This is a genomic window from Shinella sp. M31 (assembly GCF_049199205.1).
In the GTDB taxonomy this organism is placed as follows: Bacteria; Pseudomonadota; Alphaproteobacteria; order Rhizobiales; family Rhizobiaceae; genus Shinella.
The window spans coordinates 91,828-149,121 of sequence record NZ_JBLZPH010000047.1 but is presented as its reverse complement, the minus strand read 5'-3'; the positions used below and the strand labels follow the sequence as shown (position 1 = coordinate 149,121).

The window sequence follows — 57,294 nt, the reverse complement described above, 5'->3', positions numbered from 1 at the left end:
CTTGGTTTGCGTGGAAAGGTCTGTCGTTTCGTGCTGCAAGCCGTCCCTTGCAAAGCACTCGCAGATCGTCAGCGCGTCCGACATCTCGATCCTCCTGGTTTCCTTGGAGGTAGTGATGCGAAATTTAGTTCATATTGTCAACTATTATTCTGTCGGTCCGTCTTCACTCCTCATCCAGTTCGCGCAGGTCCTCTTGAGAGGCGCGGGTTTTCAGGTCGTGGAAATAGTGCGCGCTGTTGCGTCCCACCCGTTGCAGGAGCTCGATCAAAATCTGTCGCTCGGCGTGGCTGAGGGTCGAGAGCATGTTCTCGTTGCGCTCGAAGGCGTCGGTCAGGACCGCTTCCGACAGATCGAGGCCCTCCGGGCTTAGTTTCAGGAGGATGCTGCGCCCGTCCTCGGGGTTGGCGGTCTTTAGGATGTAGCCGCGCTCGATCATCGACGAAACGGTCCGACTCATCTGGCTTTTCAGGAGTCCACTGTGCTTTGCGAGCTCCTGTAGCGGCACTTCGCCGAGATATTTGAGGACGGCCAGCGCGCGCCATTCTCGGGCGGTAATGCCGTATTTCGGCCGGATCGAGAGGGCCGCGATGCGGGTGGACAGCCCGGCCAGCCGCTGCAGTTCGAAGGAGAACAGGTCCCGTATGTCCGGCTCGTTCTTCTGGGGCGCGAGGTGCCTACGAAAGAAATTGCCGTCGGAGCGATCCGTGAGATGTTCGACTTTCTTATTCAAATGGTTGCTCCAAGCCGTTCAACGTGGGGATTCCACGCGCAGAAATTTAGTTGACAAGGTGAACAATATAGTTCATTCCATTAACTAGATTGGCACGCAGGGAGCGGAATGTCGATCATGCATTCGGGCTGTGGAGGATGGCTCCAGCCGAGCATCACCTGAGGAGGAACTTGGTAATGGCATCGTGTAATCGCGCATTCTTGACCATCGCCGCGACAGCGGGCGTGCTCTCCTTCACTGGCGCCGCTGCGGCGCAGGATGTCCTCACCGTCGCCGGCTTTGGCGGCAACCTTCAGACGGACCTACGCAAGACGATCTGGCAGCCAGCAGCCGATGCTGCAGGCATTGAATTGCGCGAGGAAACGCATGACGGGCTCGCCGCCGTGCGAGTCCAGGTCCAGTCCGGCTCCCCGACCTGGGATGTGGTGCATCTCGGGGCGGACGAATGCGCGGTCGGCGGCAAGGAGGGGCTTTTCGAGCCGCTCGACTACAACACGATCAGCACGAAGGGTTTTGATGCGCGCGGCTATGGCGAACATTGGATCGCGACCAACACCTATTCCGTCGTTCTGGCCTGGCGCACCGATGTCTACAAGGACAAGGCGCCGGCAAGCTGGCAGGATTTCTGGAATGTGGAGGCCTTTCCCGGCCGTCGCGCCCTCAGCACCTACCCGCAGGAAATGATGGAAATCGCGCTCATCGCTGATGGCATCGACAAGGACAAGCTCTATCCGCTCGACACCGAGCGTGCGCTCGCGGCCGTCGAGAAGATCAAAGCCAATGTCGGCGTCTGGTGGTCGTCCGGAGCGCAATCCGCCCAGCTCCTCAAGGATGGCGAAGTCGACATGATGGCGATCTGGGGCAGCCGCGTGGCGTCAGTGATCGCGGACGGAGCGCCGGTCAAGTTCACCTACCAGGACGCGATCCTCGGTTACGGCTGCCTGGCGATCCTCAAGGGCGCGCCGAACGCGGCGAGCGCTCAGAAGTTCATCGCCGGCGTGGTGTCGCCGGACGTGCAGGCGCGCATTCCGGAAATGATGCCCTATTACGGTCCGACCAACAGCCTGGCGTTCGAGGTGAAGGCGTTCTCGCCGGAGGTGCTGGCGCAATCCAACATGTCGCCGGAAAACGTCAAGAAGCAGACCTTCCTCGACGCAAACTGGTGGCGCGACAACAACGAGCTGGTTCGCGAGGACTACAGCCTCCTGATGTCGAACTGATCAAACGAGCCGGGAGGGCAGGATGCGGTCGGGCAGAGTCAACCTTCGCGAGGTCCACAAGGCCTATGGGAGCTTCAGGGCGCTCGACGGCGTCTCCCTGGATATCAAGGCGGGGGAGTTCCTGACGCTTCTCGGTCCTTCCGGCTCGGGAAAGACCACGCTTCTCAACGTCATCGCCGGCTTCGAGCGGCCCGATCTCGGCAGCTTGCTGGTCGATGACGTCGAGTTCATTACGCGTCCCCCGCACAAGCGCGACCTTGGCATGGTGTTCCAGAACTATGCGCTGTTTCCGCATATGGACGTCTTCTCGAACGTCGCCTATCCGCTGAAGCTACGAAAGGTGGACAGGGCCTCCATCCGCAAGAGGGTGATGGACGCGCTCGAGATCGTCCATATGCAGCACCTTGCCGACCGGCGGATCACCGCGCTGTCGGGCGGCCAGCGACAGCGCGTGGCGCTGGCGCGCGCCGTCGTCTTCGAACCGCGCCTGCTGCTGATGGACGAGCCGCTCTCCGCACTCGACAAGAATCTGCGCGAGCACATGCAGATCGAACTCAAGCGGCTGCACAAGAAGCTCGGTATGACGACGATCTATGTCACGCACGACCAGCAGGAAGCCCTGACAATGTCAGACCGCATCGCTGTTCTCGACAAGGGAAGGATCATCCAGCTCGACGTGCCCGCGATGGTCTACGATCGCCCGAACTGCAAGTTTGTCGCCGGCTTCATGGGCGAGACCCGCTTCCTGCCGGTGGAGCACCGCGATCAGTTCTATGTGCTCGATGGACGGCCGCTCCGGCTTGCCGATACGAGGGCCGTCACATCGACTGGCGAGGCCTGGCTTATGGTCCGCCCGGAGCGGCTGCGCTGGCAGGGCGATGCCGACGGCGATAACCGCATCGAGGGCAGGGTACTCGATGTCGTCTATCGGGGAGACTGCAACCAGGTGTCCGTCTCGCTGCCCGGCGGGCACGAGGTCGCGATCCGCCACACAGGGGCGGAACGGCAACCCTTGCCGCAGCCTGGTGATACTCTTGCCCTGTGGCTGCCAGCGGACGCGAGCCTCGTCATCGGGAGCGCCGCGCCATGACGCTTGCCATCGATGGAGCGCCCGGCATGCCGCTCAATCGCGCCATGCTCAAGAGCGCCAGGCGCCGGGAAGGGCGCATATTCAGCGGGCTCGCCCTGCCGGCGCTGGTGCTCGTCACCTGCATTCTCATCATTCCGTTCACATGGCTTGCCTGGCTTTCCTTGTTCGACGCTGCTGGCAATCTCACGACCCAGAACTATGCCCGGCTGTTGCGGCCCGCCTATGTCGGCAGCTTCCTCACCACCTTCAAGGTCGCCGGCCTGGTGACGGCGCTATGCGTGGTGCTCGGCTATCCGGTCGCCTATCTCCTGTCCCAGCTTCCCGCGCGCGCCGCGCAGATTCTCCTGGTGTTCGTCATCTTGCCGTTCTGGACGTCGGTGTTGGTGCGCACCTATGCCTGGCTGGTCCTCTTGCAGCGCAACGGCGTCATCAACGATTGGCTGCTTTCGGCGGGCGTGGTCGATGAACCGCTTGCACTGGTGCACAATCTGACGGGCACGATCATCGGCATGGTGCATGTCATGCTGCCCTTCCTGATCCTGCCGCTCTATGCGTCCATGAAGGCGATCGATCCGGTGCTTCTGCGCGCGGCGGCCAATTGCGGCGCCTCGCCGAGCCAGGCGTTCCGGCAGGTCTTCCTGCCTTTGTCGATGCCGGGCCTTGCTTCGGGCAGCGCGCTGACCTTCGTGCTTTGCCTCGGTTTCTACCTGACGCCGGCGCTTCTCGGCGGCGGACGTGTCGCCATGTGGTCCACGCAGATCGCCGACGCCGTCTCGAAATTCTCCAACTGGGGCGCGGCGAGCGCCCTCAGCGTGGCGCTGCTGGTGGTGACGGTCGTCGTTCTGTGGGGCGTGCGCAGGCTGACCGACGCCTTGAGCTTCTCCGCGGGGAAAATGTGATGCTGAACACGCCCGCCACCTCCACCCAGGTCACCCATGGCCAGCGCCTATGGCTCTATGCGACGGTTGCGCTCGTCATGGCCTTCTTGGTCATTCCCTGCATCCTCGTGATGCCGATGTCATTCTCGGACTCGCAGTATCTCGAGTTTCCACCACGCACCCTCAGCCTGCGCTGGTACGAAGCCTTCTTCACGTCACCGGAATGGATCCAGTCCGCCGTGGTCTCGCTCAAGGTGGCAGGCCTCACGACGGTGCTGGCCACCGTGCTCGGCACACTGGCCTCCTACGGGCTCTACAAGGCGACCAGCCTTTTCACGCCCCTCACACGCGGCCTGCTGATGCTGCCGATGATGATCCCACTGATCTTTGTCGCGATAGGCGTGTTCTTCGTTTACGCCCGCTTTGGGCTCAACAACACCATCACAGGCCTCGTTCTGGCGCATACAACGCTTGCCATCCCGTTCGTCATGATCGCCGTCGGCAACGGGCTGAAGAGTTTCGATCCCAATCTCGAACGCGCCGCCCGCAGCCTTGGGGCCTCTCCCGTGACGGCCTTTCTCACCGTCACGCTGCCGCAGATCCGCATCTCGGTCTTCTCCGGCATGCTCTTCGCCTTCGTCACGTCCTTCGACGAGGTCGTCGTGTCGCTCTTTGTGTCGAGCGGCGCGAACTCGACATTGACCAAGCGCATGTTCGCCAACATCCGCGACCAGGTCGATCCGACCGTCGCCGCCATCTCGTCAATGCTGGTGGCGCTGTCGATTGTCGTCCTGATCGCTGCCCAGTTCGTGAAGCGCAAGGACGTGTGACGCCCATCCGATGCGCCCGCATCACATTCCAGGAGGAAACCATGTACAATTCGCTGCGCATGCGCGACATCGCGTCCCAGATTCATCCGCAGACCAATCTTGCCGCCCATGAGACCGTCGGGCCGACTATCATGGCTCGCGGCGAAGGCGCCTATGTCTATGACGACGACGGCAAGCAATATATCGAGGGTATGTCCGGCCTCTGGTGCGCGGCGCTCGGCATGAGCGAGAAGCGGCTGGTCGATGCGGCGACGCGCCAGCTCAATACATTGCCCTACTACCAGAATTTTGCCCACCGCGCGACGGAGCCGGCGATCGAGCTTTCGGAGCGCCTCCTGAAGATCGCGCCAGTGCCGATGTCCAAGGTGCTCTTCCAGAGCTCCGGCTCGGAGGCGAACGACACCGCCGTCAAGCTCGCCTGGTACTATTTCCACGCTCAAGGCAAGCCGGAGAAGAAGAAGATCATCGCGCGCAACCGCGGCTATCACGGAACCTCGATTGGTTCGGCCAGCATCACCGGACTGCCGCACTTACACCGCGAGTTCAACCTACCCCTGCCGGGCTTTCTGCATGTCACATGCCCTCATTTTTATCGCGAGGGCCGACCGGGGGAGACGGAGGAGGACTTTTCCACGCGTCTTGCGGAGGAACTGGATGCGCTGATCTTGGCGGAGGGGCCGGATACGGTTGCGGCCTTCTTCGCCGAGCCGGCTATGGGGACAGGCGGCGTTGTCCTCCCCCCGAAAACCTATTTCGAAAAGGTCCAGAAGGTCCTGAACAAACATGACGTCCTCTTGGTGGCCGATGAGGTCATCACTGGCTTCGGGCGTACCGGCGCGTGGTGGGGAAGCCAGACCTTCGGGTTAGAGCCGGACATGATTACCTGCGCCAAGGCGCTGACCGCCGCCTATATGCCGCTCTCCGCTGTGCTGCTTTCTGAGCGGCTTTATGCCGGCATGAAGGCGCAAAGCGAGAAGATTGGCGTCTTCGGCCATGGTTACACCTACGGCGCACATCCCGTTGCATGCGCCGTCGGCGTCGAGGCGCTCAGGATCTACGAGGAGGATGGCATCATCGACGGTGTCGCGGCGCTCGGGGAGCGCATGGCCGAGGGCATGACGCCGCTCGCGGAGCATCCGCTTGTCGGCGAGGTGCGCGGCGTCGGCCTGATGTGGGGGGTCGAGATCGTCCGCGACAAGCGGACGCGCGAAGCCTTTCCTGCCGAGATGCAGCTCGGCATCGGCATTCAGAACCGCGCCTTCGAGAACGGCCTCGTCTGCCGTTCGCTCGGCACGGCGATCGCCTTCGCGCCGCCGCTCATAAGCACGCTGGAGCAGATCGATGCGGTCGTCTCCCGGTTCCGCGACGCTCTCGACAGGTCTCTCGACGCCTACCTATCCGGCGGCGGCCGGCTCGGCGACTGAGAGGAGGCCGTCGTGCTGGCGATCTATGACGAGCGGCAGGCGCTGCACCGGCCCCTGACCCGCATCGCGGGCGGCGTGCTGAAACCCAATCTCGAGGTTCCCGAACGCATAGTGCTGCTGCGGGAGGGGTTGGCGCTGGCGGGTATCGCTGTCGTCGCGCCTGCCGCCGCCGATACCAGTCTGATCGGTGCGGTGCATGACCCAGGCTACCTCGACTTCCTCGAGAACGGCTTTGCCGCTTGGCGCGCTATCCCGGGCAATGGCCCGGAGTTGCGGTCCAGCATCCACCCAAACATATATATGACCCGGCGTCCCGACGATCTTCTCGGCCGTGCCGGCTTCTATCAGGCCGATGCCGGCTGCGTTCTGGTGGAAGGAACCTGGAAGGCCGCAATGGCGAGCGCGCTGACGGCCCTTGATGCCGCGGCGCGAGTGCTTGAAGGCGAAGGCATGCTGTACGCCTTGTGCCGGCCGCCCGGCCACCATGCCTATCGCGACAAGGCCGGCGGCTTCTGCTACCTGAACAATTCCGCCCTTGCCGCCGAACGGGCGATCCTGGCGGGGCGGCGCGTCGCAATTCTCGACATCGATGTACACCACGGCAACGGGACGCAGACGATGTTCTACGATCGCGATGACGTGCTGACACTGTCGGTGCATGGTGACCCTGCATATCTCTACCCTTATTACGCGGGCTACGCCGATGAATGTGGGGTTGGTGCAGGAGCTGGAAGGAACCGCAATTTTCCTCTTCCGCTCGGCAGCGATGGCGTGTGCTACCTGGCGGCGGTGCAGGCGGCATGTGATGAAGTCCGACGGTTCGGCGCCGACTTCCTCGTCGTTGCTCTCGGCCTTGACGCGTCCGTGAACGATCCCTTCGCCTGCATGAACGTGAACGACGAGGACTTCGCCCGCATGGCACGCGTTATCGCGGAGATCCGGGTACCGACCGTCATCGTCCAGGAAGGGGGGTATGTTTCATCGCACCTCCCCGCTACGCTCGCGGCCTTCATCTCTGCCGTTTCCCAATAACAAGCCATGAATTACACCGTTTTAGCATTGGCAAAATTCTCTCATCGCTATTGCGGAATTCTGACGGCAGCAGTTTGAATTCGTTGAGCAAAGGATAGTCGAATAACGTTTTGTCGGTTCGAATCCTTTCAACTGCCAAATGATTGTGAAAGAGCGGGGCATCCCGCTCGTTTTCTTTCACGGGGATGCTGTTTGGCGCTTCGTTATTTGTTCGTTACACGAGCGCGGACCAAAAGCGTTAGTGCACAGAACCCAAGCGCCGCAGTGGCGGGCAAAACCATTCAAAAAGTTATTCTGGTCCTAATATTAGTCTTCTTAAAGTTGAGAAACGTCGCTAATCTCCCGCTAGGGGGATATGACGATGCAGTTTTCAGAAATGAGTGGCACGGAGAACCAAGAGGTCAGTAAGCCCGACAATCCTGCCATTGTTGCCGATATTGCCGCATGCTTCACCTATGCGTCCTACCAGAACGCAATCCCGGTCATCCGATCGATCTCGGTCGAGAACAATACGGACAGACACTTCGAGAACTGCCGCATAGAGCTGACGGCGTCGCCAGCTTTCCTGCGGCCGAAGTCATGGATCGTTGATCGCCTGGTGCCGGGGGATCGGCTTGTGCTCGCAGATCGAAAAGTGGAATTCGATCCAGGGTATCTAAACGAAGCAGAGCGCGGCGAGATCACACTTCGCATTGCATCCGGCGGACAAACTCTGGACGAGCGGCGTCTTCCCGTCAGACTGCTTGCACGCGACGAATGGGGAGGGGTGGCCGACATGGTGCAGCTGCTCCCGGCCTTCGTCATGCCCAACGATCCTGGTGTGGCCACCGTTTTGCGAATGGCTGCGGAAAGGCTCAATGCTCATGGCCATTCAGGTGGACTGGATGGGTACCAGTCAAACAATCCCCAGCGCGCCTATATGCTGGCTGCGGCAGTCTACTCAGCGATTGCCGGGATCGGGTTGCACTATGCCGAGCCGCCTGCAAGCTTCGAGAATCGCGGCCAGAAGATCCGGCGTCCGAGCACGGTCGCTGAGGAGCGGCTCGCCACCTGCCTCGATACCACGCTTCTTTTCGCCGCCGGGTTGGAAGCCGCTGGGTTGAACCCCGTGATCTTGATGTTCGAGGGGCATGCTGCCGTTGGTGTGTGGCTTGCGAAGAGAACCTTCGCTCATGCCGTAGAACCGGACCAGATGGAGGTTCGCAAGGCCTTGGCGTCGCGCGAGTTGATCGTCTTTGAAACGACCGGCGTGACACATCGGCCTGCCATGACGTTTGAAAGCGCGCTTCGGGGACTGGACGGCCGGCTTGGAGTGGACGAGGCCCATGCTTTTGTGGCCGCCATTGATGTCAGGCGATCGCGTAGCGGCGGTATCATGCCGCTTGCCTCACATGAGCCTAGCCTGCCGCTCTGGTGCTGAGGAAATTTGTAACAACAGGGTCGTTGGTTCTGATCCCTTCAAGAGCCTATCGTTAGCTCGACATGAAACGGTTTCGTGCGGTCTCGTCGAGAAGAAAGCGAGTGATCCCGCCAAATACCAACTCTCTCAGGCGACTATGTCCATATGCGCCCGACACTATGAGATCCGCACCGCTCTGATCGACAAATTGCAGCAGACCGATCGTCTCATCCACGCTTTTGGAGATATGGGATCTGGCCTTCACGTTGTGGCGGGCGAGGTACGAAACAACGTCGGCATTGCTCTTTCGGAGCGAGGCATCGGGTTCGGAGCTGACCGAAACGACGACGACGTCCCTGGCCAAGGATAGCAAAGGAATGGCATCGGCTACGGCACGCCGCGCCTCGCGCGTGTCCTTCCAGCAGACGACGATCTTACCTCCTCCTATCGGATTTGCCGCGCTTCCCGCTACCAGCACCGGACGACCAGCGCGCAATGCGACACCGGCCGGGTCAGCGGTTCCATATGAATCCCCTGAATGCGCACCTTCCGTTGCAGCCATGAAAATCAGGTCGGCGGCGCGGGCAGCTTCGACAATTGCCTCGGTGGGTGCGCTCATCTCAGCGCGCCATTCGAGTTCGACCCTACCGGCCGCCACGGCACGAAACTCTTGATGGACCTGCTCCATGCGGTCTTCAAGGTCCCTGTACATTTGCTGCATGGCGCTCGTTGCTGCGGAGCTGGTCGCTCGCATGGCGAACGGCGAGAGAAAGGGCTGGGCAGCGCACAGACCAATCATCCGCGCACCTACTTGCGATGCCAGCTCGACCGCAGCATTTGCAATCGGCTTGACTGGTCGATCAATGTCCAGGTTCAGGAGAATGGTACGATAGCTCACGGCTCTCACCTCCGCGGACGGTTGGAATACCATGAGACTAATTCCGGGTGCGCAATGCGCGTTGACACCGGTCAAACGGGGCAAATTCAGGATCCTCTTTTGACGCAGATCATCGCGGCATGCAGATGCCGGGAGCAAGCTTTCCTTCATCACATGACGATTCTGATGAAGGAGTTCAGAAAATGTCGTTCAAAACCATACTTTCGCTCATCGGCACCACAAACACCGAGGCGGACACCGATAAGGCCGTAACCTTGGCGGAGGAAATCGACGGGCATCTTTCCGTTATGGCGCTCAGAACCGCGATTTCGCCTTTCGGGGCCGACTACCCGGCCGCAGCCGCCTGGCTGAATGAGCGTCAAAAGGAAATCGACGAGGTTGTGGACATTCGACGCATCGCTGACGAGCGCTGCAGGATAGGTGGCTTGTCGTTCGATGTCGACCATATCTACGATGATCGCTTCATCATCGAAAGCAACATCGGCACCCGCGCAATGTACGCCGATTTGGTCGTCGCCGGTGAAGGTATCCGTTCGGATTCCGAGCTTCGCAAGGCAGCAATCGCGGCGACAGCGTTCAATTCTGGCACGCCGTTGCTCGTGATGCCGAAGGCAGGGAATATCACCCTGAAGCCGAAGAACGTCCTTCTCGCCTGGAATTCCCGTCCGCAGGCGGCCAGCGCCGCGAAGGCAGCTATCGAGATGATGAAAGGCGCCGACACCGTCCGTCTCGTCGTCGTCGATCCGGATTCGTCGTATTTCGAGAATGGTGGCGAGCCGGGCGCTGACATGGCGGCCTTCCTGTCGCGTCATGGCGCAAAGGTCGTGGTCGAGCAGATTGCGAGCGGCCAAAGGCCGACGGAAGACGTCATCCGCCAACATGCGCTCGAACTCGGCTGTGACATGATCGTGATGGGAGCCTATGGCCATTCGCGGCTGCGCGAGCGCGTTTTCGGGGGCGTCACCGCTTCGATCCTCGAGGCCTGCGACGTGCCTGTCTTCATGGTGCGGTGAGAGCTGGAGCACCCCAATGCTCATATCGCATCAGGGCGTATCCTTGATCCCCTACCGTTCAGGCATCTGTCAGGATGGCACCTTATTGCCGGATGCATTTCCAGCAGAAGGAAGCCGATATGAACATCCGTCGCAATATCTTCGCCGCGCTCGCAATCCTCACAATCACCTCGTCCGCATGGGCGGGGAACACCGTCAAGGTCATCGAAGGTGGTGAAGGCGGTGGTCCGATGACGCTCACGCTTGATCATCCCACGATAAAGGCAGGAGAGACGACCTTTGTTGTGCACAACGATGCGGTGACGGAAGAGCACGAAATGGTCCTGGTCAAGCTGAAGTCGCCCGATCAGAGGATTGATGTGATTGCCGCCAAGCACCGGGTGGATGAGAAACAGTTGAAAAGTCTCGGCGAAGTGTCGGACCTGAAGCCCGGGACGGACGGGCAGTTGAAGGCGAAACTCGCCCCTGGTTCCTATCTCCTGCTCTGCAATATCAAGGGTCACTACGAGGCGGGAATGCATGCCATCCTGACGGTGACAAAGTAGTTGCACCCTTATGGATGCAATCACACGAAAAAGGCGAACCACGTCCATGGCTACGACCGCATCGCTCTCGTTTTCCCTTCCGCAACGCGTCTTGCACTGGCTCACAGCAGGGCTCGTCTTCTTCAACTTGTTGCTCCCGGACGGTATGAATGCCTGGAACAGGAGCATGAAGCAAACCGGCGCGGCGAGCGCCGAACAGGTCGCAAGTGCCAATATTCACGCCTATGCCGGCATCGCGATCCTCTTTCTCGTCGCCGTTCGCCTCCTGCTCCGGCAGGTCCAGGGCGTGCCGGCTGCGCCCGCGGGCGAGCCAGCGATATTCAGGTCGGTAGCCAAGATATCCGAATGGACGCTCTATCTCCTCCTGCTCGCGATGCCGCTCAGCGGCGCCGCCGCCTATTATCTCGGATACGAGGGCGCAGGCGACCTCCATGCCGACGTTCTCAAAGCCGTTCTGTGGGCGGTTGTGGGGCTTCACGTCCTCGGGGCGTTGGCGCACCAATTCTATTGGAAGACGAATGTGCTTCGGCGGATGACGGTCGGCTGACGCTCCATCCTGCCCCCGCCGCGCCGGTGAAAGCGCTCGTCATACCATGAGAAGAATGCTGTGCACGGTAAAGGCCGCGGCGCCGGCGGCGACCGTTAGGACGGCAAACGGCAAGCTGAAAGACGGCGGTCCAAGCAGGGTTGCGATGCCTGAGCGGCACAGGGCATTCGTTGCCATGGCGATAAGGATTGCCTTTCCGATCACGTCGAGTGGCAAGATATCCCGGCCCGCTTGCAGGGCGGCCAGCACGGCGACATCCACATCGACCGTGCCCGTCAACGCGGTCGTGGCCAAAAGTCCGGTGCTGCCGAAATGGGAGACGAGAACGGCGCTGGCTATCGTGGCCGCCGCGAAAATCGTCGCAAAGATCAGCAGGGGGCCTATCTCGAAGGGATTGCTGGCCGGTACATCCGCGAAGGGTTTGGCTCGCGGTCGGTAGAACAACGCAAGCCCGGAACCGGCGAACACGACTGCGGCCGAGGCGGCGGCCGGACCGGCAGGAATGATAGCGGCCGGGTCTATCAGCAGGATCAGGCTCATCACACGCAGGATGGACACGGCCGCGCCGAGCGCCGCGGCCCCGGCAAGTGGAAGCGGATCGGCGGAACTTTTCGCAATTCGCGCCAGAACCATGGTGACGGCGGTGGACGACACGAGGGAGCCGGCAATCGCGCTTAGGATGAAGCCCTTCCTTGCTCCGAAGATCCTGACGGTAATGTAGCCGAGGAACGAAAGACTTGCGGTCAGGACGGTGAAGAACCAAACCTTCCACGGATTGAGTCCTCCCCAGGGATCGACGGTTTGGTTCGGCAGGATCGGAAGGATCACCGCCGTCATGACAGCCAGCATCAGTGCGGAGCGCAATTCTACCCAGGTCAGGCGTTTCAGGAAACGATGCAGGACGTTGCGGCTTGCAAGCGTGACCGCGAGCGCTGCCCCTCCCGCCGCCGCGGCCTGGGCATCGCCGGCGACAGCCAGGCCGCCGAGTGCGAAAACGCCAAGACCCGCCACGACGGTGGTCACGCTATAGTCTGAATCCGAGCGCGCCTCGCGCAGCTTGAACACAGCCAGTGTGGCGGCGAAGCCCAGGAAGGTAATTGGAAACACCATGGGATAACTAAGGGCATGAGCAACCGCCGCCAGCACGCCGCCAAGAAGCCCCGATATCCCGAAGGTTCGTATGCCGGCGGTTCGGCTGCCTTCGGGGGCATCGCGCTCCTGCCAGCCGCGTTCAAGCCCGACCAGAAGGCCAATCGACAGCGCAATACCCAATCTGGCTATGAGAGTGTCCATTGAAAGAGCCATCGGCAAAGACCCGTTCGGCGCTAGGTGCGGCGGTGTTCACCACATTCTAGAGAAAACGCCACTTCCGGAATTGATCCTGCGCAAGGTCGGCGCGGCCGTTTGCGGGTTTATTCATCTCGCATCATGTCTGCAGGGAGGACAAAGTGTCGCAAGCGAGCGAAGGCATCTGGCAGCGACGGTCGAGCATCATCCTGGTCGGGATCGCCGCCGGTGGGCTGGTGATCGGTCTGGCCTTGTCGTGGCAGGTCGCCCGCTACGCTCATCTTGTATGGAGTGCAGCGACGCTGGCGGTTCTTGCCAGTCTGCTTCTCCAGGTTCTCAGCGCCCTGCGCCGGGGAGATGTCGGGCTCGATATCGTTGCGGCGCTTTCCATGTCGGCCGCAATTGTGTTCGGCGAGCCGCTTGCCGGAAACGTCGTCGGATTAATGTACGCGAGCGGCCAGTTGCTGGAATCTTTTGCGGAAGGGCGCGCGCGTCGGGAGATGACGGCCCTGATGGGGCGCGTCTCGCATTTTGCGATGCGCCACGGCCCTTCCGGGCTTGAAGAAGTCGCGATCTCCCGGATACAGCCAGGCGACCGGCTGCTGATCCGACAGGGCGAGGTGCTGCCGGTGGACGGGATCGTTTCCGGTGGCGGTGCCGCACTGGACATGGCGGCCTTGACGGGAGAGCCATTGCCGCAGCCCGCTCCATCCGGAACCGAGGCGCTCAGCGGCTCGACCTGCGTGGGTACCGCCTTCGATCTTGTCGCCAGCCGGACTGCCGCCGAAAGCACCTATGCCGGGATCGTCCGGTTGGTCGAGGCCGCGCAGGCAAGCAAGGCGCCCATGGTCCGCATGGCAGACCGTTTCGCGATGGGCTTTCTGGTCCTGACCCTCGTCATCGCGGGCGGTGCCTTGTATTTTTCGGAGGATCCGATCCGTGCGCTCGCCGTCCTTGTCGTCGCAACACCCTGTCCCCTGATCCTTGCCGTCCCCGTCGCCATCATTTCCGGCATGTCGAAGGCGGCGGGCATCGGCGTTCTCGTAAAGAACGGCGGCATGCTGGAAATGCTGGGGCGCGTGCAGACCGCGGTTCTCGACAAGACCGGCACGCTCACCCATGGTCAGGCCGCGGTGGTCGACATCAGAACGGCATCGCCCTTTACGGCGGCAACGGTGCTAAGGGCGGCTGCGAGCCTCGATCAGGCTTCCGGGCATGTCGTCGCCGCTGCCCTGATCCGTGCGGCCGCCGAAAGGGGCCTGGCTCTGTCGAAGCCGGAGAGCGTGCGGGAAGTTCCTGGCACCGGCATAGAGGGCTATGTCGAGGGACGGCGGATTGTTGTCGGCGGGAGTGGCTTTGTGCAGCGCACGTCTGGCTGCAAGGATCCGCATGACCTGATCGCGCCCGAAATGCGGGCTACCATGACTGTGGCCGTCGCCATCGATGGAGCGCTCGCGGGCATGATCGTTCTCAAGGACCAGGTGCGCGCAGATGCGTCTTCGGTTCTGGCGAATCTTCGGGCGGTAGGCGTCCGCAGGCTCGTGCTGGCGTCGGGTGATCGCACGGAGATCGCGCATGTTGTCGGCAACGCGCTTGGCATGGATGCCGTCTTCGGCGACCTTACGCCGGAAGCCAAGGTCGATGCGGTCAGAAAGGAGACCGGAAACGGCCCGGTGATGATGGTGGGGGACGGCGTCAATGACGCCCCAGCGCTCGCGGCGGCCGATATCGGCGTCGCCATGGGCGCCCGCGGCGCGGCTTCGTCTTCTGAAGCCGCAGGCGTCGTGCTCCTTGTCGACGAGCTTGCACCACTCGCCAAGGCCATTGCAATTGCGCGCCGAAGCCGCCGGATCGCGTTACAGAGCGTATCGGTCGGACTTACGCTCTCAGTCGGGGCAATGGTTGCGGCAGCCTTCGGATATCTCCAGCCCGTCGAAGGTGCGATCCTCCAGGAGGCGATCGACGTGGCTGTAATCCTCAATGCGCTAAGAGCCCTTCGATGACGTGAGGTCGTATGCCCGCCAGGGATGTTAGTGCGAGACCTCGCTCATTTCGTCCACCGCCTCCCGCCCGCTCATCGCGAGGATTTCGAGTTCAAAGAATACATGGGGTGAGGTGGTCACGATAGGTTGCGGCTGAGGCTTGAATGCGCCTGGTTCCCACCAGTCGACGTCCTTTGCGAGGAGCGTCCAAGCCTTCAGGCGCTCGTCGTGCAGGCCTTCGGTATCGGGAAGTTCATGAAATAGGGCGTCGACGATGACGCTCTTCCATCGATGTCTCGTTTCCAATGCGTCAATGAGCATGCACGCTTTGGGATTGGCGTGCAGGATTTCGAGCTTCTTGCCGGGCATCGAGAAGGCAAAAAGCCGGTTTGCCGAATAGGCGTAGCAGATCGGCACGACATAGGGGCTGTTGTTGTCGGCGCAGGCCAACCGTGCCAGCCGTTGGGTGGCAATCGTCGCGGTGCATTCGTTGTGCGTCATTTCGCGGATCATCATCGAGAATCCCTCCTTCGGTCCGTGCGGAATCGACGACACTTTCTTCCTTTTCGGCTCTCAGAACATTGACGCACGGCAACGGGTTGAATGCGTCTATCGATCGGCGGGCAAGGCGTTTCAGCAAGCAGGCGCGCTCGCTGCGTTGCCCTCTTGCGTTTGCGGTCGCGCCCTCTGGATCAGCATCTTCTCGCATTCCAGGATCACCATCGTCAGCAACCCGATAGCGAGGACCACGAGCCCGTCAGGTAAGGCGATGGGCGCCGTGCCGAAGATATCGCGCATGAACGGCGCAAAGGTGAAGAGAAGCTGGGCGATCACGACGACTGCAATGGCGGCGAGCACGGCTGGCGTGCCCATGGCGCCGGCCAGGCTGAACGACGTGCGGTGCAGGTAGCGCACGTTGAACAGATAGAAGATCTCCATCACCACCAGCATATTGACCACCATGGTGCGTGCGCCGGCTTCGGAATAGCCACTGCGAAGTGCGTATTCGAAGATGCCGAACACGCCGAGCATGAAGACGAATGAGACAAAGGTAATGCGCCAGACGAGAAAGCGCGACAGGATCGGTGCGTCGCGCCGGCGCGGTGGGCGGCGCATCACATCGGTCTCGGAGGGTTCGAAGGCGAGCACAAGGCCGAGTGTGACGGTGAGGATCATGTTCATCCAGAGAATCTGGATCGGGGTCATCGGCAGTGTCGCGCCGATGGCGACAGCGAACAGGACGCTGAGCGTTTCGGCGCCGTTGGTGGGCAGCTCCCACATGATCACCTTGCGTATGTTGTCATAGACGGTGCGCCCTTCACGCACGGCTGCGACGATGGAGGCGAAATTGTCGTCGAGCAGCACCATCTGGGCGGCTTCCTTGGCCGCCTCCGTTCCCTTGTAGCCCATGGCGACGCCGACATCGGCCTGTTTGACCGCCGGCGCGTCGTTGACGCCGTCTCCTGTCATGGCGACGACATAGCCGTTGGCCTGAAGCGCGCGCACGATGCGCAGCTTGTGCTCCGGGGTCGTACGGGCGAAAACGCTGACCTCCTCGACAGTGCGGCGGAGGTCTTCGTCCGACATGGCGTCGAGCGCGCTGCCGTCCAGCGCCTTGGGGGCGTCGGCGATGGCGAGCTTGCGGGCGATGGCGACCGCCGTGCCGTTGTGGTCGTCGGTGATCATCTTGATCGCGATGCCGGCAGAGCGGCATTCGGCCACCGCCGCCATCGCCTCCTCGCGCGGCGGATCGATGAAGCCCGCGATCCCGAGGAAGGTCAGGCCCGTCTCGACCATGCCGAAGGTCAGCCGCTCGACGTCCGTCCCAACGGTCCCCATCGCAAAGCCGAGTACGCGCTCGCCCTCGCCGGCCGCCGTGTCGATGCGCTCGCGCCAGTAATCGTGATCGACCGCGCTGGTCCCATCATCGCCCGCCTGCTCTGTGCACATCGCCAGCACCCGCTCGGGAGCGCCTTTGACGAAGATGCGGCGCGTGCCGTCCGGGCCGCTGTGCAGCGTCGCCATGAAACGGTGCTGGGCGTCGAATGGAATCTCATCCAGCCGGCTCCAGCTCGCTCGCTCGGTCTCAGGATGCAGCCCCGCTTTGGCGGCAAGGATGACGAGTGCGCCTTCCATGGGATCGCCGAGGACGCTCCACTGCCCGTCACGCTCCATGAGCCTGGCGTCGTTGCAAAGCAGTGCCGCGCGCACGAGCGTGTCGCGAGCGGTGTCCGGTGGTGGAGCACTTCCGTTTTTCGCTGCGATTGCGCCCTCGGGCGCATAGCCAGACCCTGAGATCGCCGTCACGCTCCCGGCCGTGACGATGTGGCGCACGGTCATCTCGTTCTTCGTCAGCGTGCCCGTCTTGTCGGAGCAGATTACCGAGGTGGCGCCCACGTTTCGACGGCCGGCAGACGGCGAACCACGGCGTTAAGCCCCGCCATCCGGCGTACGCCGATCGCCAGCGTGATGGTGATAACGGCCGGCAGCCCCTCCGGCACGACGCCGACTGCGAGCGCAACAACCACCATGAGCGCATCGATCCAGTCGTAACCGCGCGTCGACACGGCGAAGATGAAGACCAATGCGGCCATGCCGATGGCGTACCAGGTGAACAGCCGGCCGAATTTGTTGATCTGGTGGAGCAGCGGGGTGGTCAGCGTCTGCGCATTGCCGATGAGGCTGGAGATACGGCCGATCTCGGTGCGCGCGCCGGTCGCCACCACAACGCCTTGGCCTTGGCCTGTGGTGACGAGCGTGCCCGAATGCAGAATGGGCAACCGGTCGCCAAGCGCGGCGTCGGCGGCGACAGTCTCCTCGCGTTTTTCGGCGGGCACGGATTCCCCGGTGAGGATTGCCTCGTCTGCGCTCAATCCGCGCGCCCGGATAAGTCTTATGTCGGCCGGCACCTTGTCGCCTGCGTCGAGCACGACGATGTCGCCCGGAACGATCATGCGCGCATCGACGGTCTGCCGCTCGCCGTCGCGAACGACGACGGTATGCGGGGCAATCATGTCGCGGATCGCGTCGAGTGCCCGCTCGGCCTTGCCTTCCTGGAGGAAGCCGACAACGGCATTGACGAGCACCACGATGGCGACGACCGCCCCGTCGATGGCATGGCCGAGCACTGTCGCAACGAGGGTAGCCGACAAGAGGAAATATATGAGCGCATTGTTGAATTGGGCGAGGAAGCGCCGGAATGGGTGAGGACGGGCAGCGGCCGGCAGTTCGTTGGGACCGTGGGCTAGGAGGCGGCGGGCGGCCTCGTCATGACGAAGACCATCTGGACTGCTGCCCAGCGCCGCGCAGGTCTCTTCTTTCGTTCGAGCGTGCCAGCCGAAGTGGCAATCAGTCTCGCCGGCGGGTGCGACATCAGGCCGTTCCTGGGCGGCGGTTGCGGTCATTTCCCTGTGCTCCCCAGCAGCGAAACGGTTTCTTCGGCGATCACCTGTTCCTCGTCGGTGGGGATGACGAAGGCGGCCATACGGCTTTCCGGTGTGCTGATGAGGATCGCGTTCGCGGCATTGGCGATGGGGTCGAGGTCGAGGCCGAGCCAGCCCAGCCGGCCGCAGACATTGGCCCGCACCTTCGGCTGGTTCTCGCCGACGCCGGCCGTGGCGGCCAGCCGGGCGATCTCGCCGGCGATCCGCAAAGCGAAGAGGTCGATTGCCTCCTTCGCTTCAGGCGCATCGCTCTCCAGAAGATCGCGGCTGTCGGCGCTGATGCCGGAAACCCCGAGGAGCCCGGACTTGTGGTAAAGGAGGTCTTCCATTTCGCGTAGCGCCAGTCCCTCCTGTCCGAGGAGATGCAGCACCACGCCCGGATCGAGCGCACCGCACCGCGTCGCCATCGGAATGCCGTCGAGGGTCGAAAAGCCCATGCTGGTGTCGCGGCTGATACCTTTGTCGAGTCCGCACAGGCTCGCGCCGCTGCCGAGATGGGCGACCACGACCCTGCCGCCGGCCTTTTCCGGCGCGAGGCGGGCAAGTTCTCTTGCGATATACTTGTAGGAGAGGCCGTGGAAACCGTACCGCTTGATGCCCCGGTCGTAGAGATCCCGCGGGATGGCGAAGCGGCGCACCAGCGCGTCGTTCGTCCGGTGGAAGGCGGTGTCGAAGGAAGCCGCCTGCGGCAGGTCCGGCAGCACGCTGCCGATCGCGCGGATCAGGCGCAGGCTCTGCGGCTGGTGGAGCGGTGCGAGCACTGTCAGCGCGTCGATGGCCGCGATGTTTTTTTCGTCGAGGCGCACGGGACCGTCGAACCGGTCGCCGCCATGCACGACGCGGTGCCCGACGACCGCCACCTCGCCAAGGTCGAAATGGCGGCTGAGGACGGCGAAGGTTTCCGACAGGATGCCGCTGAGGTCCGCGTCCGGTCGGGCTTCCAGCGCGGCTTCGATCCGCTGCTCATCTTCGCTCACCCGCAAGGTCAGCGGATCGTGGCGGAAATCGATGACGCCGCGGGCGATCCGGACAGGACCATCGGGGCTGAGTTCGAAAAGGCCGATCTTCACGGTGGAGGAGCCGGCATTGAAGGTCAGCAGGGTCTTCATGCGGGCAATCCCTCCACCGGAAGCCGCGCGGCGACCATCTTGGCGAGCGCGGCCGAGGCGATGCGGGCCGAGAGCGGATCGGAACGGCTGGTCAGCACGATCGGCACCCGTGCACCCAGCACCAGACCGGCCGCCGTGGCGCCGGCGAAGTAGATGAGCTGCTTGGCCAGCATATTGCCGGCTTCGAGGTCCGGCACGAGCAGGATGTCGGCCTGCCCTGCGACGGGGGAGACGATGCCCTTGGTGCGCGCGGCGTCCATGCTGATGGCGTTGTCGAAGGCGAGCGGCCCGTCGACCTTCGCGCCTGTGATCTGCCCGCGCGCCGCCATCACGGTCAGCGCTGCGGCGTCGAGCGTCGAGGGCATCTTGGGGTTCACGGTCTCCACGGCGGCGAGCACGGCCACCTTCGGGTCGTCCATGCCGAGCCGGCGCAGCAGGTCGACCGCGTTCTGGCAGATGTCGCGCTTGTGCTCCAGCGTCGGCAGGATGTTGATCGCCGCGTCGGTGACGATGAGCGGCTTGTCGTAGGCAGGGATGTCCATGGCATAGACATGGCTGATGCGCCGCTCGGTGCGAAGCCCGGAGCCGGGCGCGACGACGGCGCCAAGAAGCTCCTCCGTATGAAGGCTGCCCTTGACCAGCACCGAAACGCAGCCGGAGACGGCAAGCTCGATGGCGCGGTCGGCTGCGGCATGGCTGTGCGCGACGGGAACGATCTCGATACCGTCGAGCGAGACCTGCGCGGCCTCGGCGGCAGCGCGAATCTTGGCCTCCGGCCCGACGAGGAGCGGTTCCAGCAGGCCGGCCTTGCGCGCTTCCAACGCGCCGGCGATGGCCGCAGCCGAACAGGGATGCACGATGGCGGCGCGGATCGCCGGGAGGTCGCGCGCCCGCTTCACGAAGGCCTCGTAGCGGTCGTGCCGTCTCAGTGAAATGTCGGGGAGTGGTGTGCGTGGCCACTCGATAGGAGTCTCCGGCGCGATCACTGTTGCCATTCCCTTCAACACCACGTCGCCTCCTCTGTTGGTGCAGACGGTGTCGAGCAGGACGATGCGCTTTTGTGGCTGCTTCTCCCTTACCGTGACGGTGGCGGTGATCGTGTCGCCGGGAGCGACGGGCCTGAGGAAATGGAGCTCTTGGCCGAGATATATCGTGCCCGGTCCCGGTAGCCTCGTCCCGAGTACGGCTGAAATGAGGGCGGCCGTCCACATGCCATGGGCGACGACATGGCCGAAGAGGCCGGTCTTGGCGAAGGCGGCGTCGAGATGGGCCGGGTTCTGGTCGCCGGAAACGGCGGCGAACAGGTCGATGTCGTCGTGTCCGACGAGCCGGACGATCGAGGCTGTGTCGCCGGGTTGGAGTTCGTCGAAGGTCCTGTTGCGGAGAAAGTCGTCCATCGACGGTTTACCTTTGCAAAACATATGTACCTGGGGCATCCGCGAGCGGTTTGTATCCCTTGCGGTGGACGCCCATCGTCGGCGGGGCGACCCGTTCCGGCGCCGAATGCGCAGCGAGCCAGCTCGTCCAGGCTTCCCACCAGGACCCCGGCCGCGCCTCTGCTGTTTCTGCCCATTCATCCGCGCCCACGCACAGCCCGTCCGTTGCGCGCGCGGCGATGCGGTAGCGCCGGCGCGGGCGACCGGGTTCACTGACGATACCAGCATTGTGGCCGCCGCTGGTCAGGACGAAGGTGAGGTCGGTGTTGCTGAGATAATGGATCTTGTAGACTGGTCGCCACGGCGCGACATGGTCGCGCTCGGTGCCGACCACGAACATCGGCACGCGGATGTTCTGGATGGCGGCAGGGCGCCCCTCGACCAGGAAGCGGCCGGCGGCGAGCTCGTTGCCGAGATAGAGGCGCTTGAGGTATTCGGCGTGCATCCGGTAGGGCATGCGGGTCGAATCGGCGTTCCATGCCATTAGGTCGATCATCGGTGCGCGCTCGCCCATCATGTGCTCGTGCACGATGCGCGACCAGACCAGGTCGTTCGAGCGCAGGAGCTGGAAGGCGCCCGCCATTTGATCGGCCGAAAGATAGCCGCGGTTCCACATCATGCTTTCGAGCACATGCACTTGGCTGTGGTCGATGAAGAGGGCGAGTTCGCCTGGCTCCGTGAAGTCCGTTTGCGCGGCGAGCAATGTCAGGCTCGCCAGCCGATCGTCGCCGCGATGCGCCATGTCGGCGGCAGCAATGGAAAGAAGCGTGCCGCCCAGGCAGTAGCCCGCGGCGTGGATCCTGCGTCCGTGAACGACGGCATTGACCGCATCGAGCGCCGCCATCACGCCGAGCCTTCGGTAGTCGTCCATCGTCAGGTCGCGGTCGGCGGCTGTCGGGTTGCGCCAGGAGATGCAGAAGACGGTGTGGCCCTGGCCGACGAGATGACGCACGAGCGAATTGTGCGGCGATAGGTCGAGGATGTAATATTTCATGATCCAGGCCGGCACGATCAGGACCGGTTCGGCCGCAACGGTGTCGGTTGCCGGGGCGTACTGGATCAGCTCGATCAGGTGGTTGCGGTAGACCACCTTGCCCGGCGGCGCCGCGACGTCGCGGCCGACGACGAAATCCTCCGTGCCAACAGGCGGCTGGCCGGTCGCGAGGCGGCCCAGATCCTCCATCCAGTTGCGCCAGCCGTCGAGAAAATTCATACCACCCGACCGCATCGTCCTTTCCAACACCTCCGGATTGGCGAATGGCATGTTGGAGGGCGAGAAGACGTCGAGGACCTGGCGCGCGGCGAAGGACACGACGTCCTGGTGATGCGGCGCAACACCCGGCACCTCGTTGGTGACATTATGCCACCATTGCTGATGGAGAAGGAAGGCCTGCGCCCAGATGCTGAACGGCGGCTTCCTCCAGCGCGCGTCGGAAAAGCGGTAGTCTCCCGGCAGGGGCTCGATACACGGCGGCGCATCCGGATCGGCCGCCGCCGCGGCAATATGGCAAAGCAGGCGTGCGGCCTTGCGGTTCGCCTTGTCGACGAGCTCCAGACGCTTTCCGGGAGCAGAGGCGAGGTGAATAGACCAGTCGAACAGCGCCAGCGCGAACGCGGCCGGCGACAGGCCGGCGCTGAACTGCCCGGCGACCGCCTCCCGCATGCGGTCGATTGCCTGGAAGGCCTCGCTTCCCAGCTCCTCCACCCGGGGAACGGGCGGCAGGTCGGCCATCTGCCGGAGGGGCGACATCTCGCTCGCCAGACTGTTCATGGACGTCTCCTTCGGCAGGTTCGGGCGCGAGACATGTCCTAGCGTGACAGAGTGATGGCTCACCCTGCTGGACAGGGTGCCACCCTATATAGAGCGCTCTTCAGCTCCATTGACGCAGATCAAGTTTCATTGCGCGAAACCGCCTAGGGTGACAGCATAACGAAACGGAAAGCGGGAGCCTGTCATGTCCAATGGCAATGCGACGGATGCGGAACGGGTTGCTTCGGCCTTCGACTGGCCGATGATGCCAATCGGGGCAGACCCGCTTTTACGCGCATCGTTCGAGATCGGCATAGCGATGCACCGCCATTGGATGGGCGCGGCGTCGCGCTTGCTTCAGGACCAATCCGCCTTTCTCCAGAATCTCGCCGAATGCACCGATCCCCTCAATATCCTGGTTTATCAGACGGAGTTCGCCGAGAAGTCCGTCGTGATGGGCCTCGACGAGCTTCGGCGCGGTTTCGACATGTTCACCGACACGGCCTGCGGGCAACTGGCCGTGGACTCGGTACTGCCGCAATAGGGCTTCTGGAGCAAGCCGGACTGCATGGGCGCGGCCCGTTCGGACGGGCCGCCAAGGAGCGACACAATGGCGAACGATCCGAAAAACGATGAACTCGCGCTGGTCGACCGCTACTGGCGGGCGGCCAACTACCTTTCCGTCGGCCAGATTTACCTGATGGACAATCCGCTTCTGCGCGAACCGCTGAAGGCGGAGCACGTCAAGCCGCGCCTTCTCGGCCACTGGGGCACGACGCCGGGGCTCAATTTCATCTATGCTCATCTCAACCGCATCATCCGGGCACGGGATATCGATATCCTCTATATCTGCGGCCCGGGTCATGGCGGGCCTGGTATGGTGGCCAATACTTATCTGGAGGGCACCTATTCGGAAATCTACCCGGAAATCGGCCAGAACGAGGCGGGTCTGAAAAAGCTCTTCCGGCAGTTCTCCTTTCCGGGCGGCATTCCGAGCCATGCGGCCCCTGAAACGCCCGGCTCGATCCACGAGGGCGGCGAACTCGGCTATGCGCTTGTGCACGCCTATGGCGCGACGTTCGACAATCCGGACCTCTTCGTCGCCTGCGTGGTGGGCGATGGTGAGGCCGAGACCGGCCCGCTCGCCGCCGCCTGGCATTCCAACAAATTCCTGAGCCCGGTCAGCGACGGCACGGTGCTGCCGATCCTGCATCTCAACGGCTACAAGATCGCCAACCCGACCATTCTGGCGCGCCTGCCGGACGAGGAGCTTGCCCATCTCTTCACCGGCTACGGCTATGATCCGATCTTCGTGGAGGGCCACGAGCCGCAGGCCATGCACCGGGACATGGCGGCGGCGCTCGACGCCGCCTTCGACCGCATCGCGGCGATCCGCGCGGCGGCGAACGACGACCCGGCCCGCCGGCCGCGCTGGCCGATGATCGTGCTGCGCAGTCCCAAGGGCTGGACGGGGCCGAAGGAGGTGGATGGCAAGATGGTCGAGAACTCTTGGCGCTCGCACCAAGTCCCCGTCTCCGAATGCCGCTCCAACGTTGCCCACCGCGACATCCTCGAAGCCTGGATGCGCAGCTACGATCCGGAAGACCTTTTTGACGCGGACGGTTGCCTCAAGCCAGAGCTGAGCGCGCTCGCTCCCACCGGCTCGCGCCGCATGGGCGCCAGTCCGCACGCCAATGGAGGGTTACTGCGCAAGGACCTGCACACGCCGGACATTCGCGATTATGCGGTTGCGGTCGGCGTGCCCGGCGCCGTCGAGGCGCAGGCGACAAAAATTCTGGGCGATTATCTGCGCGACGTGATCCGGCTGAATGCCGCTGAAAGCAATTTTCGCCTCTTCGGGCCGGACGAGACGGCCTCTAACCGCCTCGGCAGCGTCTTCGAGGCGACCGACCGGGTGTGGATGGCCGAAACTCTGCCGACGGATGACCATCTCGCGCCGCAGGGCCGCGTCATGGAGGTGTTGAGCGAGCATCTTTGCCAGGGTTGGCTGGAGGGCTACGTGCTCACCGGCCGCCACGGCTTCTTTTCTTGCTACGAGGCCTTTATCCACATCGTCGATTCGATGTTCAACCAGCATGCCAAGTGGCTGAAGGTGGCGAGTGAATTGCCCTGGCGCAAGCCGGTCTCTTCGCTCAACTACCTGTTGACCTCTCATGTCTGGCGGCAGGACCACAACGGTTTTTCCCATCAGGACCCCGGCTTCATCGACCTTGTGGCCAACAAGGGCGCGGACATCGTGCGCGTTTATCTGCCGCCGGATGCCAACACGCTGCTCTGGGTTGGTGATCACTGCCTGAAGACGTGGAACCGCATCAACGTCATCGTCGCCGGCAAACAGCCAGCGCCGCAATGGCTGACGATTGAGGAGGCGGTGCGCCATTGCGAAGCCGGGCTCGGCATCTGGGACTGGGCGGGCACGGAGGACGGGCTTGGCCCCGACATCGTGATGGCCTGCGCCGGCGATGTGCCGACCCTCGAGACGCTCGCCGCCGTCAGTCTCCTGCGCGAAGCGTTGCCACATCTGCGCATACGCGTCGTCAACGTCATCGACCTTATGGCATTGCAATCGCCCTGGAACCATCCGCATGGCATAGAGGATGAGGCCTTCGACCGTATCTTCACCCGCGACCGGCCAGTGGTCTTCGCCCATCACGGCTACCCCTATCTCATTCACCGGCTGGTCTACAAACGCACAAACCATCCGAATTTCCACGTCAAGGGCTTTGTCGAGGAGGGCACAACGACGACGCCCTTCGATATGGCGGTGATGAACAAGCTCGACCGCTATCACCTCGCCATCGAGGCGATCGAACGCCTGCCGGCTGTTGCCGAGCGGAAACCGGGCCTCGTCGCCACGCTGAAGGCGAAGCTCACCAAGCACGATGCCTATGTGCGTGCGCACGGCGAGGACATGCCCGAGATCCGCGACTGGAAATGGCCTTATGCGCGGCAATAGACATTTACGGCCCGGCCGCGCCGTGGACAAATGCGGCCTGTGAGGGGAGGGAACCATGCTGTCTCTGAAATCGCTTGGCGCTGCCGGAACCGTGACCGGCTCAAAGCATCTGCTCACCCTAGGAGGACACCGCATCCTGATCGATTGCGGTCTTTTCCAGGGTCTGAAGAACCTGCGTGACCTCAACTGGACGCCCCTGCCGGTGTCACCCCGCGAGATCGACGCGGTGATCCTGACGCATGCCCATCTCGATCATTGCGGATATTTGCCGCGCCTTGTGCGCGAGGGTTACCGTGGCAAGATCTATGCGACGCCCGCCACTCGCGATGTCGCCAAGCTGATCCTCATGGACAGCGGCCATCTGCAGGAAAAGGACGCGGAATTCCTCAACCGGCACAAGCTGTCCCGTCATCAGCCGGCTCTTCCCCTCTATACCGTCCATGATGCGCAAAACGCCGTGGAGCACTTCTCGACCGTTGAATTCGACCAGACCGTGCGGCTTTCCAATGGAGCATGGTTCCGTTTCCGCCGCGCAGGTCATATTCTCGGTGCCGCATCGGTGGAGATGGCCTGGGGTGGGCAGAGGATCGTCTTTTCCGGCGATATCGGCCGCTACGGTGATCCGCTGATGCCGGACCCGGCCCGGCCGGTCGAGGCAGACTATGTCATGATCGAGTCCACTTACGGTAATCGCATTCACGACAAGACCGACCCCGAAGAGGCCTTGCGGGTGGTCGTGGAGCGCACGATCAAACGTGGCGGGACGCTCGTCGTCCCGGCCTTCGCTGTCGGGCGCGCACAAGAATTGCTCTACTATTTCTGGAAGCTGAAGCAGGCGGGGGTTCTCGGGGACGTACCCGTGTTCCTCGACAGCCCCATGGCGATCGATGCGACCGGGCTCATGGGCCGGCATCCGAGGGATCATCGGCTTGACCCTGAAAGCTGCAACAGGGTGTTCGGCATCGCGCACTACACCGACGATGTCGAGGCTTCGAAGGCGATCAGTTCAAGCCGGGTTCCGAAGATCGTCATTTCTGCCTCCGGCATGGCGACGGGCGGCCGTGTGCTGCATCACCTGAAAGCCTTTGCACCGGATGCGCGCAACACGATCCTGCTCGCCGGCTTCCAGGCCGCTGGAACGAGAGGCCGCTCGCTTCAGGACGGCGCGAAAGAACTGAAGATCCATGGTGACTGGATTCCGGTCAATGCGGAGGTGGCCCATCTCGACATGCTCTCGGCCCATGCCGATGCCGATGAACTGATGCGTTGGCTTTCGGGGTGCCCGCGTCCGCCGCGCAAGGTCTTCATCGTGCATGGGGAGGCCGAAGCCTCGGAAGCCTTGCGCGTGCGCATAGGGCGCGAGCTGGGTTGGGAGAGCGTGGTGCCGCGCCTCGACCAGGAATTCGCGTTGTAAGCCGGAAACTCGGGGCTTAGGCGGACCGGAGATCCTTGCGGATGAGGACAAGCGTCGGATCGTCAGGGTAGGGGACGGCGACGAAGCCCTGTTGCCGTTCGAGTTCGATGGCCTCATGGTTTTCCCGGCTTTCCAGCGATTCCAGAGTGCTGACGCCGCGTCTCTGCGCATAGTGGGCCGCATGGCGCAGCATCTCCCAACCGACACCCTTGTGCCGGTCGTCTGCACACACCGAAATCGCAACCTCGGCCTTTGTCATCGATGGGTTGAAAGCCACCATCGCCGCCGCGACGATCGCGTCGCTGCCGCCGGCGAAGGCGAGGAAGTGCTCCGTTGTGTCATGATCGACCTTCGTCATGGCAAGCAGGCGTTCGTGGCTCACTTCCCGGACACCGCCAAGGAACCGAAAGCGGAGATCCTGCGGCGTGACATGCCGGAAGAAATCCGCCAGTAGCGGCTCGTCCTCCGGCTTGACAGTGCGCACATGGAGCATGAGCCCGGTACGGGTCATGAGCGTGGTGGTCAGGGCATCGTCTGTCGCTCTCGTGGGGGGCGTCCGCACGGCGTCTGTCTCGATAATCACCTTGAGCGCCCGCGTGTCGGCCGCGTGGGAAAAGGTCTCGTAGGCCTCGGCGATCCGGTCGAGGCTGAACCGATGTGTGATCAGCCTTTTCGGGTCGATCTTGCCGGCCTGTACCGTCTTCATGAGCATCGGTGTCGTGACTGTGTCCACCAGCCGCGTCGTGATGGCGATGTTCTGCGACCACAACTTCTCCAGATGCAGGTCGGCCTTGACGCCGTGCACGCCGATATTGGCGATGACTCCGCCGGGAGCGATGATTTCCTGGCAGAGTTCGAAGGTTGCGGGAATGCCGACCGCCTCGATTGCTGTATCGACGCCCGTGCCGCCCGTCAGCGCCAGCACTTGGCGGGCGGCGTCCTTTCCGCTCGCCTTGATCGCCTGCGTCGCGCCGAAACACTTGGCCACCGCCAGCCGGTTCTCGTCTAGGTCGATCATGATGATCTCGGCTGGGGAATAGAACTGCGCCGTCAACAGCGCCGCCAGCCCGATCGGCCCGGCGCCGACGATAGCGACTGTGCCGCCCGGCTGCACGTTGCCGTTCAGCACGCCACATTCGAAGCCTGTGGGGAGGATGTCGCTCAGCATGACGAGCGCCTCCTCGTCGGCGCCTTGCGGGATTGGATAGAGGCTGGTATCCGCGTGAGGGATGCGGACATATTCGGCCTGGGTACCGTCGATGGTATTGCCGAGGATCCAACCGCCGGTCACGCAGTGGGAATACATGCCGCGCCGGCAATATTCGCATTTGCCGCAGGAGGAGATGCAAGAAATCAGCACGCGGTCGCCCTTGGCGAACTGGGTCACTCCGGCGCCTGTCTCCTCGATGACGCCGACACCCTCATGGCCGAGGATGCGGCCGGGTGTGCAAGTCGGCACGTCGCCCTTGAGGATGTGCAGGTCAGTGCCGCAGATTGTGGTCCTTGTAACCTTCACGATGGCGTCGGTCGCCATGGCAATCGTGGGTATCGGCCTTTCCATGAGAAATTTACGTCCGGGTCCTTCGTAGACAAGAGCCTTCATCGACATTCTCCTTCATATGGTTGGCGATCGGTTGCGGACGGCGGCGAATATGCGCCCGCCGCAGCGACCGGGCTTTGATACCGGTCAACCCAAGATGTCGTTTAAGAGAATTCTGCCTTCCGGCCGCGTTTGACGCGCGTCAAAGCCATACGGGCGGATCGGGTGCAGTCTTTCCACAATTTTTCGGACTCTGGGAGATGCAACCATGACTGCCGCCGATATTCCCTCTACATCCAAGACTTCCATTTCGACATCGCGAGAGACCAAGCTGCGGCTTGGCGCGTTGACCGCGCTGGTCATCGGCTCGATGGTCGGTTCGGGCGTTTTCAGCCTGCCGCAGAATATGGCGGCCGGGGCAGGGCCACTCGCCATCATGATCGGCTGGGCCATCACCGCAGTTGGCATGCTGGCGCTGGTCTTCGTCTACCAGTCTTTGGCGACCCGGAAGCCGGATCTGGACGCAGGTCCCTATGCCTATGCCAAGGCGGGGTTCGGGCCGTTCATCGGCTTCAACAGCGCTTGGGGCTACTGGATCAGCGCGTGGGTCGGCAATGTCTCCTATGCCGTGGTCGTCTTCAGCGCGCTGTCCTATTTCGTTCCCGCCTTTGGCGACGGGAACACATGGCAAGCAGTGCTGGGTGCATCCTTCCTTCTCTGGATGATCCATTTCCTCGTCATGGCCGGCGTCCGGCAGGCGGCGGTGGTCAACATGATCGTCACGGTCGCCAAGATCGCGCCGATTGTCCTGTTCATCGGCGTCGTTGTAGTCGCCTTCAAGGTGGATGTTTTCGAGGCCGATTTCACCGGCCTCGGAAATGCCGACCTCGGCTCCATTATGAACCAGGTGAGGAGCACCATGCTGGTAACGCTGTGGGTGTTCATCGGCATCGAGGGCGCAAGCGTCTTCTCAGCCCGCGCCGAGCAGCGCAAGGACATAGCCACCGCGACCGTCCTTGGTTTCCTCACGTGTCTGGCGCTCTATGCGCTGGTCTCGTTGCTTTCGGTCGGCATTCTGAGCCAGCCAGAACTCGCCGCCCTCAAAAACCCGTCCATGGCGGGTGTGCTCGAAGCCGTAGTCGGCCGATGGGGCGCCGTCCTCATCAACCTTGCGCTCGTCATCTCTGTTATCGGCGCCTTCCTGAGCTGGATGCTGCTTGCTGCCGAAGTCCCGCATGTCGCGGGACGGGACGGTACGATGCCCAAATTATTCGGTCGTGAGAACGCGCGCGGTGTGCCGGTGACCTCGCTCCTCATCACCAATGTCCTGGTGCAGGTCTTCCTCATCATCACGCTCTCCGCGCAAAGCACTTATCAGGCGCTGTTCTACATCGCATCGGCCGCTATCCTGGTGCCCTATATCTTCTCCGGCGCCTATGCGGCCAAGCTCGCGATCACCGGTGAAAGCTATCTCGCTGGCGAAAACCGTAAGGGACCGATGCTGATCGGCCTTCTGGCAACGGTGTACGGCCTCTGGCTCGTCTATGCGGCGGGCCTTTCCTACCTCTTCATGTGCGCCATCCTCTATGCGCCCGGCATCGTCTTCTTCGTCTGGGCGCGCAGGGAGAGAGGAGAGCGCGTCTTCCATCCGGTTGAAGCGGTCCTCGCCGCCGCATTAGTCGCGGTGGGGCTCTACGCCGCCTACGCCATGTGGACCGGCGCCGTCAGCGCCCTTTGAACTCGTCGAAAGGACACGTCATGGCCGCTCTTGGTGCCCACTCCGAAGTCGGCCGGCTGCGCGAGGTAATCGTGCACCGACCCGACCTCAGCCTCCGCCGTCTTACGCCCGACAATTGCAAGGCCCTGCTGTTCGACGACGTGCTATGGGTCAAGCGCGCTCGGCAGGAACACGACATCTTTGTCGACGCGCTGCGCGAGCGCGGCGTCACCGTGCATCTCTTCGGTGAATTGCTTGCCGAGACCATGGCCTTGCCGGAAGGCCGCGACTGGTTGCTCGATCGGCGCGTTGACGCCTCGATTGTCGGTTACGACATGGTGGGCGAATTGCGTGGCTGGCTGGATGAGATGCCGGCCGACGAGCTTGCAACGCTTTTGGTGGGCGGCATCGCCCGCGCCGAATTGCCCTTCCAGCCGGCTGGGCTGACGGGCAGGACGTTGCTGCTGCAAGATTTCGTGCTGCCGCCGCTGCCGAACCAGCTCTTCACGCGCGACAGTTCCTGCTGGATCTACCGTTCGGTCTCTGTCAACGCCATGTACTGGCCGGCACGCAAGCCGGAGGCAGCAAATGTGGAGGCCGTCTACCGGTTCCACCCGCGCTTTCGCGATGCTGACCTTCCCTTCGTCTCGCCGGACAATCCCGGCCCCGGCATTAGCCTGGAAGGTGGCGACGTGATGCCGGTCGGTGGTGGTGTCGTGCTCATCGGCATGGGCGAGAGAACGACGCCACAGGCGGTCGGTGGCCTGGCACGCAGCCTGTTTGCATCGGGTGAGGCGACGCACGTCGTCGCCGCCCTGATGCCTCGCGACCGCTCCTTCATGCATCTCGACACCGTCTTCACTCTCTGCGATCGCGATCTCGCTACCATGTATCCGCCAGTGGTCGAGCGGTTGCGCACGTTCTCGCTGCGGCCCGGCGAGGGCGAGGCCGCCGTCGATGTGGTCGAGGAGCAAAAACCCTTCGTCGAAGTGGTGAAAGAGGCGATGGGGCTCAAAAGCCTGCGCATCGTCTCGACCGGCGGCGACACATACGAGTCGGAGCGCGAGCAATGGGACGACGGCAACAATGTCGTCGCCGTCGAGCCGGGCGTGGTCATCGGCTACGACCGCAACGTCTACACAAACACGCTGCTGCGCCGCGCCGGCATCGAGGTCATCACCGTGGAGGGCGCCGAACTCAGCCGAGGGCGTGGCGGTGGCCATTGCATGACCTGTCCCATCGCGCGCGACCCCATCTGACGAAGGAGGAACTGACATGCCCGTAAATCTGCATGGTCGCAATGTGCTGACGCTGGACGACTTCTCCGGCGTGGAGATCCGCTACCTGCTGCGTCTTGCGGCCGAACTCAAGGCGGCGAAGCAGGCTGGCACGGAAGTGCAGCGGCTCGTCCGCAAGAACATTGCCTTGATCTTCGAGAAGGATTCGACACGCACCCGCTCCGGCTTCGAAGTCGCCGCTTACGACCAGGGAGCGCATGTCACCTATATTGGCCCTTCCGGCAGCCACATCGGCCACAAGGAATCGATGAAGGACACGGCACGCGTACTCGGGCGCATGTATGACGCCATCGAGTTCCGGGGTTTTAGCCAGCACCAGGCTGACGAACTGGCCGCTTATGCCGGGGTTCCGGTCTACAACGGGCTGACCGACGAGGCGCATCCGACGCAGGTGCTCGCCGATTTCATGACGATGCGCGAATTCTCGCACAAGCACCTCTCGGACATGACGCTCGTCTTCGTCGGTGAGGGGCGTGACAACGTCGCGACGTCACTGGCGATCGGTGCGGCGAAGGTGGGCATGGACATGCGGATCGCCTCGCCCCGTTCTCTCTGGCCGGAGGAGACGTTCCGCGACCATGTCCGCGCTCTGGCTGAGAAAAGTGGTGGCAGTTTCCGGATGGACGAGGACGTGAACGCAGCTGTGCTCGGGGCCGATTTCGTCTATACAGACGTCTGGCTTTCCATGGGCGAGAACGAAAGCGCCTGGCGAGAGCGCATCGAACTTCTGACGCCCTATCGCGTGACCCGCGACCTCATGGCGGCGACGAGAAGGCCGCATGCCAAGTTCATGCATTGCCTGCCCGCCTTCCACAATGCGGAGACGGAGGTCGGGCGGGATATCGCCAGCAGCTTCGGTATCGACTGCATGGAAGTCACCGATGAGGTTTTCGAATCCGCCGCATCTGTGGTTTTCGACCAGGCGGAGAACCGCATGCATACGATCAAGGCGATCCTCGTCGCCACTATTGGAGGCTGACATGCGGATCGTCGTCGCTCTCGGCGGCAACGCCCTCCTGCGGCGCGGCGAGCCGATGACGGCAGAAAACCAGCGCGCCAACATTCGCCGTGCGGCGGCGGTGCTAGCCAAGCTGATCGCTGCGGGCCATGCGCTGGTGATCACGCATGGTAACGGGCCGCAGGTGGGCCTGCTCGCCCTCCAGGCGGCCATGACGCCCAGCTCGCCGTTCCCTCTCGACGTGCTCGACGCCGAAACCGCCGGTATGATCGGCTACGTCCTGCAGCAGGAACTCGGCAATGCCGTCAAGGACAGGCTGTTCGCCGCCCTTTTGACGCAGGTGAAGGTCGATCCGCACGATCCCGCCTTCGCGACGCCCACCAAGCCCATCGGTCCGATCTATGACGAGCCAACGGCCCGCCGGCTGGCTGCGGAGCGTGGTTGGCAGATTGCCGCCGACAACGACAAATGGCGCCGTGTCGTCGCCTCCCCGAAACCTCTGGAAATCCTGGAGACCGAGGTGCTGGGTTTTCTCGTCGAACGCGGCGTCATCGTCATCTGCGCGGGCGGCGGCGGTATTCCCGTCGTGGAACGGGAGGACGGCAGCCTCATCGGTATCGAAGCCGTTATCGACAAGGATTACGCCTCCGCACTCCTCGCGCGCCAACTCCACGCGGAATTTCTCCTCATGTTGACCGATGTCGATGCCGTTTATCGTGGCTGGGGCACAGACGCTGCCCTTCCTCTCGGCATCGTGAAGGCATCGGATCTTGAGCCGGGCGATTTTCCAGCCGGTTCGATGCGGCCGAAGGTCGAGGCAGGCATCGCGTTCGCCGGCGCCGGCAAGCCGGCCGCGATCGGCCGGCTCGAGGATGCCGTGGAGATCATCGCGGGCTTACGAGGAACATGGATCGAACCGGCAGATGCGTGAGGCATCGGCACGGCCGCGTTTGACCCGCGTCAAGGTGCCTCCCACCCAAACGACTATCTTCTCAACAAATGGGCAGGCAGGACGGAGGACAGTCCAGTGAGCTACAAATCCATTCTTGTTAATCTTGATATCGAAGGGCCGATCGTTCCGATCGTGAAGGCGGCAAGCGAGCTGGCTCAACGTTGGAACGCCAGGTTGACCGGCTTCTGCGCCGCCGATGCCTATCTTCCGGTCACGGGGCCGGAAGGTGCGGAGCTGGCGGCGGAGGTGTGGCGGCAGATGCGCGACGACGACGAGCGCCGTTTCAAGGACCTGCACAAGGAGTTTGAGGCGCTGGTTGCCGGTGCTGTCGCGACCGACTGGCGCGTCGCGCAGGAAAGGCCGACCTATGCGCTGGCCCAAGCGGCGAGGATTGCCGACATCGTCGTCACCGGGGCTGCCGACGGCGCGGCGACGAAGGATACGGCTCGCCGGGTCGATCCGGGCAGCGCCGTGCTGCAACTGGGGCGGCCTCTCCTGGTCGTCGGGAGCGATACGGAGTACCGTGTTGGCCGCAAGATCGTCGTTGCATGGAAGGACACGCGCGAGGCACGCCGCGCGGTCGCCGATTCTATGCCGCTCTTGCAGGCGGCCGGTGATGTCATAGTTGCCACTGTCGCCCCGGCCATCGACGAATGGATGCGCGAGAGCATAAATGACGTGGTCTCTTTCCTGGCCCGTCACGGTGTGACCGCGCACAGTGAGATCCTGGAAAGCGGCCGCGAAACTGAAAGCTTGATCGAACTGATCGACAGGCACGACGCGGATCTCGTGGTCTCCGGCGCCTATGGGCACAGCAGGCTGAGGGAATGGGCCTTCGGCGGCATGACCCGTTCGCTACTCGATGAAATCCGGCTCAACCGCTTCATGTCGAGCTGATAGATCCTAGAACGGGCGGACCGGAGACATGCATATGCAGCCTGAAACGTCCTCGCCACAGGTCGTGGATGCAGCGTCGGCCTATTGGTCGATCCCCGTCGATAAGCTTCTTGCTGGGCTAGGTACCGGCGCGAATGGGCTTTCCAATGAGGCGGCGACGGTGCGCCTCAAAGACGTCGGGGCCAATGCGATCCAGCAGGGGCGTGGCGATTCCGCGAGGGCGGCGTTCGCTCGGCAATTCCGTAGTCCGCTGGTTCTCATTCTCGTCTTCGCAGCCATCGTATCGGGGATTGTCGGCGAGGGAAGCGAAGCTGTTATCATTGGTGCCATCGTGCTGGCGAGCTGCTTTCTCTCCTTCACGCAGGAATACGGCGCATCACGGGCCACGCAGGCGCTCACCGCCCGTATTGCTCGCAAGGCTCTCGTGCTCCGCGACGGGCGCGAAACCTTGCTCCCCGTCGAGGAAATCGTGCCGGGAGACATCGTCCGGCTTTCGGCGGGAAACCTCGTCCCGGCCGACGGCATCCTGCTGGAGACGCGCGACCTCAATGTCAGCGAGGCGGCGCTGACCGGGGAGACCTTCCCCGTCGTAAAGACGGCAGGCATTTGCGGGCCGGAAGCCCTCATCGGCCAGCGGACGAACATGGCCTTTACCGGCACCTCCGTGCGCAGCGGCACGGCGACGATGGCGGTCGTGAAAACGGGCGGGACGACGGAGTTCGCCGCGATCGCCGCGACCGTTGGCCATGTCGCGCCGGAAACCGATTTCGCGCGGGGGATCCGTCGCTTTGGCTATCTCATGACGGAGATCATGCTGGTCATCGTCATCCTCGTCTTCTTTGCAAATCTTCTATTGCATCGCCCAGCAGTGGATTCGCTGCTGTTTTCGTTGGCGCTTGCCGTGGGACTGACGCCAGAGTTGCTGCCGGCGATCATCAGCGTTACGCTGGCGCGCGGCGCCCGTGCCATGGCTGCGAACGGGGTCATCGTGCGCCGCCTCGATGCGATCGAGAACCTCGGCAGCATGGACCTCCTATGCACCGACAAAACCGGCACGCTGACCGAGGGCGTCATCCGTCTCGATGCCTGCCTCGATGTCTCGGGCGTTGAAGCCCCGCAGGTGCGGCACTGGGCATTGCTCAACGCGACGCTGCAGGTCGGCATGGCAAACCCGCTCGACGAGGCCATCGCTGCCGGCAAGCGGCCGGAGGATGACCTCGCCGCCTACGCCAAGGTGGACGAAATCCCCTACGACTTCATTCGCAAGCGGCTCACGGTGGTGGTCCGCCGTGCGGGCGGGCCGGAGGATCTGATGATCTGCAAGGGCGCGGTACAGGCCGTGGTCGCTGCCTGTACCCATGTCCTTGGCGATGACGGCGCGCCGATGCCGATGGATGCACAGCAGACCGCGGCGATCGATGGGAGGGTGCAGGCGTGGAGCGGGCAGGGCTACCGCGTCTTGGGGCTGGCCGTGCGTCGTTCAAAACCGCAGGATGCGTATGGTCGGCAGGACGAGGCCGGACTTGCCTTCTCCGGCTTCCTGCTCTTCCTCGATCCGCCCAAGGCGGGCATGGCCCAAACACTCAAGGCAATGACTGCCCGCGGCATCAGGGTGAAGGTCATCACCGGCGACAACCGCTATGTCGCCGCCCATCTCGCGCAAGCCGTCGGCCTGCCGCATCGCCGCATCCTCACGGGGACGGAAGTGAGCCAACTGACGAAGGAGGCGCTGGTGCGCCGCGTCACGCAGAACGACATCTTCGCCGAGATCGACCCGAACCAGAAGGAACGCATCATCGCGGCGCTGCGCAGGCACGGCCATGTCGTCGGCTATCTCGGCGATGGCATCAACGATGCACCGGCGCTTCACGAGGCCGATGTCGGCATCTCCGTGGACGGGGCGGTGGATGTGGCGCGGGAGGCAGCAGACATGATCCTTCTGGAGCGCGACCTCGGCGTGTTGCTGCGCGGGGTCGATGATGGCCGGAAAACCTTCGCCAACACGATGAAATACATCTCCATCACCACCAGTGCGAATTTCGGCAATATGATCTCGATGGCCTTCGCCTCGCTGGCCTTGCCCTTCCTGCCGTTGCTCGCGCCGCAGATCCTGCTCAACAATTTCCTGTCCGACGTGCCCTCGCTGGCGATTGCCACCGACAATGTCGATCCCGACCAGGTCCATACGCCGCGGCGGTGGGATATAGCCTTCGTCCGCCGCTTCATGGTGACGTTCGGGCTGGTCAGCTCGGTCTTCGATTTCGTCACCTTCGCCTTTCTTCTCCTCGTCGCCGGGGCGACCGAGCAGGTCTTCCAGACCGGGTGGTTCGTCGAATCCCTGATCACCGAGCTTGCAATCGTGCTCGTCGTGCGAACTCGCAAGCCCTTCTGGCGGAGCCGCCCGAGCGCGCTCCTTTCTTGGCTGACCCTGGCTGTCGCCACCTTCGCCATCGTCATCCCCTTTCTGCCGGGCGCGGACTGGTTCGGCTTCGTCCCACTCCCGCTTCCAGTCGTCGCCGGACTGATCGCGATCACGCTGGCCTATCTAGCCGCCTCTGAAGCGGCCAAGCACTGGTTCTTCGCGCGCGAGCGCCGCCGTGGGCGAGGAAAGCATCCCGTTTGACCCGCATCAAGGCGGTGACGGTGCAAATGCGTTTGATGGTGTTTCATCAGGAGATCGCCATGCCGCGCCGTATCCTCATCATCATCGGCCATCCCGACCCTGAACCGAAACGGCTGTGCAGGGCGCTTGCCGCCAGCTATGCCGACGGCGCCCGTTCCGCCGGGCACGAGGTCCGGCTGATCGATATCGCGACGCTCGATTTCCCCCTTCTTCGCACGATGGAGGACTTCGAAAAGCGGCCTCTGCCGCTGACGCTGGAAGATGCGGTGCATGCCATCAAAGACGCTGAGCACATCGTCCTTATCTTTCCACTGTGGCTGGGGACAATGCCGGCGCTGCTGAAAGCCTTTCTGGAACAGGTCATGCGCCCCGGCGTGGCCTTCGCCTATCCCGAGGTGGGCAAGGGCGGCTTCGCTGGGGCCTTGCTCAAGGGCCGGTCCGCCCGGGTGGCCGTGACCATGGGAATGCCGGCATTTTTCTACCGGCTCTGGTATCTCGGCCACGGCATCGCCGGCATGCGCCGCAATATCCTGAACTTCGTCGGCATCAGCCCGGTTCGGGAGACGCTGTTCGGCATGGTGGAAGGCGCAAGCGACGCCACGCGCCAAAAGTGGCTTGCGAAAATGCGCGCGCTCGGCGTCCGCGCCGTCTGACCGGCAGGCGCCTTACGGCACCAGCACCGCCGCACCGTTGAGACGGCCGGCCCTGAGGTCGGCGAGGGCTTCGTTCGCTGAGGCGAGGGGATAGATCGTCGTGTGCGTTCGTACACCGGCGGCACGCGCGGCGGGAAAAAACGTCGCCGCATCCTGCCGCGTCAGGTTGGCGACCGAGACAAGCTCCCGTTCCCCCCAGAGGACCGCATAGGGCATGGACGGGATGTCGCTCATGTGAATGCCGCCGCAAACGACACGGCCGGCCTTGCGGACGGCGCGCAACGCGGCCGGCACGAGTTCGCCTATGGGTGCGAAGATAATGGCGGCGTCGAGCGGAACGGGCGGCGCTTCCTCCGATCCGCCTGCCCATGCGGCGCCAAGGCTCAGTGCAAAGCGTTGCGCATCCAGATCTCCCGACCGGGTAAAGGCATAGACTTCGCGGCCCTGCCAGGCGCAGACCTGCGCGATGATATGGGCAGCCGAGCCGAAGCCGTAGAGCCCGATACGCTTTCCGTCGCCCGCTTTCCTCAGCGCTCGCCAGCCGATCAGCCCGGCGCATAGCAAGGGTGCCAGCGCCACTGGATCGGCATTGGGGTCGAGATCGAAAGCGAAGTCGGCATCCGCGACCGCATGCGTGGCGAACCCGCCGTCGCGCGTGTAGCCAGTGAACAGGGGCGCGTCGCAAAGATTCTCGGCATCGGACCGGCAATAGGGGCAGGTACCGCAGGTGTGTCCGAGCCACGGCACGCCAACGCGCCGGCCGATGCGCGTGGCATCGACCCCGAGCCCGACAGCTTCAACGATGCCGACGATCTCGTGTCCCGGCACAAGGGGCAGTTTCGGATGTTCCAGCTCGCCGTCGACGACGTGGAGATCCGTGCGGCACACCGCGCAGGCCTCTACTCTAAGCCTTATCTCGCCTGGTCCCGGGACGGGGGCGGGCCGTTCGACCAGGACCAGACGCGATCGAGATCTTTTGAGCACCATCGCCTTCATAGGATATCTCCATCAAATAGATGCGTGCAACAGGTGTGGGGCGGAAAACTGGTGTCTCCGCCCCACACGGTGCTGTATTAGCGTTCCGGACTGACCCGCATCAGCCGACCGAGATGCGGTCGTCGACCATGTGCACTCCGGGTGCGGACCACGCTGCCTGTTCTGCTGCGCGCCGTTCGGACCAAGCATGCACCCGGCCTTCGAGACGCACCTTGCCGCCATCGAGGATGTTGACCTTGATCGCGTGTGCTTCGGTTTCCGCGTTGCGTTTCAGTGCGTCTTCGATGCGCTTCTTGACATCGAATGCCGAGGCGTGCTGCTTGATTTCGATCTGGTTGGCTACTCCCACGACGCCGGAGAGGTCTCGCACCGCATTTGCGGCCGCTACCTTCTGATACTGCCATTCAACCTTGCCGGTGAGAGTTACCCAGCCCTTCTGGACCTTGACCTGCACAGCGTTGTCGGGGATCGACGTGTTCCAGCCGATAGAATTGACGGCCCGCTTGGCAATTTCGTCATCGGCCGTTCGGTTGGTGCCAAAGGGTCTGACTTCGATTTCCTGCGCGATGCCTTTCACACCCTTGACCCTGTGGACGACGTCCTCGACCGTGAGCTTCTGGGCATAGGTCGGGACATGCCCGGTCAGAGTGACGATGCCGTCTTCCACCGCCACGCCGATATCGGCCGCGTCGATGCTGGGTTCGAAGTCGAGTTCGTCCAGGATATCCTGTCTCAATGTGCTGTCATTCATGACGTTCACCTCGTTCTTCTGGCGGGCACCATTCCCGCCTTGTGCCAGATCACTCTCGGCCTCTTTGGACCGGCAAGCGTTGACCCGCGTCAAAGTAGGGCATGTTTAAGGGCCCTTGGTTTGCGACCGTGAGCCATTTTCTCCGCTTGGCCCCACATTCATCACCTCTCATTGAATACGGTGTCGTCGCTCCATGAGCGCCAGTGGGTGGGGTAAACCTCGACGAGTTCCCGTGTGCTTGATTTGATCCACCCAACAAGCGTGCGGCGGCAGGGAAAGATGAGAGCGTGAGTGCCGTCACGATCGATGACCGCCAGTTCGAGGTCTTTGTTGAAAGGAGCGGTTGAAACTGGTTCCCACATGGATCGATGTCTTCAAGCAATCAGGCGGCCCGGATAGCAGCCTCAATGTCTTTCTTCGAATGCTCCGTCATATCCTTTGAAATTTCGCCCAGCAGCTTGTCCTGCAGGCTCTTGTGAAAATGACGGCGCATTTCGCCGAGCGTTCGCGCATCCGCGATGATAAGAAGCCGTACAATTTCGCCGGCGAGCACGGCGCGGTTGAGGGCGTCGCTCACCGTGGCGGCGAAATCGTCTTCAGCCAGCCGTGCCGCGTCGGGATTGGCGGTGCTGCTGCGGTGGCGTCCGCCAGAACCTGCATGGCTCTCCTCCATTCGAGGATGCTGCATGGGTGAAAGATCGATCTCCGGGTCGTGACCGATATTCTGAAAGAGCAGCATCGATCGCCCATCGACGACTGCGACCGTTGCACCATTCGGCAAAATCATTGAGGTTTTCCTTGCGTATCCGCCCCGCTGGTTCAACGACTGGACCTGGGGCTTTCCATTTGAGCGTCAATCGTCCGGTTGAAACCCGGACGGGAACTGTGGTGTTTAACGCCGGCTCTAAGCGACCAGATCTTCCAGTGCTTGCGGCTTGACGATTTCGACGCTGCGGAGGCTCGGCAGGCGGATGACGCCCTTCTGGCGAAGCCGGGAAAACACACGCGAAACGGTCTCGATACTGAGACCGAGATAATCGCCGATATCGGCGCGCGACATGGGAAGCTCGATTTGCCGTAAACCGCCCTGGCGGTCGCATATGTCGATCAGAAACGCGGCCACACGCTCGATCGCATTCTGGCGTCCGAGGACGAGCAAATGCTCCTGCGCCCGCACCAGGCTGCGCAGTGCCACGGGCAGAAGTTCTCCGGCGAGATCGCCATCGAGCGAGGTGGTGCGCATCACCCGGATTGCTGTGGCGCAGATCGCCTCCGCGAAGAAGTGATGGGTAGAACCGTCCTGCAAGCCGAAAATCTCACCGGCCAGGTGGAAGGCGGAGATCTGTCGTCGGCCGTCGGCGAGAAGGCGGTAGATGCGAACCGCGCCGAATTCTACCTGGTAGAGGCCACCTTTTGTGTCGCCCTGTGCGTAAATCTCAGCACCGGCGGGGAAAAAGGTCGAGGGCATGCCACTCGTTCTGGCCGACACCCGCGTCAACTCCGGGCAGAATATCCCGTGCTGGCCGAACGGCATCCGCTTTTCTTCAAGATGGGCCATGATCGTCTCCCGATGTCGATGGGAGATCATTCGCGCAAATTTGGCCCTCGCGAAATTCGGTCATGTCCGTAAGGGAAACTACGTAGCGTGCTGGAAGATGGCTAGCGGCGGCGCTCGACGGCCTCCAGAGCAATCGCCATGCGGACGAGTTCCGGAAGGCTCCTCGCCTGCATTTTGCTCATGACGTTGGCGCGATGGACTTCCACGGTGCGTTGACTGATGGCAAGTTCAAAGGCGATGGTCTTATTAGCAAGGCCAGCCACGATTGCTGTCAGGACCTGGCATTCACGCCCCGAAAGGCTGTCGAGCCGTGCCCGTAGTGACTCTACGTCGGTGGACATCTCAACAGCGTTATCAAGCTGGCTTGCCGCTCGTTTGATGGCTTCGATCAGTATTTCGTCCTCGAAAGGTTTTTCGATAAAATCAATTGCTCCAGCCTTCATTGCCGCCACCGCCATCGGCACGTCGCCATGTCCGGTGATGACAATCGCAGGAATCGTAGCTCCCATCATCCTTAGCCGCTCCAGTAAATCTATGCCGCTCATGTCCGGCATTCGCAGGTCTGTGACGAGACAGCCTTTCACAACGGTCGGAGCGGCGTCGAGAAAGTGGGTCGCCGATTCGTGTACACGCAGAGTAAACCCTGACATGGTGAGAAGGAATGCTAGCGACTTGCGAACCGGCTCCTCGTCATCGACGACGTGAACCACATAGCTATCAATGTGCATGGGCTGGTTCTACCTTAGCTACGGGCAATGAGAACCTGAATGTTGCCCCTCCATTCTCATTGCTTCTGGCTGACATCTCTCCTGTATGCGCCTCGATTATGCGTTTGGAGATAGAAAGGCCGATACCCATTCCATTTGCCTTGCTCGTGACGAAGGGCTGGAACAGCCGAGCTGCGATTTCGTCCGCAATGCCAGGTCCGGTATCCGACACCTCGATCACTATGTACCCAAGGTCACCATTGTTGGCGCGGACAGTTAATTCCCGTCGTTCGCTCTCACGCATGGCCTCCATGGCATTCCGCATCAGATTGATCAAAACCTGTTGAATCTGCACTTTGTCGACCAGAATCAGTTGTCCGTCTGTGGCGAACTCGAAGATAGCTCGCACTCCTTGTTCTCGCGATCCGACGAGTGCAAGGGCGGCGGCCTCCTCTATCAGTAGGCGGAGGTTCTCGGGGGCTTTTTCAGTCTCGCCGCGGGTTACAAACTCCCGAAGGTGGCGGATAATGCCGCCGGCGCGCAGCGATTGACTTACCGTCTCCTCGAGAGCATCTCGCATCTTTGCCGCCGGCCCACTATCCACTTCTTTCAGCAGCCGGACGCAGCCTTGCGCGTAGTTCGCAATCGCTGCGAGTGGTTGATTAAGCTCGTGCGCCAGCGTCGAGGCCATTTCCCCAAGTTCGTTGAGACGTGACATTCGAGCCAGTTCATCCTGAGTTTCCTGTAGGCGTGCTTCAGATTCCTGACGTTCTGTCAGATCACGAATGAACCCCGTAAAATATCGACCCGTTACTGACTGTACCTCCCCCACGGAGAGCTTCATAGGAAAAGTCGATCCGTCCCTTCGACGTCCGACAACCACGCGATCGACACCGATAATTCTTTTCTCGCCTGTCGATATATAACGTTGGATATAGCCGTCGTGCTCATGATGATACGGCTCCGGCATAAGGACATGAACATTGCTGCCAACGATCTCCGCTTCCGAGTAGCCAAACTGTCGGACAGCGGCGGCACTGAACGATGTGATCCGTCCCTCATTGTCGATCACTACCGTCGCATCGGGAACCGTATCGAGAATAGAGCGCAAATGCGCCTCGCGTGACTTGAGCACTGTTTCGGCTCTGTCGAGGGCGCGTCGGGCGTGGTGCAACATCTCACCCATCCAGATGATTGCGGCGCCGACCAGAGCAAAGATCGCGACCTGAAGTCCCACCGCTCCGTCGGTGCCCGCAATATAGATTGCTCCGGCCAACGAAAGGGCGAGCGCAAGCAGGCCCGGTCCCATGCCACCCGCAATAGCGGTGACAAGGATCACAGGGATAAAAACGATAAAGGTCGCGGTGTCGCCGAGCACATCCTGCAGCAGCAATCGGGCGCTATACACCGTTGCCACTGAGGCAAGCGCCAGCGCGTACCCGGCACCTCCTTCGAAGCGGCGTGAAAAGATCGCCTGCAGGAAACGCCCCTGAAGACCCGGTAGATCGCGCGCGGGCATAATTCACACCTATCCCGGCGCACCCCACGGGCGCCATCGGAAGATCGGTTTGATTAAGGTCAACGATACAACTCTTGTGATATGAAGGAAAGCAGTCGATACGAACTCTATCAGGTGACGAGACAGGGACCGAAACACACCTCTGGCATCGGGTAACTTCCGTCTGGCGCTCGTGATCTTCAACGTATTCCAGACTTGGATGGCGTGGCGCGACGTTGCCCCGCTTTCCCATACCGAACTGATGCAAATGTTGGAGCAAGGCAAGGCGGCCTCGGCCACGATCACCGAGACGACGATGCAGGGCCGTTTCAAAGAGCCGCAGGACGGCCGTAGCCTGTTCGTTTCCGTCCGCGTCGACCCGAATGCTGGATCGACAGCAACAGTTTCAATGCCAACATTCCTTGGGCTTTGCCGAGCGGCAGGGGATGGGGGGCCTGATTTTATCGGCAAGGCCAAGGTCTATGTCGAGCGCCAAACCGAGGCAAGGCTCGAGAACGAAGTGCCCCCCGACGATTTCACAGAAGCGGTAGAGCGCATGGTTGTCGGTGCGGAACGACATGGCCGCCTGCTCTGCCCGCAAGAGAGTGAGCGCGTCACCTATCATGGAAATGGGCCATATCTTGGTCGCGGCGTCCCTGTCAAAGACCGACTCGGTCCACAAGATTTCCATCATTTCACGTACAATTTGCGCTCTCGAGTATCCCCGTAAGCGGCGACGCGATGACCGCTTCCTGATACCGCGATGAGGGAGCGGTTGATCGTGATCATGGCAGGACGCACTGCCCAGAAGGTGGTCTACCGCGACGTTTGACGGGTGAAGCCGACGATTGTGGCCAAGGCGACCGATATTGCGCGCCAAGGCGTACCGGCTTCGGCGTGACCGCATCAATCGGCTTCGTCTTGCTAGAAGAGGAAAAACAGCAGTGGCTGGGAGATGGTGCCCGCCTTCATCCGAGGGGCTTTACCGAAGCCACCGCGCGGGCAATAGACCTTGCGGTGCGCGATATGCTCAAAGAAGCCGGCGCGGCGATGAGGTAACTGCTGCGGTCCCGAATCAGTGACCTGAATGCGGGCGCTCGCCTGTACCATCACGCTGGACGATTTCTCACGGATTCGCCGCGCTTTTGGGGATTTCGGGAAGTGGCGTCAATCAGCTGGCCACAGATCGCGCAACGACTTCTTCATTGAGTCCCTGACCTGCACGATCTCGCCATGGGAAATGTGCCTATCGAGCAGGCGGAAAACTGCGCGTACCGCGGTATCGGGATCGTGAAGCATGTCACCCGAAAAGGCGTCCTCTACGCGCGCAATGAAATCCTCCTTCTTTCGGTCCCAAACGGGCGTCTCAAGATGCTTCCAGTTTTCAAAGTATATTCCCCGCACCAGCACAGGCAGTTGCGCGGATAGATCCGTCATCTCCTCGTGAGACAGCCAATCGCGAAGGGTATGTAGGACGCATCTCAGAAGGTGATACGCGCGCGGTTGCGGCCAATCCAGCTCTTCTGCGAGTTCGTTTACCCATTGCTGGGCCTGCTGTGCGGCGTGCGTGAAGTTGGTAGACGATGTGCTACTCATTTTAACACTCCAATATAATCCTCTACGGGGGTGAGCAGTGCGCCAGGTGGCGCACTGCCGCCGACCGGCAAAAGTCACGCAGCCTTGATTGCGATCGTCTTTTCCGCCTTCTTCGCCTCAGCGGTCTTGGGAAGACGCACGGTCAGCACGCCCTTAGCGAAGGCGGCGTCGATGTTGTCCGCGTCGACACCATCGGGCAGCCGAAAATTACGCTGGAAAGCTCCGTAACGGCGCTCGGACAGATAGTGCCCCTTCTGCTTTTCTTCCTTCTCCTCGTGTTTTTCTCCTTTGAGCGTAAGCGTATGATTCGAAAGCGTGATCTCGACGTTCTTCTCATCAAGACCGGGAAGTTCGGCGGTAATTTCGTAAGCGTCCTCCTTCTCGGTCAGGTCCATGGCGGGAAGGACCTGCCATTCGTCGCGCGAGATGCGCGGCAACTCGAAGCCGAGAATCCGGGAGGGCAGTCGCCAGTCGAAAGGGTGAAAGTCCTCAAAAAGCCGATCTATATCGCGGCGGAGGCTCCCGAGGGACTTCCGTTCGGCAACGTTATTTGGCCCCGTGGATTGTGTAACAGGCAGTTTTGTAGGGTCGTCGGCCATGTTTATCTCCTTGAAGTTTGCATAATCGTTTCCGGCCTCCCGGCATTGGTCTCAAGAAGGGGAGGTGCCGGCAGGATGGGGCATCGTAGCGGACCCTTTCGTCGGCCTTTGCAGGGGCACAGGCCCGATGGGTCGAGCCAGCAGAGCAGACGCTCCTTGAACGCCTGCTGCATTGACGCGGATCAAGGCCCCCGCGGCTAAAGACTGATTTTGATTTTGGTGAGATTGCACGTGCGGGGCAAGCAGCGATGGCACCATCACAAGAACGCGGCAACGACGAAAAACTGGCGCTAGGGCCGTTGAGCTGTCCGGTCTCGCCATGATGGTCGGCAAGCGCATTCTACTCGGCATCTTCTCGCTCGCTGCGCTTACCGCCGGCGGACTTTATGCTTGGCAGCAATCCCGCGTTCCCGCTTTGCCTGAGGGCCTGGCGCGCGGCAATGGTCGCATTGAGGCCGTGGAAATCGATGTCTCGGTGAAGTCGCCAGGGCGGATCAGGAACATCCTCGTCGACGAAGGCGATCTTGTGAAGGCTGGCGACATCCTTGCCCACATGGATACTGCAGAACTAGAGGCCCGGCGCCGGCAGGCAGAGGCGCAATTGCAGCGCGCGTCGATCGGCGTGGACACCGCCAAAATGCTGATCGTCCAACGCGAGGCCGAGAAATCGGCGGCGGCAGCCGTCATAACGCAGCGCGAGGCCGAGCACGATGTAGCGCAGCGCACATTAGCGCGCTCGGAACAGCTTGCCGCTAGCAACACGATTTCGCAGCAGATCCTCGACAATGGCCGCGCGGCCGAGCGCAGCGCCGCCGCCGCGGTCGCCGCCGCCCAGGCGCAGCTTGCGGCAAGCGCAGCCGCGATCAATGCGGCGAGGGCGCTCGTCGTGGATGCGGAAGCCGCCGTCGATGCGGCGCGCGCCGCGATCGAGGCCATCGACACGGAGATCGACGACGGGACGCTGCGCGCGCCGCGCGACGGGCGCGTGCAATATCGCGTGGCCCAGCCGGGCGAAGTGTTGGGCAGTGGCGGCCGGGTGCTCAACCTCGTCGATCTCGGCGATGTCTCCATGACGTTTTTCCTGCCAACGGCCGAGGCCGGCCGCGTCGCGATCGGCACGGAAGTCCGGCTCGTTCTCGATGCCGCGCCCCAATATGTCATCCCGGCCAAGGCGACGTTCGTCGCCGATGTGGCGCAGTTCACCCCGAAGACCGTCGAAACCGAGGAGGAGCGCCAAAAGCTGATGTTCCGGATCAAGGCGAAGATCGCGCCGGAACTGCTGCGCAAATATATCCAACAGGTGAAGACTGGGCTTCCTGGCGTAGCCTACATCCGCATCGATTCTGAGACCCAATGGCCCCTGGCCTTGCAGGAAACCCTGCAATGACGATGAACACGCCGGTGCAGCCCCGCGTGGCCCGTCTGGAAAACATCAGCCTCTCCTACGGCAGGACTCGTGCTCTTGATACCGTGACGCTGGAGATACCGGCCGGGTGCGTGGTGGGGCTGATCGGGCCGGACGGCGTCGGCAAGTCCAGCCTGCTCTCGCTGGTCGCGGGCGCGCGGGCGGTCCAGCAAGGGCGCATCGAGGTTCTCGGCGGTGACATGGCGCGGTCCGTACACCGGCAGGGCCTCTATCCGCGCGTCGCCTACATGCCACAGGGTCTCGGGCGTAACCTCTATCCGACGCTCTCCGTGTTCGCCAATATCGACTTCTTCGGCCGACTTTTCGGTCATGGCCGGCAGGAGCGGGAGCGCCGCATAGCCGAGCTCCTGAACGCTACCGGGCTCGCGCCTTTCGCCGACCGGCCCGCCGCCAAGCTCTCGGGTGGCATGAAGCAGAAACTCGGCCTCTGCTGTGCCCTGATCCACGATCCCGACCTGCTGATCCTCGACGAGCCAACGACCGGCGTCGATCCGCTGGCCCGCAGACAATTCTGGCAGTTGATCGAACGAATCCGGCGCAGCCGGGAAGGCATGAGCGTCATTGTCGCCACGACCTATATGGAGGAGGCGGCGCGCTTCGACTGGTTGGTCGCCATGGATGGCGGGCGGATACTCGCCAGCGGCGCGCCGGCCGAGCTTCTCCAGCGCACGGGCACCGCTGACCTTAACGCCGCCTTTATCGCCCTGTTGCCGCCAGCAAAACGCGAGGGCTACCGCAAGGTTGTCATCCCGCCGCGCCCGGCTGCCAACGCCGAGGAGAGCGCCATCGAGGCGGATCACCTGAGCATGCGCTTCGGCGATTTCACGGCGGTGGACGACGTGAGCTTCCGCATCGCGCGGGGCGAGATTTTCGGCTTCCTCGGCTCGAACGGCTGCGGCAAGACCACCACCATGAAGATGCTGACCGGCCTTCTGGAGGCGACCGGCGGCCAGGCAAGGCTGTTCGGCCGGGATATCGATCCGCGCGACCTCACGACCCGACGGCGCGTCGGCTACATGTCGCAAGGCTTCTCCCTCTATTCGGAACTCACGGTCCGCCAGAATCTCGAACTGCACGCCCGCCTTTTCGGCCTTGCCGAGAAAACAATTCCGGTACGGGTCGAAGAGACGGCAGGGCAGTTCGAGCTTGCCGGCTACATGGATGCGCTGCCCGGCGCTCTGCCGCTCGGCATCCGCCAGCGGCTGTCGCTCGCCGTCGCAACAATCCATTCACCCGACATCCTGATCCTTGACGAGCCCACGTCGGGCGTCGATCCCGTCGCCCGCGACGGTTTCTGGCGTGTCCTCATCGACCTGTCACGGCGTCAAGGCGTCACGATCTTCGTATCGACCCATTTCATGAACGAGGCCGAGCGCTGCGACCGCATTTCGCTGATGCATGCGGGAAAGGTTCTCGTCACTGACACGCCGGCGGCGATCCTCGCCAGCCGCGCCGCCGATACGCTGGAGGCGGCCTTCGTGGGCTATCTGGAGGACGCCACGGCGGCGCAGGGAGCCACCGTCTCCGCATCGGCGCCGCCACCCTTGCACGACGAAACCCCGCGCGCCCGATCCCGCCTCTTCGACTTCCGTCGCATGTTCGCCTATACCCGGCGCGAAACGCTCGAACTCTTGCGTGACCCGATCCGCGCGACGCTCGCCACGGTTGGCAGCCTCATTCTAATGTTCGTGATCGGCTACGGCATCAACATGGATGTAGAAGATCTCTCCTTCGCCATCCTCGACCACGACGATACCGCTATCAGCCGGGATTACGGGCTCCAGCTTTCGGGTTCGCGCTTTTTCACCGAAAAGCCGCCGCTCACCAGTTACACCGATATGGACCGGCGCATGGAGAGCGGCGAGATCAGCCTTGCGCTGGAAATCCCGCCGGGTTTCGGGCGTGACCTGACGCGCGGCCGCACTGTTGCCATCGGCGCCTGGATCGACGGCGCAATGCCGACGCGGGCTGAGACCGTTCGCGGCTATGTCGAAGGCATGCACATGGCCTGGCTGGCGCAGAAGGCGCGCGAGATCTACGGCAAGGAAGCCGCGCAAGGCGATTTCCAGTTCGAGGTCCGCTATCGCTACAATCCGGACGTGCGCAGCCTCGACGCCATGGTGCCGGCCGTCATCCCGATGCTGCTGCTGATGATCCCGTCCATGCTGGCGGTGCTGAGCGTGGTGCGCGAGAAGGAACTGGGATCGATCGTCAATTTCTACGTTACGCCGGTGACGCGCCTGGAATTCCTCATCGGCAAGCAGATCCCCTATGTGGCCGTGGCGATGCTGAATTTCCTGCTGCTGACGGCCTTCGCCGTCGTTGTGTTCGCGGTGCCCTTCACCGGTAGTTTCGCAACTCTTGCGGCGGCGGCGTTTCTCTACGTCATCGTGGCAACCGCCATGGGGCTCGTCCTCTCCACATTTCTGAACAGCCAGATCGCGGCGATCTTCGGCACCGCGCTCGTCACCATGATCCCAGCCTCGCAGTATTCCGGTCTCATCGATCCGGTATCCTCCCTTCAGGGTTTCGGCGCCATGATCGGCCATATCTACCCGACGACCTATTTCGTCACCATCGCGCGCGGCACCTTCTCCAAGGCGCTAGGCTTTTCTGACCTGTCGGGCGCCTTCGTACCCTTGCTGATCGCCATTCCGGTCCTCATCGGCCTCGGCGCGGCGTTCCTTAGAAAGCAGGCACGCTGATGCGGGCGGCGAACATCCTCCATTTCGGCATAAAGGAACTGCGCGGCCTATTGCGCGACCCGATGCTTCTGGTGCTGATTGTCTACGCTTTCACGGCTGCGATCTACACCGCCTCCAAGGCGATGCCGGAAACGCTCAACCGGGCGCCGATCGCCATCGTTGACGAGGACCGCTCGGCCGTATCTGCGCGTATCGCCAGCGCCTTTTATCCTCCCCACTTCCTGGCGCCGTCGCTCATTTCACTTGAGGAAATGGACAGCCGCATGGATGCCGGCCTCGACACGTTCGCTCTCGACATTCCGCCGAATTTTCAGCGCGATCTCCTCGCCGGCCGCGCGCCGACCCTCCAGCTCAACATAGATGCGACACGCATGTCGCAAGCCTTCACCGGCGGGGGATATGTGCAATCGATTGTCTCTGGCGAGGTCAACGAATTTCTAGCCGGCCATCGTGCGCAAACCGTTCTGCCGGTCGCCCTCGATCTGCGCGCCCGGTTCAACCCCGAGCTCAACAAGGGATGGTTCGGCGCGATCAGCGACGTCATCACCTCGATCACCATGCTGTCGATCGTGCTGACTGGCGCTGCGCTCATCCGCGAACGAGAGCACGGCACCATCGAGCACCTCCTGGTAATGCCGGTGACCGCGTTGGAGATCATGGTAAGCAAGGTCTTGGCGATGAGCTTTGTGGTTTTGACGGCCGCCACTTTTTCCCTTGTGTTTGTGGTTGAAGGTTTGCTTGCCGTGCCGGTCAACGGCTCGATAATCCTGTTTCTCGCCGGCGCCGCGCTCGACATCTTCGCCATGACCTGCCTCGGCATCTTCCTTGCCACCATAGCCGGCTCAATGCCGCAATTCGGACTATTGCTGATGATGGTGCTGATGCCGTTGCAACTGCTGTCTGGCGGCGTCACTCCTCGCGAAAGCATGCCGGAGGTCATCCAGATCATCATGCTTGCTGCGCCTAACACGCATTTTGTCATGTTAGCGCAGTCCGTTCTCTTTCGGGGGGCAGGACTCGATGTAGTTTGGCCGCAGCTCGTGGCGATGCTCATCATCGGAGTGGCTCTGTTCGTCTTCTCGCTTAGCCAGTTCCGGCGCTATATGAGATAGTGAACTCTTCTGCACCGCGCCGTCCCTCGGTTCATGGGGTGGCGACGTCATTGCCTATGGAGGGCCATCGCGCGCGACTAACGCCAACTACCTGCCGTGCCGTCGTCATCGATGGCGGTTTTGCCAGGTGGCGAAGGCGAAAGCCGCTCATCGCGATCATTGGTCAATGCGCTTCAGGATTATTTCGCGATTCCCGCCCGCGCCGGAAGATACGCTGTACCGAGCCACCCTTTTGATCATGATCAATGCCAGTGGCGCCCGACGAGAAGTAAATTCGAGCGTCAACCATCTGAGTTCGAGGGGCCACCATGTCGAGATCTTCCTCCAAGCATCTGGAGCAGCGCGAAGCCAAGTAAAGGCAGATCCTCGTCCACCGACAGCAACAGCTGCGAACACGTCTTGAAAAGATTGAGGATGATTTTCAACAGCCTCCGAACCGAGATGACGATGATCGTGCCGTAGAACGCAACAACGACGAAGTGCTGGAGGAGCTGGGAGAGACCGGGCAAAAGGAGCTTTTTGCCATAGAAGCCGCCCTTGATCGGATGAAAGAGGGCGCCTTCGGTTTATGCGTCAAGTGCGGGCGCGCGATAAGTGATGAACGGCTTGATGTCGTCCCGCACACGCCGTTCTGTCAGGCTTGCGCGCGTTCGCTCCAACTTCGCTAGAGCATTCATCGCCTCGTCATTGGCAATTCTGGTGTGTGTCGGTAGAACCTCTGGTGGCTAGGCTGAAAGTAGCTCAAGGATAGAATTCCCTCTTGACGGTTCGATCAATCAAGATTCGAATCGACTAGGGGCCGATGAAATCTGGAAGCCCGCAATATACTACGGGATGGTGGGCTTAGCGGCGTGCCGATGACGTGTGATGACAACCAGGTTAATGGTTACCCACCGCGGCTGGCAACATTGGAGACAGCTTACACCACGCTCAGCATCTGCTGCAGATAATTCGTAACCGTACTGGTGCAGGTCGAAGGTGCAGAGGGCGCCGGATCACAGCGTAGAAAGACGCATGAGTAAGCGGCGTGTCTTTCGCGCCCCAAGCCATGCTGAATGATTTCAAGAGGCGGATGAGGTGGGATCACTGCATGAATGACCCTTATGAGACACTCGGTGTAGCTCGTACCGCGACCGACAAGGAAATCAGGGACGCGTTTAAGAAACTAGCACGCAAGTTTCACCCTGATCTGCATCCGGACGACAAGACGGCTGAGGAGAGATTCAAGGCGATCTCGGCGGCAAACGACCTACTCAAGGACAAGGAGAAGCGTCGGCGGTTCGATGCAGGCGAGATAGATGCCAGTGGAGCGGAAAAGCCCCAGCAGCGCTACTACCGCGATTTCGCCGATGGATCACACCGCGGCTCCCACGCAGCGCAGGATGGCTTTGCAAGCAATGATGATCTGGAGGATTTTCTGGCGCGCGCTTTTGGCGAGGGCGCGCAGCGGGCACAAGGCACATTCCGGGCACGAGGGCAGGATGTGAGTTATGTACTGCCGGTTAGCTTCATGAACGCAGCCAATGGCGCCGTTCGCACCATCACATTGCCCGAAGGAAATACGCTGAGTGTGTCGATCCCGGAGGGCGCAGCCGACCGGCAGATGTTGCGGCTGAAAGGCCAAGGCATGCCCGGCTTTGGCGGCGGGCCAGCAGGTGACGCCTTTGTTGAATTGCATATCGAACCGCACCCTTTCTTCCATCGCAAGGATGACAATATCCATGTAGAGGTGCCCGTCACGCTAAAAGAAGCGACACTTGGCGCCCGAATCACCGTGCCGACGATCAATGGCCCGGTCTCGATGAAGATTCCAAAAGGCGCAAACACCGGTCAGACGCTGCGACTGCGTGACAAGGGAGTTTTCAACCGCAAGTCCGGTAATCGCGGGCATCAGCTCATTACCCTCAAAGTCGTTCTGCCTGCCGGCGAGGAGCCCGAGTTGGCAGCATTTCTGGAGAGTTGGCAGCCAAGAAACGTGGATGAGCCGCGCAAGGAGATGCTGAAATGATGCGCGTTGATGAAATTGTCGAGCAGATAGGTGATCTTCAGCGAAACGATCTCGACGCGTGGATCCGGGAGGCATTGATCTCGCCCCAGGAGGATGGTGGAGATTTGGTGTTTTCAGAGATGGAATACGCACGTATCCGGCTGATCTGCACCCTGCATTATGATTTGGAGGTCAACGCAGATACTCTCCCGATCGTAGTCTCCTTGGTCGATCAGCTCCACCAGGCCCGCGACCGCTTGTTAAAACTGGCTGCTGCTGTGGCCACACAGGATAAATCGGTGCAGGCGGCAATTCTCGAGGCAATCGAGCTAAGCGGCAATAATGATGAACAAAGTTAGTCACCGTGGCCTTAATCGAAACTACCTCTCACAGTTCCATAAAAGCGTTATGCCACGCTTGCGATGTCGTTTTGGTGGTTTCGTGCTCGTAGCCACGCTGACAGGCCACCGCTTAAACAACGACCTGGGAGGAAATCTTCCGGCGCCCGTGCAGCACGCGGATGATTTCGACTGCGCCGCCGGTGAGCCGGTAAAGAGTTAGATACTCGCCTGAGACCAGATGCCGAATACCCGGGGCAATGTCGTCGCGCGCCACTCCCGAGTACGGGTGTCGTGCGAGATGCTGCCAGCGCGCCTCAATCGCATCGAGAACTCGATCAGCTGCGACTGTGTTTTCAACGGCAATGTAGGACCAGATTTCGATCAGGTCCTCATCGGCACGATCCGTGCGGACAATCGAAAGCACAGTTAGCTTTCGCGTTGTGAAGATTCAAAGCGATGGCGCGCGGCAGCTTTCACCTCTGCCATCGTGGACCGCGAACTCGGACCGCTGTCGATGCCTTCATGAACAAGCGCTCGCAGTTCCTCGACTGTATAGCCAAGCAAATCCCGTCTTTCCTTCCACTCACGCACGGCGTCGCGGATTGCTTCGCTAGTCGACGCATATTCGCCAGCATCGACCGCGCTTCGCACAAATCCCGCCATCTCAGGCGTCAGTGCAATGGTAATCTTCTCAACCGTCGTCATCGTAGAAGCCTTCTTCTCGTCACGTCCATGGTATGCGATTAGCGTACCGGAGGCAAGATGCCGATATGCCGAACTCGGGCAACTACTTGTTTCCCCTTCCGCGTCGGCTCGCCGGCCGAGGTGGCCCGCGGTTCGAATCTCATCAAGGCGAAATAAACATATGGCTATGGCCGCTTTGCGCCCTCTTCTCGGACATTTGTCACGGCGGTACAAGTCCTGGAAACTGCCGGTCCTATCAATAGACCACAAACCGGTTCGCGGGTTAGGTCGTGTCGCAGCCAGAAGGGTATAGATTTATGAAGCCTAATTCCGCGGTCCCGGTGCTCATACCTTCAAGAGCTACGATCTGAGGGACATAAGCGACAATTGATTGTCACTCGCATCAAGCCAGATTCTGGGGTGAATCTCATTTACGAACTTCGGATAAAATCACTAATAGGAACCGATGCTTAATGGCTTGCCTGTAGGGTCTCCAAGCAACGGAGACCGCTTAACGATGTCGACGCAATGTAACGCCTGCCGTGATGGAGCGGCATTTCAGCTTCCCTTTTCGATGGCATTCCAGCCTATCGTGGATATGCGAACCGGAAAAATCTTCGCCCACGAGGCGTTGGTACGTGGTCCGAACGGGGAAGGAGCAGCTTCTGTCCTTTCGCAGGTCCAATCCGACAATCGCTATGCCTTTGATCAGCAATGTCGAGTGAAGGCGATTGAACTTGCCTCTCAACTTTACGACAGTAATGACCAGGTCAGGTTATCGATCAACTTTATGCCGAACGCTGTCTATGAGCCTCGGGCATGTATACGGTTAACCCTTGCAACTGCAATGAAGACCGGCTTTCCGCTCGACCGAATTATCTTCGAGTTCACCGAAGACGAGCAGCTCGACGCAAAACATGTCCTACATATCCTGAGAACCTATCGTGACATGGGATTCAAAACTGCAATCGACGATTTTGGGGCGGGCCATTCCGGTTTAGGGCTTCTCACGCAGTTCCAGCCTGACATCGTCAAGCTGGACATGGCTCTAATCCGAGGGATCGACTTGGATCCAGTCAGGCGCACCATCGTCAAGCATACGCTGAATATGCTGGATGATCTGCAGATTATGCCGCTGTGTGAAGGTGTCGAGACAGCAGGAGAATTGTCGGTCCTGAGCGACCTCGGGGTATCCCTCGTACAGGGATATCTCCTAGCAAAACCAAGCTTCGAACAACTGGCCGTTCCCGTTCCCGCGCATGTGCTTCTTGGCAACGCCGCCTAAGGGTGACAGCAAGACCATTCTCATGAGAGATGTCGCTACAAGTCGCGTGCTACCTACTTTCGTTCGAATGTTGCGGCGCGAAGAACTGTGGTTTAATATCCGGTCTTTGACCAACCATCGGGGCTCACTCCACTGAGTTGATCGGCACATAGCCGAAGTCGAGCAGAAGGATGAACCCCGTCCAGTCGTTGAGAATGTGGGCACTCGCCGAGACTCAAAGAGTTTTCGAGACGATGTAGGCGAGTGTCAGATCACGCGGGCGAAGCCGATCCCGATCAGAGACTGTGCCCGATGCCAGTCGTTGGCAGATGCGCAGCGCCGAAGACTAGCCCCGAGACGACAAGGGCGGCAAGGATCCTTACCTTTCGCGACAGGTGCGAAGTTTTCAACGATTACAACTGGAGGCATTGGTGCTGGCGCAGTGACCTCGGACCCTGGCGCTGGTAAGAGGATCTATACCAAGGTGCGCATCGGACGGGAAGGACTGGCACTTGGACTTCATGAAACTGCTGAAGTCGCTCGAAGAATTACTCTACGAGCTGGTGTCGTGGCTGGTGTTCTATCCCGTCACGATGTGGCGCTCGGTTGTCAAGCCGCTCAGAATGATGAGCTACGCTGACATGGAACTCGCCGACAAGCCGGAAGACCAGTACGAGGAGACTTTGAGTCCACCGCTGTTCCTGCTGATCACTCTGCTGCTGTCGCAGGGGCTCTCAGGCGCCCTGCCATCGATATATGATCCCACGGAGGCCGCCAGGGAACTTGGCTCCGGATCCAACCTCCTGATTGCGCGAGGAGTCATTTTCGGGATCTACCCACTGTGCATGGCGGTGACCCTTCTGCGAGCGAAGACGGTCAGGATCACCCGAAATTCACTCCGCCCGCCCTTCTTCAGCCAGTGTTATGTCGCCGCGCCCTTCGCCTTTGTACTGGTGCTGGGGTTCGATTTCTTCAGTATGCCTCAGCAGGAGGGAGTCCTTGCTGGTTTTCTCACGATTGCGGCTACCATGCTCTGGTATGCGCAGGCCCAAATCCGCTGGTTCATGCACGACTTGGACATCAGCGCGATAAGAGCAACCGGCATCTTCGTCGCAGCTTTTCTGTTCGCCACCGTCGCAGCGTTCCTTGTTGCGGGATTGATCACTCTTGATGCCAAAAGCATCGCTCCCGGAGCGGGCTGAGCAGAAGACGGGGCCAACACAGATGCGATGCCGTATCCATACTGCTGGTCGTTGGTCGCTGGGATCACCTCGCCAACCACTAAAAGAAGGAGGCCGCTGGGGGTCGATCATCTAGTCGAGCCGTTGTTCGCGATGTCGCGCGAAACTCCTCGACCAGTTGAAGACGGCTTTTCCAGCGTCATTTCCAGAACCGCACAGTCCGCAGACGGCCCCATACCGGACATTTCAGAGCAAGAGGTTGGCCGGCTTAGAAAAGAGACGGGTCGGCGGTTCGATTCGTTTCAAGAGCTTAAGAGGCAAGATTTCTTGAATGACGATATGGGTGAAAAACCAAAAGGGCGGCGGTCTCCAGCTGGCCAGTTTCATGTCGATGTGTAGTGGTCGGTCGACACCGATCCTATCGCGACAGGCGACCTTCGTCGTCGATTAGCGTCAGCCGGCAAGGCGCCGCATTGCTCCACGTCCAAAGGACTAGATTGGCATCGTCTCGGGTCGCGCCGGGTGCGAAGCTTCTCACGATCAATCCATGATAGCCGGCAGCGACGAGCCGACCGGCGAAGGCTTGTGTCTTCGCCTCTCCGGCCGTTTTCATCTGATCGCGCCATGTGGGATCCGCCAGGCCCGCATCGTCCATGCCTTCAGTGCGCAGCGCAATATCGTCCCGCGTATCGAAGATGCGTTCGAAGACCGCGTCATAGGAGACGAGCGTCGTCGGCTGCAGGGCGCCGGCCTGATTGGCTTCGCGCAACGCCGTGACGATCGACAGCGCTGTGTAGAGTGCCGGCGTTCCCTTTCGGTTGAAGCGACCTCCATAGAGTTCCGCGCCGCGTCCCGACATCGGCTCGCGCGCATAGATCGGGTTGAGCGCCCGGTAGAGTGTTCCTCGAAACTCCATCGGCTCAGTCAGGCGTGAACGCCGGCATCGACGGCATCGATATAGTCGAGAACCTCGTCAGCACGGCCGTCGCGGACGAGCTGCATCGCTGTGAAGCCTGAGAAGCCGGGCAACGGTTCGGAGCGATACCAGGCATAGGCCATCAGAGCGGAGCCAAACCGAGGCTCGACCTTGTTGACGACCTCGGTCATTTCCCGAAGACGCCGCTGCGTCTTGTCCGAGCGAATGCGATCCTGCCGCTGGATCGCGTCCTTCCCGAGCCCTGCGGTCCGAGCGATCTCTTCGCTCGTGGTGCGCAGGGCACTGGCGATCTTACGCGGCGAGAAAAGCC

At 61.7% G+C, this 57,294-nt stretch carries 53 protein-coding genes and 2 pseudogenes (1 of these 55 only partly in view); 30 read left to right on the top strand and 25 right to left on the bottom strand.

From position 1 onward, the window contains the following. On the bottom strand, positions 1-84 hold the beginning of the coding sequence (locus tag ACOZKU_RS07625; RefSeq protein ID WP_421578352.1) for a hydroxymethylglutaryl-CoA lyase. The gene continues 855 nt to the left of window position 1, outside the view; 84 of the gene's 939 nt are visible here — the first part of the coding sequence; it begins with the start codon at positions 82-84; its stop codon lies beyond the left edge, outside the window. Between the two features lie 79 nt (positions 85-163). Next, positions 164-730 (bottom strand): MarR family winged helix-turn-helix transcriptional regulator, encoded by a 567-nt coding sequence (locus ACOZKU_RS07620; protein WP_421578351.1) that lies wholly within the window; start codon positions 728-730, stop codon positions 164-166. Between the two features lie 176 nt (positions 731-906). On the opposite strand from ACOZKU_RS07620, the gene ACOZKU_RS07615 reads away from it, so the two are divergent. The 7 genes and pseudogenes from ACOZKU_RS07615 to ACOZKU_RS07585 all read left to right on the top strand — a co-directional run. Beyond that, the gene (locus ACOZKU_RS07615; protein ID WP_421578350.1) at positions 907-1,950 is read left to right on the top strand and encodes an ABC transporter substrate-binding protein; all 1,044 of its coding nucleotides are present in this window, start codon (positions 907-909) and stop codon (positions 1,948-1,950) included. Positions 1,951-1,972: 22 nt separating this feature from the next. Continuing rightward, a complete protein-coding gene (locus ACOZKU_RS07610) occupies positions 1,973-3,040 on the top strand; it encodes an ABC transporter ATP-binding protein (RefSeq protein ID WP_421578349.1) in 1,068 nt (355 codons plus the stop codon). Continuing rightward, positions 3,037-3,939 (top strand): ABC transporter permease, encoded by a 903-nt coding sequence (locus ACOZKU_RS07605; RefSeq protein WP_421578348.1) that lies wholly within the window; start codon positions 3,037-3,039, stop codon positions 3,937-3,939. Before ACOZKU_RS07610 ends, ACOZKU_RS07605 begins: the two co-directional genes overlap by 4 nt. Then, positions 3,939-4,748: an ABC transporter permease gene (locus ACOZKU_RS07600; RefSeq protein ID WP_421578347.1), complete on the top strand. Its 810-nt coding sequence runs from the start codon at positions 3,939-3,941 to the stop codon at positions 4,746-4,748. The genes ACOZKU_RS07605 and ACOZKU_RS07600 overlap by 1 nt, the downstream gene beginning before the upstream one ends. A gap of 41 nt (positions 4,749-4,789) precedes the next feature. Continuing rightward, positions 4,790-6,172: an aminotransferase gene (locus ACOZKU_RS07595; protein WP_421578346.1), complete on the top strand. Its 1,383-nt coding sequence runs from the start codon at positions 4,790-4,792 to the stop codon at positions 6,170-6,172. A 12-nt stretch (positions 6,173-6,184) separates the two neighbouring features. Continuing rightward, positions 6,185-7,204: a histone deacetylase family protein gene (locus ACOZKU_RS07590; protein WP_421578345.1), complete on the top strand. Its 1,020-nt coding sequence runs from the start codon at positions 6,185-6,187 to the stop codon at positions 7,202-7,204. Between the two features lie 361 nt (positions 7,205-7,565). Next, a pseudogene (locus ACOZKU_RS07585) lies at positions 7,566-8,603 on the top strand (DNA helicase); the annotation flags it as partial. A gap of 73 nt (positions 8,604-8,676) precedes the next feature. Here ACOZKU_RS07585 and ACOZKU_RS07580 read toward each other — a convergent pair. After that, positions 8,677-9,501, bottom strand: coding sequence for a universal stress protein (locus ACOZKU_RS07580; protein WP_421578344.1), 825 nt, complete (start codon positions 9,499-9,501; stop codon positions 8,677-8,679). Between the two features lie 182 nt (positions 9,502-9,683). On the opposite strand from ACOZKU_RS07580, the gene ACOZKU_RS07575 reads away from it, so the two are divergent. The 3 genes from ACOZKU_RS07575 (at position 9,684) to ACOZKU_RS07565 (ending at position 11,606) form a co-directional block, all read left to right on the top strand. Then, a complete protein-coding gene (locus ACOZKU_RS07575) occupies positions 9,684-10,514 on the top strand; it encodes a universal stress protein (RefSeq protein WP_421578343.1) in 831 nt (276 codons plus the stop codon). A gap of 119 nt (positions 10,515-10,633) precedes the next feature. Further along, positions 10,634-11,059 carry a sulfocyanin-like copper-binding protein gene (locus ACOZKU_RS07570; protein ID WP_421578342.1) on the top strand — a complete coding sequence of 142 codons (426 nt, stop codon included), beginning with the start codon at positions 10,634-10,636 and terminating at the stop codon, positions 11,057-11,059. A 46-nt stretch (positions 11,060-11,105) separates the two neighbouring features. Then, the gene (locus tag ACOZKU_RS07565) at positions 11,106-11,606 is read left to right on the top strand and encodes a cytochrome b (protein ID WP_421578379.1); all 501 of its coding nucleotides are present in this window, start codon (positions 11,106-11,108) and stop codon (positions 11,604-11,606) included. 39 nt (positions 11,607-11,645) lie between these two features. Here the strand turns inward: ACOZKU_RS07565 and ACOZKU_RS07560 are convergent, their stop codons facing one another. Then, entirely contained in the window at positions 11,646-12,899 is a 1,254-nt protein-coding gene (locus ACOZKU_RS07560; protein WP_421578341.1) for an MgtC/SapB family protein, read from the bottom strand. Positions 12,900-13,054: 155 nt separating this feature from the next. Here ACOZKU_RS07560 and ACOZKU_RS07555 point away from each other — a divergent pair, with 155 nt between their 5' ends. Beyond that, complete coding sequence (locus ACOZKU_RS07555) at positions 13,055-14,896, top strand: heavy metal translocating P-type ATPase (protein WP_421578340.1); 1,842 nt, start codon at positions 13,055-13,057, stop codon at positions 14,894-14,896. 27 nt (positions 14,897-14,923) lie between these two features. Here the strand turns inward: ACOZKU_RS07555 and ACOZKU_RS07550 are convergent, their stop codons facing one another. From ACOZKU_RS07550 to ACOZKU_RS07525, 6 genes are all read right to left on the bottom strand, one after another. Further along, on the bottom strand, positions 14,924-15,391 hold the full coding sequence (locus ACOZKU_RS07550) for a pyridoxamine 5'-phosphate oxidase family protein (RefSeq protein ID WP_421578339.1): 468 nt from the start codon (positions 15,389-15,391) through the stop codon (positions 14,924-14,926). A 117-nt stretch (positions 15,392-15,508) separates the two neighbouring features. Next, positions 15,509-17,272 (bottom strand): HAD-IC family P-type ATPase, encoded by a 1,764-nt coding sequence (locus ACOZKU_RS07545; RefSeq protein ID WP_421578338.1) that lies wholly within the window; start codon positions 17,270-17,272, stop codon positions 15,509-15,511. Continuing rightward, positions 17,254-18,279, bottom strand: coding sequence for an HAD-IC family P-type ATPase (locus ACOZKU_RS07540; protein WP_421578337.1), 1,026 nt, complete (start codon positions 18,277-18,279; stop codon positions 17,254-17,256). The genes ACOZKU_RS07545 and ACOZKU_RS07540 overlap by 19 nt, the downstream gene beginning before the upstream one ends. Beyond that, positions 18,276-19,427 carry an acetate/propionate family kinase gene (locus ACOZKU_RS07535; RefSeq protein WP_421578336.1) on the bottom strand — a complete coding sequence of 384 codons (1,152 nt, stop codon included), beginning with the start codon at positions 19,425-19,427 and terminating at the stop codon, positions 18,276-18,278. Before ACOZKU_RS07535 ends, ACOZKU_RS07540 begins: the two co-directional genes overlap by 4 nt. Then, positions 19,424-20,824 (bottom strand): bifunctional enoyl-CoA hydratase/phosphate acetyltransferase, encoded by a 1,401-nt coding sequence (locus tag ACOZKU_RS07530; protein ID WP_421578335.1) that lies wholly within the window; start codon positions 20,822-20,824, stop codon positions 19,424-19,426. Before ACOZKU_RS07530 ends, ACOZKU_RS07535 begins: the two co-directional genes overlap by 4 nt. Before the next feature lie 7 nt (positions 20,825-20,831). Then, positions 20,832-22,595, bottom strand: coding sequence for a PHA/PHB synthase family protein (locus tag ACOZKU_RS07525; RefSeq protein ID WP_421578378.1), 1,764 nt, complete (start codon positions 22,593-22,595; stop codon positions 20,832-20,834). A gap of 223 nt (positions 22,596-22,818) precedes the next feature. Between ACOZKU_RS07525 and ACOZKU_RS07520 the strand changes: the two genes are divergently transcribed. The 3 genes from ACOZKU_RS07520 to ACOZKU_RS07510 are packed head-to-tail and all read left to right on the top strand — an operon-like array spanning position 22,819 to position 27,004. Further along, positions 22,819-23,157, top strand: coding sequence for a hypothetical protein (locus ACOZKU_RS07520; protein WP_421578334.1), 339 nt, complete (start codon positions 22,819-22,821; stop codon positions 23,155-23,157). A gap of 24 nt (positions 23,158-23,181) precedes the next feature. Further along, positions 23,182-25,590, top strand: coding sequence for a phosphoketolase family protein (locus ACOZKU_RS07515; RefSeq protein WP_421578333.1), 2,409 nt, complete (start codon positions 23,182-23,184; stop codon positions 25,588-25,590). A 55-nt stretch (positions 25,591-25,645) separates the two neighbouring features. Next, on the top strand, positions 25,646-27,004 hold the full coding sequence (locus ACOZKU_RS07510) for an MBL fold metallo-hydrolase RNA specificity domain-containing protein (RefSeq protein ID WP_421578332.1): 1,359 nt from the start codon (positions 25,646-25,648) through the stop codon (positions 27,002-27,004). Positions 27,005-27,020: 16 nt separating this feature from the next. Here ACOZKU_RS07510 and ACOZKU_RS07505 read toward each other — a convergent pair whose 3' ends face one another. After that, positions 27,021-27,362 (bottom strand): GNAT family N-acetyltransferase, encoded by a 342-nt coding sequence (locus ACOZKU_RS07505; RefSeq protein WP_421578377.1) that lies wholly within the window; start codon positions 27,360-27,362, stop codon positions 27,021-27,023. 213 nt (positions 27,363-27,575) lie between these two features. Then, a pseudogene (locus ACOZKU_RS07500) lies at positions 27,576-28,607 on the bottom strand (zinc-dependent alcohol dehydrogenase family protein); the annotation flags it as partial. Between the two features lie 205 nt (positions 28,608-28,812). Here ACOZKU_RS07500 and arcD point away from each other — a divergent pair. The 7 genes from arcD (at position 28,813) to ACOZKU_RS07465 (ending at position 37,642) form a co-directional block, all read left to right on the top strand. After that, positions 28,813-30,282 (top strand): arginine-ornithine antiporter, encoded by a 1,470-nt coding sequence (gene arcD, locus ACOZKU_RS07495; RefSeq protein ID WP_421578331.1) that lies wholly within the window; start codon positions 28,813-28,815, stop codon positions 30,280-30,282. 20 nt (positions 30,283-30,302) lie between these two features. Further along, complete coding sequence (locus ACOZKU_RS07490) at positions 30,303-31,520, top strand: arginine deiminase (protein WP_421578330.1); 1,218 nt, start codon at positions 30,303-30,305, stop codon at positions 31,518-31,520. Positions 31,521-31,536: 16 nt separating this feature from the next. Then, positions 31,537-32,538: an ornithine carbamoyltransferase gene (argF, locus tag ACOZKU_RS07485; protein ID WP_421578329.1), complete on the top strand. Its 1,002-nt coding sequence runs from the start codon at positions 31,537-31,539 to the stop codon at positions 32,536-32,538. A gap of 1 nt (position 32,539) precedes the next feature. Further along, positions 32,540-33,448 (top strand): carbamate kinase, encoded by a 909-nt coding sequence (locus tag ACOZKU_RS07480; protein WP_421578328.1) that lies wholly within the window; start codon positions 32,540-32,542, stop codon positions 33,446-33,448. 96 nt (positions 33,449-33,544) lie between these two features. Then, the gene (locus ACOZKU_RS07475) at positions 33,545-34,366 is read left to right on the top strand and encodes a universal stress protein (protein WP_421578327.1); all 822 of its coding nucleotides are present in this window, start codon (positions 33,545-33,547) and stop codon (positions 34,364-34,366) included. A gap of 34 nt (positions 34,367-34,400) precedes the next feature. Then, positions 34,401-36,989: a magnesium-translocating P-type ATPase gene (gene mgtA, locus ACOZKU_RS07470; RefSeq protein ID WP_421578326.1), complete on the top strand. Its 2,589-nt coding sequence runs from the start codon at positions 34,401-34,403 to the stop codon at positions 36,987-36,989. Positions 36,990-37,048: 59 nt separating this feature from the next. Beyond that, positions 37,049-37,642 carry an NAD(P)H-dependent oxidoreductase gene (locus ACOZKU_RS07465; RefSeq protein WP_421578376.1) on the top strand — a complete coding sequence of 198 codons (594 nt, stop codon included), beginning with the start codon at positions 37,049-37,051 and terminating at the stop codon, positions 37,640-37,642. A 12-nt stretch (positions 37,643-37,654) separates the two neighbouring features. Here the strand turns inward: ACOZKU_RS07465 and ACOZKU_RS07460 are convergent, their stop codons facing one another. The 6 genes from ACOZKU_RS07460 to ACOZKU_RS07435 form a co-directional block, all read right to left on the bottom strand. After that, positions 37,655-38,638, bottom strand: a complete 984-nt coding sequence (locus ACOZKU_RS07460; protein WP_421578325.1) for a zinc-dependent alcohol dehydrogenase family protein — start codon at positions 38,636-38,638, stop codon at positions 37,655-37,657. Positions 38,639-38,738: 100 nt separating this feature from the next. Further along, positions 38,739-39,389, bottom strand: a complete 651-nt coding sequence (locus ACOZKU_RS07455) for a BON domain-containing protein (protein WP_421578324.1) — start codon at positions 39,387-39,389, stop codon at positions 38,739-38,741. A 382-nt stretch (positions 39,390-39,771) separates the two neighbouring features. Continuing rightward, complete coding sequence (locus ACOZKU_RS07450) at positions 39,772-40,176, bottom strand: host attachment family protein (RefSeq protein ID WP_421578323.1); 405 nt, start codon at positions 40,174-40,176, stop codon at positions 39,772-39,774. Positions 40,177-40,293: 117 nt separating this feature from the next. After that, on the bottom strand, positions 40,294-40,923 hold the full coding sequence (locus tag ACOZKU_RS07445) for a helix-turn-helix domain-containing protein (RefSeq protein WP_421578322.1): 630 nt from the start codon (positions 40,921-40,923) through the stop codon (positions 40,294-40,296). A gap of 125 nt (positions 40,924-41,048) precedes the next feature. Continuing rightward, positions 41,049-41,669 (bottom strand): response regulator FixJ, encoded by a 621-nt coding sequence (gene fixJ, locus ACOZKU_RS07440; RefSeq protein ID WP_421578375.1) that lies wholly within the window; start codon positions 41,667-41,669, stop codon positions 41,049-41,051. Beyond that, positions 41,665-43,173: a PAS domain S-box protein gene (locus tag ACOZKU_RS07435; RefSeq protein WP_421578321.1), complete on the bottom strand. Its 1,509-nt coding sequence runs from the start codon at positions 43,171-43,173 to the stop codon at positions 41,665-41,667. Before ACOZKU_RS07435 ends, fixJ begins: the two co-directional genes overlap by 5 nt. A gap of 172 nt (positions 43,174-43,345) precedes the next feature. On the opposite strand from ACOZKU_RS07435, the gene ACOZKU_RS07430 reads away from it, so the two are divergent. After that, positions 43,346-43,882 carry a hypothetical protein gene (locus ACOZKU_RS07430; RefSeq protein ID WP_421578320.1) on the top strand — a complete coding sequence of 179 codons (537 nt, stop codon included), beginning with the start codon at positions 43,346-43,348 and terminating at the stop codon, positions 43,880-43,882. 194 nt (positions 43,883-44,076) lie between these two features. Here ACOZKU_RS07430 and ACOZKU_RS07425 read toward each other — a convergent pair whose 3' ends face one another. The 3 genes from ACOZKU_RS07425 to ACOZKU_RS07415 all read right to left on the bottom strand — a co-directional run bounded on the left by ACOZKU_RS07425 (position 44,077) and on the right by ACOZKU_RS07415 (position 45,347). Then, positions 44,077-44,262: a hypothetical protein gene (locus ACOZKU_RS07425; protein WP_421578319.1), complete on the bottom strand. Its 186-nt coding sequence runs from the start codon at positions 44,260-44,262 to the stop codon at positions 44,077-44,079. A 57-nt stretch (positions 44,263-44,319) separates the two neighbouring features. Further along, the gene (locus tag ACOZKU_RS07420; RefSeq protein ID WP_421578318.1) at positions 44,320-44,748 is read right to left on the bottom strand and encodes a DUF2267 domain-containing protein; all 429 of its coding nucleotides are present in this window, start codon (positions 44,746-44,748) and stop codon (positions 44,320-44,322) included. Positions 44,749-44,822: 74 nt separating this feature from the next. Beyond that, entirely contained in the window at positions 44,823-45,347 is a 525-nt protein-coding gene (locus ACOZKU_RS07415) for an Hsp20/alpha crystallin family protein (RefSeq protein ID WP_421578317.1), read from the bottom strand. A gap of 322 nt (positions 45,348-45,669) precedes the next feature. Here ACOZKU_RS07415 and ACOZKU_RS07410 point away from each other — a divergent pair, with 322 nt between their 5' ends. From ACOZKU_RS07410 to ACOZKU_RS07385, 6 genes are all read left to right on the top strand, one after another. Continuing rightward, complete coding sequence (locus ACOZKU_RS07410) at positions 45,670-46,734, top strand: HlyD family secretion protein (RefSeq protein ID WP_421578374.1); 1,065 nt, start codon at positions 45,670-45,672, stop codon at positions 46,732-46,734. Continuing rightward, positions 46,731-49,478 carry a ribosome-associated ATPase/putative transporter RbbA gene (rbbA, locus tag ACOZKU_RS07405; protein ID WP_421578316.1) on the top strand — a complete coding sequence of 916 codons (2,748 nt, stop codon included), beginning with the start codon at positions 46,731-46,733 and terminating at the stop codon, positions 49,476-49,478. The genes ACOZKU_RS07410 and rbbA overlap by 4 nt, the downstream gene beginning before the upstream one ends. Continuing rightward, positions 49,478-50,590: an ABC transporter permease gene (locus ACOZKU_RS07400; protein WP_421578315.1), complete on the top strand. Its 1,113-nt coding sequence runs from the start codon at positions 49,478-49,480 to the stop codon at positions 50,588-50,590. The genes rbbA and ACOZKU_RS07400 overlap by 1 nt, the downstream gene beginning before the upstream one ends. A gap of 362 nt (positions 50,591-50,952) precedes the next feature. Beyond that, positions 50,953-51,258: a TraR/DksA family transcriptional regulator gene (locus ACOZKU_RS07395; protein ID WP_421578373.1), complete on the top strand. Its 306-nt coding sequence runs from the start codon at positions 50,953-50,955 to the stop codon at positions 51,256-51,258. 422 nt (positions 51,259-51,680) lie between these two features. Then, positions 51,681-52,598 (top strand): DnaJ C-terminal domain-containing protein, encoded by a 918-nt coding sequence (locus tag ACOZKU_RS07390; protein WP_421578314.1) that lies wholly within the window; start codon positions 51,681-51,683, stop codon positions 52,596-52,598. Then, positions 52,595-52,936 (top strand): hypothetical protein, encoded by a 342-nt coding sequence (locus ACOZKU_RS07385; protein WP_421578313.1) that lies wholly within the window; start codon positions 52,595-52,597, stop codon positions 52,934-52,936. Before ACOZKU_RS07390 ends, ACOZKU_RS07385 begins: the two co-directional genes overlap by 4 nt. Before the next feature lie 112 nt (positions 52,937-53,048). On the opposite strand, the gene ACOZKU_RS07380 is transcribed toward ACOZKU_RS07385, so the two are convergent. Next, a complete protein-coding gene (locus ACOZKU_RS07380) occupies positions 53,049-53,342 on the bottom strand; it encodes a type II toxin-antitoxin system RelE/ParE family toxin (RefSeq protein WP_421578312.1) in 294 nt (97 codons plus the stop codon). Between the two features lie 2 nt (positions 53,343-53,344). Next, positions 53,345-53,623 carry a type II toxin-antitoxin system ParD family antitoxin gene (locus tag ACOZKU_RS07375; RefSeq protein ID WP_421578311.1) on the bottom strand — a complete coding sequence of 93 codons (279 nt, stop codon included), beginning with the start codon at positions 53,621-53,623 and terminating at the stop codon, positions 53,345-53,347. 496 nt (positions 53,624-54,119) lie between these two features. On the opposite strand from ACOZKU_RS07375, the gene ACOZKU_RS07370 reads away from it, so the two are divergent. Next, positions 54,120-54,887, top strand: coding sequence for an EAL domain-containing protein (locus ACOZKU_RS07370; RefSeq protein WP_421578310.1), 768 nt, complete (start codon positions 54,120-54,122; stop codon positions 54,885-54,887). 491 nt (positions 54,888-55,378) lie between these two features. Then, on the top strand, positions 55,379-56,068 hold the full coding sequence (locus ACOZKU_RS07365; RefSeq protein WP_421578309.1) for a permease: 690 nt from the start codon (positions 55,379-55,381) through the stop codon (positions 56,066-56,068). 397 nt (positions 56,069-56,465) lie between these two features. On the opposite strand, the gene ACOZKU_RS07360 is transcribed toward ACOZKU_RS07365, so the two are convergent. Then, positions 56,466-56,963, bottom strand: coding sequence for an RES family NAD+ phosphorylase (locus ACOZKU_RS07360; protein WP_421578308.1), 498 nt, complete (start codon positions 56,961-56,963; stop codon positions 56,466-56,468). An 8-nt stretch (positions 56,964-56,971) separates the two neighbouring features. Further along, positions 56,972-57,294 (bottom strand): antitoxin Xre/MbcA/ParS toxin-binding domain-containing protein (locus tag ACOZKU_RS07355; RefSeq protein ID WP_421578307.1); only part of this gene is annotated, 323 nt, incomplete at its 5' end.

Coding starts and splice junctions, on each gene's coding strand:
- ACOZKU_RS07465 (WP_421578376.1), top strand. CDS start 37,049: ATGCCGCGCCGTATCCTCATCATCATCGGCCATCCCGACCCTGAACCG.
- ACOZKU_RS07540 (WP_421578337.1), bottom strand. CDS start 18,279: ATGACCGCAACCGCCGCCCAGGAACGGCCTGATGTCGCACCCGCCGGC.
- ACOZKU_RS07595 (WP_421578346.1), top strand. CDS start 4,790: ATGTACAATTCGCTGCGCATGCGCGACATCGCGTCCCAGATTCATCCG.
- ACOZKU_RS07360 (WP_421578308.1), bottom strand. CDS start 56,963: ATGGAGTTTCGAGGAACACTCTACCGGGCGCTCAACCCGATCTATGCG.
- mgtA (WP_421578326.1), top strand. CDS start 34,401: ATGCAGCCTGAAACGTCCTCGCCACAGGTCGTGGATGCAGCGTCGGCC.
- ACOZKU_RS07480 (WP_421578328.1), top strand. CDS start 32,540: ATGCGGATCGTCGTCGCTCTCGGCGGCAACGCCCTCCTGCGGCGCGGC.
- ACOZKU_RS07520 (WP_421578334.1), top strand. CDS start 22,819: ATGTCCAATGGCAATGCGACGGATGCGGAACGGGTTGCTTCGGCCTTC.
- ACOZKU_RS07385 (WP_421578313.1), top strand. CDS start 52,595: ATGATGCGCGTTGATGAAATTGTCGAGCAGATAGGTGATCTTCAGCGA.
- ACOZKU_RS07415 (WP_421578317.1), bottom strand. CDS start 45,347: ATGGCCGACGACCCTACAAAACTGCCTGTTACACAATCCACGGGGCCA.
- ACOZKU_RS07505 (WP_421578377.1), bottom strand. CDS start 27,362: ATGACGAAGGTCGATCATGACACAACGGAGCACTTCCTCGCCTTCGCC.
- ACOZKU_RS07570 (WP_421578342.1), top strand. CDS start 10,634: ATGAACATCCGTCGCAATATCTTCGCCGCGCTCGCAATCCTCACAATC.
- ACOZKU_RS07390 (WP_421578314.1), top strand. CDS start 51,681: ATGAATGACCCTTATGAGACACTCGGTGTAGCTCGTACCGCGACCGAC.
- ACOZKU_RS07560 (WP_421578341.1), bottom strand. CDS start 12,899: ATGGACACTCTCATAGCCAGATTGGGTATTGCGCTGTCGATTGGCCTT.
- ACOZKU_RS07610 (WP_421578349.1), top strand. CDS start 1,973: ATGCGGTCGGGCAGAGTCAACCTTCGCGAGGTCCACAAGGCCTATGGG.
- ACOZKU_RS07515 (WP_421578333.1), top strand. CDS start 23,182: ATGGGCGCGGCCCGTTCGGACGGGCCGCCAAGGAGCGACACAATGGCG.
- ACOZKU_RS07375 (WP_421578311.1), bottom strand. CDS start 53,623: ATGACGACGGTTGAGAAGATTACCATTGCACTGACGCCTGAGATGGCG.
- ACOZKU_RS07425 (WP_421578319.1), bottom strand. CDS start 44,262: ATGGTACAGGCGAGCGCCCGCATTCAGGTCACTGATTCGGGACCGCAG.
- ACOZKU_RS07455 (WP_421578324.1), bottom strand. CDS start 39,389: ATGAATGACAGCACATTGAGACAGGATATCCTGGACGAACTCGACTTC.
- ACOZKU_RS07535 (WP_421578336.1), bottom strand. CDS start 19,427: ATGAAGACCCTGCTGACCTTCAATGCCGGCTCCTCCACCGTGAAGATC.
- ACOZKU_RS07615 (WP_421578350.1), top strand. CDS start 907: ATGGCATCGTGTAATCGCGCATTCTTGACCATCGCCGCGACAGCGGGC.
- arcD (WP_421578331.1), top strand. CDS start 28,813: ATGACTGCCGCCGATATTCCCTCTACATCCAAGACTTCCATTTCGACA.
- ACOZKU_RS07450 (WP_421578323.1), bottom strand. CDS start 40,176: ATGATTTTGCCGAATGGTGCAACGGTCGCAGTCGTCGATGGGCGATCG.
- ACOZKU_RS07510 (WP_421578332.1), top strand. CDS start 25,646: ATGCTGTCTCTGAAATCGCTTGGCGCTGCCGGAACCGTGACCGGCTCA.
- ACOZKU_RS07605 (WP_421578348.1), top strand. CDS start 3,037: ATGACGCTTGCCATCGATGGAGCGCCCGGCATGCCGCTCAATCGCGCC.
- ACOZKU_RS07575 (WP_421578343.1), top strand. CDS start 9,684: ATGTCGTTCAAAACCATACTTTCGCTCATCGGCACCACAAACACCGAG.
- ACOZKU_RS07400 (WP_421578315.1), top strand. CDS start 49,478: ATGCGGGCGGCGAACATCCTCCATTTCGGCATAAAGGAACTGCGCGGC.
- ACOZKU_RS07410 (WP_421578374.1), top strand. CDS start 45,670: ATGGTCGGCAAGCGCATTCTACTCGGCATCTTCTCGCTCGCTGCGCTT.
- ACOZKU_RS07490 (WP_421578330.1), top strand. CDS start 30,303: ATGGCCGCTCTTGGTGCCCACTCCGAAGTCGGCCGGCTGCGCGAGGTA.
- ACOZKU_RS07530 (WP_421578335.1), bottom strand. CDS start 20,824: ATGGACGACTTTCTCCGCAACAGGACCTTCGACGAACTCCAACCCGGC.
- ACOZKU_RS07445 (WP_421578322.1), bottom strand. CDS start 40,923: ATGCCGTTCGGCCAGCACGGGATATTCTGCCCGGAGTTGACGCGGGTG.
- ACOZKU_RS07460 (WP_421578325.1), bottom strand. CDS start 38,638: ATGAAGGCGATGGTGCTCAAAAGATCTCGATCGCGTCTGGTCCTGGTC.
- ACOZKU_RS07370 (WP_421578310.1), top strand. CDS start 54,120: ATGTCGACGCAATGTAACGCCTGCCGTGATGGAGCGGCATTTCAGCTT.
- ACOZKU_RS07565 (WP_421578379.1), top strand. CDS start 11,106: ATGGCTACGACCGCATCGCTCTCGTTTTCCCTTCCGCAACGCGTCTTG.
- ACOZKU_RS07435 (WP_421578321.1), bottom strand. CDS start 43,173: ATGCCCGCGCGCGATCTACCGGGTCTTCAGGGGCGTTTCCTGCAGGCG.
- ACOZKU_RS07600 (WP_421578347.1), top strand. CDS start 3,939: ATGCTGAACACGCCCGCCACCTCCACCCAGGTCACCCATGGCCAGCGC.
- ACOZKU_RS07420 (WP_421578318.1), bottom strand. CDS start 44,748: ATGAGTAGCACATCGTCTACCAACTTCACGCACGCCGCACAGCAGGCC.
- argF (WP_421578329.1), top strand. CDS start 31,537: ATGCCCGTAAATCTGCATGGTCGCAATGTGCTGACGCTGGACGACTTC.
- rbbA (WP_421578316.1), top strand. CDS start 46,731: ATGACGATGAACACGCCGGTGCAGCCCCGCGTGGCCCGTCTGGAAAAC.
- ACOZKU_RS07550 (WP_421578339.1), bottom strand. CDS start 15,391: ATGATGATCCGCGAAATGACGCACAACGAATGCACCGCGACGATTGCC.
- ACOZKU_RS07525 (WP_421578378.1), bottom strand. CDS start 22,595: ATGGCCGACCTGCCGCCCGTTCCCCGGGTGGAGGAGCTGGGAAGCGAG.